At 69.6% G+C, this 51,305-nt stretch carries 71 protein-coding genes and 1 other RNA gene (2 of these 72 running past the window's edge); 8 read left to right on the top strand and 64 right to left on the bottom strand.

Going from position 1 to position 51,305, the window contains the following annotated elements; translation table 11 throughout:
• Window positions 1-699: the 3' portion of a serine/threonine-protein kinase gene (locus M4D53_RS05275; protein ID WP_259952453.1), read on the top strand. It extends 657 nt beyond the left edge of the window; the window shows 699 of its 1,356 coding nt (coding positions 658-1,356); its start codon lies beyond the left edge, outside the window; its stop codon occupies window positions 697-699.
• A gap of 103 nt (window positions 700-802) precedes the next feature.
• The gene (locus M4D53_RS05270) at window positions 803-1,951 is read left to right on the top strand and encodes an AI-2E family transporter (protein WP_259952452.1); all 1,149 of its coding nucleotides are present in this window, start codon (window positions 803-805) and stop codon (window positions 1,949-1,951) included.
• Here the strand turns inward: M4D53_RS05270 and M4D53_RS05265 are convergent, their stop codons facing one another.
• Genes M4D53_RS05265 through M4D53_RS05250 form a run of 4 tightly spaced genes read right to left on the bottom strand, consistent with a single transcriptional unit; the run spans window position 1,952 to window position 7,483 of the window.
• On the bottom strand, window positions 1,952-2,872 hold the full coding sequence (locus M4D53_RS05265; protein WP_187661590.1) for a diacylglycerol/lipid kinase family protein: 921 nt from the start codon (window positions 2,870-2,872) through the stop codon (window positions 1,952-1,954). It lies immediately after the preceding gene.
• A gap of 48 nt (window positions 2,873-2,920) precedes the next feature.
• Complete coding sequence (locus M4D53_RS05260; protein WP_259952451.1) at window positions 2,921-5,896, bottom strand: bifunctional [glutamine synthetase] adenylyltransferase/[glutamine synthetase]-adenylyl-L-tyrosine phosphorylase; 2,976 nt, start codon at window positions 5,894-5,896, stop codon at window positions 2,921-2,923.
• A gap of 7 nt (window positions 5,897-5,903) precedes the next feature.
• Window positions 5,904-7,241, bottom strand: coding sequence for a type I glutamate--ammonia ligase (glnA, locus tag M4D53_RS05255; protein ID WP_071329447.1), 1,338 nt, complete (start codon window positions 7,239-7,241; stop codon window positions 5,904-5,906).
• A 2-nt stretch (window positions 7,242-7,243) separates the two neighbouring features.
• Window positions 7,244-7,483 (bottom strand): SPOR domain-containing protein, encoded by a 240-nt coding sequence (locus M4D53_RS05250; RefSeq protein ID WP_187661592.1) that lies wholly within the window; start codon window positions 7,481-7,483, stop codon window positions 7,244-7,246.
• Between the two features lie 81 nt (window positions 7,484-7,564).
• Between M4D53_RS05250 and ppgK the strand changes: the two genes are divergently transcribed.
• Window positions 7,565-8,311 (top strand): polyphosphate--glucose phosphotransferase, encoded by a 747-nt coding sequence (ppgK, locus tag M4D53_RS05245; protein WP_025103605.1) that lies wholly within the window; start codon window positions 7,565-7,567, stop codon window positions 8,309-8,311.
• Window positions 8,312-8,386: 75 nt separating this feature from the next.
• Here the strand turns inward: ppgK and rnpB are convergent.
• The 4 genes from rnpB to M4D53_RS05225 form a co-directional block, all read right to left on the bottom strand.
• An RNA gene (gene rnpB / locus M4D53_RS05240) (RNase P RNA component class A) lies at window positions 8,387-8,743 on the bottom strand.
• Between the two features lie 24 nt (window positions 8,744-8,767).
• Window positions 8,768-10,468 carry a bifunctional 3'-5' exonuclease/DNA polymerase gene (locus M4D53_RS05235; protein WP_259952446.1) on the bottom strand — a complete coding sequence of 567 codons (1,701 nt, stop codon included), beginning with the start codon at window positions 10,466-10,468 and terminating at the stop codon, window positions 8,768-8,770.
• Between the two features lie 22 nt (window positions 10,469-10,490).
• Window positions 10,491-11,228: a zinc ribbon domain-containing protein gene (locus tag M4D53_RS05230; RefSeq protein WP_259952445.1), complete on the bottom strand. Its 738-nt coding sequence runs from the start codon at window positions 11,226-11,228 to the stop codon at window positions 10,491-10,493.
• Window positions 11,229-11,265: 37 nt separating this feature from the next.
• Window positions 11,266-11,649, bottom strand: a complete 384-nt coding sequence (locus tag M4D53_RS05225) for a YchJ family protein (protein ID WP_259952442.1) — start codon at window positions 11,647-11,649, stop codon at window positions 11,266-11,268.
• A gap of 99 nt (window positions 11,650-11,748) precedes the next feature.
• Here M4D53_RS05225 and M4D53_RS05220 point away from each other — a divergent pair, with 99 nt between their 5' ends.
• Window positions 11,749-12,588 carry an aldo/keto reductase gene (locus tag M4D53_RS05220; protein ID WP_259952432.1) on the top strand — a complete coding sequence of 280 codons (840 nt, stop codon included), beginning with the start codon at window positions 11,749-11,751 and terminating at the stop codon, window positions 12,586-12,588.
• 11 nt (window positions 12,589-12,599) lie between these two features.
• Here M4D53_RS05220 and M4D53_RS05215 read toward each other — a convergent pair whose 3' ends face one another.
• On the bottom strand, window positions 12,600-13,436 hold the full coding sequence (locus tag M4D53_RS05215; RefSeq protein WP_259952429.1) for a helix-turn-helix transcriptional regulator: 837 nt from the start codon (window positions 13,434-13,436) through the stop codon (window positions 12,600-12,602).
• Window positions 13,437-13,536: 100 nt separating this feature from the next.
• Here M4D53_RS05215 and M4D53_RS05210 point away from each other — a divergent pair, with 100 nt between their 5' ends.
• Window positions 13,537-14,301 (top strand): SDR family oxidoreductase, encoded by a 765-nt coding sequence (locus M4D53_RS05210; protein WP_259952428.1) that lies wholly within the window; start codon window positions 13,537-13,539, stop codon window positions 14,299-14,301.
• A 31-nt stretch (window positions 14,302-14,332) separates the two neighbouring features.
• On the opposite strand, the gene M4D53_RS05205 is transcribed toward M4D53_RS05210, so the two are convergent.
• Both M4D53_RS05205 and M4D53_RS05200 read right to left on the bottom strand, forming a co-directional pair.
• Window positions 14,333-15,286 carry an L-lactate dehydrogenase gene (locus tag M4D53_RS05205; protein WP_187661599.1) on the bottom strand — a complete coding sequence of 318 codons (954 nt, stop codon included), beginning with the start codon at window positions 15,284-15,286 and terminating at the stop codon, window positions 14,333-14,335.
• Between the two features lie 64 nt (window positions 15,287-15,350).
• The gene (locus tag M4D53_RS05200; protein WP_259952427.1) at window positions 15,351-16,238 is read right to left on the bottom strand and encodes a TIGR01777 family oxidoreductase; all 888 of its coding nucleotides are present in this window, start codon (window positions 16,236-16,238) and stop codon (window positions 15,351-15,353) included.
• Between the two features lie 289 nt (window positions 16,239-16,527).
• Between M4D53_RS05200 and M4D53_RS05195 the strand changes: the two genes are divergently transcribed.
• From M4D53_RS05195 to M4D53_RS05185, 3 genes are all read left to right on the top strand, one after another.
• Window positions 16,528-17,403, top strand: coding sequence for a tyrosine-type recombinase/integrase (locus tag M4D53_RS05195; protein ID WP_259952426.1), 876 nt, complete (start codon window positions 16,528-16,530; stop codon window positions 17,401-17,403).
• Window positions 17,404-17,408: 5 nt separating this feature from the next.
• Window positions 17,409-17,540, top strand: a complete 132-nt coding sequence (locus tag M4D53_RS05190; RefSeq protein WP_259952425.1) for a hypothetical protein — start codon at window positions 17,409-17,411, stop codon at window positions 17,538-17,540.
• A gap of 76 nt (window positions 17,541-17,616) precedes the next feature.
• Window positions 17,617-17,817, top strand: coding sequence for a hypothetical protein (locus tag M4D53_RS05185; RefSeq protein ID WP_259952424.1), 201 nt, complete (start codon window positions 17,617-17,619; stop codon window positions 17,815-17,817).
• A 264-nt stretch (window positions 17,818-18,081) separates the two neighbouring features.
• Here the strand turns inward: M4D53_RS05185 and M4D53_RS05180 are convergent, their stop codons facing one another.
• The 53 genes from M4D53_RS05180 to M4D53_RS04925 form a co-directional block, all read right to left on the bottom strand.
• Window positions 18,082-18,387, bottom strand: a complete 306-nt coding sequence (locus tag M4D53_RS05180) for a hypothetical protein (protein WP_259952423.1) — start codon at window positions 18,385-18,387, stop codon at window positions 18,082-18,084.
• On the bottom strand, window positions 18,384-19,505 hold the full coding sequence (locus tag M4D53_RS05175) for a hypothetical protein (RefSeq protein ID WP_259952422.1): 1,122 nt from the start codon (window positions 19,503-19,505) through the stop codon (window positions 18,384-18,386). Before M4D53_RS05175 ends, M4D53_RS05180 begins: the two co-directional genes overlap by 4 nt.
• Window positions 19,506-19,521: 16 nt before the next feature.
• Complete coding sequence (locus tag M4D53_RS05170; protein ID WP_259952420.1) at window positions 19,522-19,866, bottom strand: phage tail fiber protein; 345 nt, start codon at window positions 19,864-19,866, stop codon at window positions 19,522-19,524.
• Window position 19,867: 1 nt separating this feature from the next.
• Window positions 19,868-20,101, bottom strand: a complete 234-nt coding sequence (locus M4D53_RS05165) for a hypothetical protein (protein WP_259952418.1) — start codon at window positions 20,099-20,101, stop codon at window positions 19,868-19,870.
• Entirely contained in the window at window positions 20,098-20,466 is a 369-nt protein-coding gene (locus M4D53_RS05160) for a hypothetical protein (protein WP_259952415.1), read from the bottom strand. Before M4D53_RS05160 ends, M4D53_RS05165 begins: the two co-directional genes overlap by 4 nt.
• Window positions 20,467-20,480: 14 nt before the next feature.
• Window positions 20,481-20,966 carry a hypothetical protein gene (locus M4D53_RS05155; protein WP_259952413.1) on the bottom strand — a complete coding sequence of 162 codons (486 nt, stop codon included), beginning with the start codon at window positions 20,964-20,966 and terminating at the stop codon, window positions 20,481-20,483.
• Between the two features lie 5 nt (window positions 20,967-20,971).
• Window positions 20,972-21,667, bottom strand: coding sequence for a M23 family metallopeptidase (locus M4D53_RS05150; RefSeq protein WP_259952411.1), 696 nt, complete (start codon window positions 21,665-21,667; stop codon window positions 20,972-20,974).
• 14 nt (window positions 21,668-21,681) lie between these two features.
• Window positions 21,682-22,206, bottom strand: coding sequence for a hypothetical protein (locus M4D53_RS05145; protein WP_259952409.1), 525 nt, complete (start codon window positions 22,204-22,206; stop codon window positions 21,682-21,684).
• The gene (locus tag M4D53_RS05140; protein WP_259952407.1) at window positions 22,207-23,559 is read right to left on the bottom strand and encodes a PKD domain-containing protein; all 1,353 of its coding nucleotides are present in this window, start codon (window positions 23,557-23,559) and stop codon (window positions 22,207-22,209) included.
• 10 nt (window positions 23,560-23,569) lie between these two features.
• Complete coding sequence (locus tag M4D53_RS05135) at window positions 23,570-24,997, bottom strand: hypothetical protein (protein ID WP_259952405.1); 1,428 nt, start codon at window positions 24,995-24,997, stop codon at window positions 23,570-23,572.
• 3 nt (window positions 24,998-25,000) lie between these two features.
• Window positions 25,001-25,573 (bottom strand): hypothetical protein, encoded by a 573-nt coding sequence (locus M4D53_RS05130; protein ID WP_259952404.1) that lies wholly within the window; start codon window positions 25,571-25,573, stop codon window positions 25,001-25,003.
• Window positions 25,574-25,591: 18 nt separating this feature from the next.
• Window positions 25,592-26,500, bottom strand: coding sequence for a hypothetical protein (locus tag M4D53_RS05125; protein ID WP_259952402.1), 909 nt, complete (start codon window positions 26,498-26,500; stop codon window positions 25,592-25,594).
• 6 nt (window positions 26,501-26,506) lie between these two features.
• A complete protein-coding gene (locus tag M4D53_RS05120) occupies window positions 26,507-27,637 on the bottom strand; it encodes a Gp37-like protein (protein ID WP_259952401.1) in 1,131 nt (376 codons plus the stop codon).
• A gap of 17 nt (window positions 27,638-27,654) precedes the next feature.
• Window positions 27,655-28,566: a hypothetical protein gene (locus M4D53_RS05115; RefSeq protein WP_259952398.1), complete on the bottom strand. Its 912-nt coding sequence runs from the start codon at window positions 28,564-28,566 to the stop codon at window positions 27,655-27,657.
• A gap of 14 nt (window positions 28,567-28,580) precedes the next feature.
• Window positions 28,581-31,406 carry a phage tail tape measure protein gene (locus tag M4D53_RS05110; protein WP_259952396.1) on the bottom strand — a complete coding sequence of 942 codons (2,826 nt, stop codon included), beginning with the start codon at window positions 31,404-31,406 and terminating at the stop codon, window positions 28,581-28,583.
• Between the two features lie 6 nt (window positions 31,407-31,412).
• Window positions 31,413-31,751 carry a hypothetical protein gene (locus M4D53_RS05105; RefSeq protein ID WP_259952394.1) on the bottom strand — a complete coding sequence of 113 codons (339 nt, stop codon included), beginning with the start codon at window positions 31,749-31,751 and terminating at the stop codon, window positions 31,413-31,415.
• Window positions 31,748-32,167, bottom strand: a complete 420-nt coding sequence (locus tag M4D53_RS05100; RefSeq protein ID WP_259952384.1) for a DUF7426 family protein — start codon at window positions 32,165-32,167, stop codon at window positions 31,748-31,750. The genes M4D53_RS05105 and M4D53_RS05100 overlap by 4 nt, the downstream gene beginning before the upstream one ends.
• Window positions 32,168-32,170: 3 nt before the next feature.
• Complete coding sequence (locus M4D53_RS05095; protein ID WP_259952383.1) at window positions 32,171-32,944, bottom strand: phage tail tube protein; 774 nt, start codon at window positions 32,942-32,944, stop codon at window positions 32,171-32,173.
• Window positions 32,941-33,351 carry a minor capsid protein gene (locus M4D53_RS05090; RefSeq protein ID WP_259952381.1) on the bottom strand — a complete coding sequence of 137 codons (411 nt, stop codon included), beginning with the start codon at window positions 33,349-33,351 and terminating at the stop codon, window positions 32,941-32,943. The genes M4D53_RS05095 and M4D53_RS05090 overlap by 4 nt, the downstream gene beginning before the upstream one ends.
• A complete protein-coding gene (locus M4D53_RS05085) occupies window positions 33,348-33,665 on the bottom strand; it encodes a hypothetical protein (RefSeq protein WP_259952380.1) in 318 nt (105 codons plus the stop codon). The genes M4D53_RS05090 and M4D53_RS05085 overlap by 4 nt, the downstream gene beginning before the upstream one ends.
• An 11-nt stretch (window positions 33,666-33,676) precedes the next feature.
• Window positions 33,677-33,997, bottom strand: a complete 321-nt coding sequence (locus M4D53_RS05080; protein ID WP_259952379.1) for a hypothetical protein — start codon at window positions 33,995-33,997, stop codon at window positions 33,677-33,679.
• Window positions 33,994-34,371 carry a hypothetical protein gene (locus M4D53_RS05075; RefSeq protein WP_259952377.1) on the bottom strand — a complete coding sequence of 126 codons (378 nt, stop codon included), beginning with the start codon at window positions 34,369-34,371 and terminating at the stop codon, window positions 33,994-33,996. Before M4D53_RS05075 ends, M4D53_RS05080 begins: the two co-directional genes overlap by 4 nt.
• 20 nt (window positions 34,372-34,391) lie before the next feature.
• Window positions 34,392-34,628 carry a hypothetical protein gene (locus M4D53_RS05070; RefSeq protein ID WP_259952375.1) on the bottom strand — a complete coding sequence of 79 codons (237 nt, stop codon included), beginning with the start codon at window positions 34,626-34,628 and terminating at the stop codon, window positions 34,392-34,394.
• A complete protein-coding gene (locus M4D53_RS05065; protein ID WP_259952373.1) occupies window positions 34,628-35,554 on the bottom strand; it encodes a phage major capsid protein in 927 nt (308 codons plus the stop codon). Before M4D53_RS05065 ends, M4D53_RS05070 begins: the two co-directional genes overlap by 1 nt.
• Before the next feature lie 14 nt (window positions 35,555-35,568).
• A complete protein-coding gene (locus M4D53_RS05060) occupies window positions 35,569-35,928 on the bottom strand; it encodes a capsid cement protein (protein ID WP_060921021.1) in 360 nt (119 codons plus the stop codon).
• Between the two features lie 2 nt (window positions 35,929-35,930).
• Complete coding sequence (locus tag M4D53_RS05055; protein ID WP_259952370.1) at window positions 35,931-37,223, bottom strand: head maturation protease, ClpP-related; 1,293 nt, start codon at window positions 37,221-37,223, stop codon at window positions 35,931-35,933.
• Window positions 37,220-38,539, bottom strand: a complete 1,320-nt coding sequence (locus M4D53_RS05050; RefSeq protein ID WP_259952369.1) for a phage portal protein family protein — start codon at window positions 38,537-38,539, stop codon at window positions 37,220-37,222. Before M4D53_RS05050 ends, M4D53_RS05055 begins: the two co-directional genes overlap by 4 nt.
• 13 nt (window positions 38,540-38,552) lie before the next feature.
• Window positions 38,553-40,199, bottom strand: a complete 1,647-nt coding sequence (locus tag M4D53_RS05045; protein WP_259952367.1) for a terminase large subunit domain-containing protein — start codon at window positions 40,197-40,199, stop codon at window positions 38,553-38,555.
• Window positions 40,200-40,221: 22 nt separating this feature from the next.
• Window positions 40,222-40,503 carry a hypothetical protein gene (locus tag M4D53_RS05040; protein ID WP_259952365.1) on the bottom strand — a complete coding sequence of 94 codons (282 nt, stop codon included), beginning with the start codon at window positions 40,501-40,503 and terminating at the stop codon, window positions 40,222-40,224.
• A 291-nt stretch (window positions 40,504-40,794) separates the two neighbouring features.
• Complete coding sequence (locus M4D53_RS05035) at window positions 40,795-40,971, bottom strand: hypothetical protein (protein WP_259952364.1); 177 nt, start codon at window positions 40,969-40,971, stop codon at window positions 40,795-40,797.
• Window positions 40,968-41,105: a hypothetical protein gene (locus tag M4D53_RS05030; protein WP_259952363.1), complete on the bottom strand. Its 138-nt coding sequence runs from the start codon at window positions 41,103-41,105 to the stop codon at window positions 40,968-40,970. The genes M4D53_RS05035 and M4D53_RS05030 overlap by 4 nt, the downstream gene beginning before the upstream one ends.
• Window positions 41,102-41,266, bottom strand: coding sequence for a hypothetical protein (locus M4D53_RS05025; protein ID WP_259952362.1), 165 nt, complete (start codon window positions 41,264-41,266; stop codon window positions 41,102-41,104). The genes M4D53_RS05030 and M4D53_RS05025 overlap by 4 nt, the downstream gene beginning before the upstream one ends.
• Window positions 41,263-41,445: a hypothetical protein gene (locus M4D53_RS05020; RefSeq protein ID WP_259952361.1), complete on the bottom strand. Its 183-nt coding sequence runs from the start codon at window positions 41,443-41,445 to the stop codon at window positions 41,263-41,265. Before M4D53_RS05020 ends, M4D53_RS05025 begins: the two co-directional genes overlap by 4 nt.
• Window positions 41,424-41,600, bottom strand: coding sequence for a DUF7455 domain-containing protein (locus M4D53_RS17565; protein WP_522711894.1), 177 nt, complete (start codon window positions 41,598-41,600; stop codon window positions 41,424-41,426). Before M4D53_RS17565 ends, M4D53_RS05020 begins: the two co-directional genes overlap by 22 nt.
• 10 nt (window positions 41,601-41,610) lie before the next feature.
• Window positions 41,611-41,946, bottom strand: a complete 336-nt coding sequence (locus M4D53_RS05015; protein WP_259952360.1) for an HNH endonuclease — start codon at window positions 41,944-41,946, stop codon at window positions 41,611-41,613.
• Window positions 41,943-42,143, bottom strand: coding sequence for a hypothetical protein (locus M4D53_RS05010; protein WP_259952357.1), 201 nt, complete (start codon window positions 42,141-42,143; stop codon window positions 41,943-41,945). The genes M4D53_RS05015 and M4D53_RS05010 overlap by 4 nt, the downstream gene beginning before the upstream one ends.
• Window positions 42,140-42,505 (bottom strand): hypothetical protein, encoded by a 366-nt coding sequence (locus M4D53_RS05005; protein WP_259952356.1) that lies wholly within the window; start codon window positions 42,503-42,505, stop codon window positions 42,140-42,142. The genes M4D53_RS05010 and M4D53_RS05005 overlap by 4 nt, the downstream gene beginning before the upstream one ends.
• A gap of 301 nt (window positions 42,506-42,806) precedes the next feature.
• On the bottom strand, window positions 42,807-43,139 hold the full coding sequence (locus M4D53_RS05000; protein ID WP_259952355.1) for a hypothetical protein: 333 nt from the start codon (window positions 43,137-43,139) through the stop codon (window positions 42,807-42,809).
• A gap of 12 nt (window positions 43,140-43,151) precedes the next feature.
• Complete coding sequence (locus tag M4D53_RS04995) at window positions 43,152-43,385, bottom strand: hypothetical protein (protein ID WP_259952354.1); 234 nt, start codon at window positions 43,383-43,385, stop codon at window positions 43,152-43,154.
• Window positions 43,378-43,665, bottom strand: a complete 288-nt coding sequence (locus tag M4D53_RS04990) for a hypothetical protein (RefSeq protein ID WP_259952353.1) — start codon at window positions 43,663-43,665, stop codon at window positions 43,378-43,380. Before M4D53_RS04990 ends, M4D53_RS04995 begins: the two co-directional genes overlap by 8 nt.
• Window positions 43,662-44,366 (bottom strand): hypothetical protein, encoded by a 705-nt coding sequence (locus tag M4D53_RS04985; protein WP_259952352.1) that lies wholly within the window; start codon window positions 44,364-44,366, stop codon window positions 43,662-43,664. Before M4D53_RS04985 ends, M4D53_RS04990 begins: the two co-directional genes overlap by 4 nt.
• The gene (locus M4D53_RS04980; protein WP_259952351.1) at window positions 44,366-45,328 is read right to left on the bottom strand and encodes a helix-turn-helix domain-containing protein; all 963 of its coding nucleotides are present in this window, start codon (window positions 45,326-45,328) and stop codon (window positions 44,366-44,368) included. The genes M4D53_RS04985 and M4D53_RS04980 overlap by 1 nt, the downstream gene beginning before the upstream one ends.
• The gene (locus M4D53_RS04975; RefSeq protein ID WP_259952349.1) at window positions 45,325-46,683 is read right to left on the bottom strand and encodes a DNA cytosine methyltransferase; all 1,359 of its coding nucleotides are present in this window, start codon (window positions 46,681-46,683) and stop codon (window positions 45,325-45,327) included. The genes M4D53_RS04980 and M4D53_RS04975 overlap by 4 nt, the downstream gene beginning before the upstream one ends.
• Window positions 46,680-46,847, bottom strand: a complete 168-nt coding sequence (locus M4D53_RS04970; RefSeq protein WP_259952348.1) for a hypothetical protein — start codon at window positions 46,845-46,847, stop codon at window positions 46,680-46,682. Before M4D53_RS04970 ends, M4D53_RS04975 begins: the two co-directional genes overlap by 4 nt.
• The gene (locus M4D53_RS04965; protein WP_259952347.1) at window positions 46,844-47,395 is read right to left on the bottom strand and encodes an ASCH domain-containing protein; all 552 of its coding nucleotides are present in this window, start codon (window positions 47,393-47,395) and stop codon (window positions 46,844-46,846) included. Before M4D53_RS04965 ends, M4D53_RS04970 begins: the two co-directional genes overlap by 4 nt.
• Entirely contained in the window at window positions 47,392-48,204 is an 813-nt protein-coding gene (locus M4D53_RS04960; protein WP_259952346.1) for a hypothetical protein, read from the bottom strand. The genes M4D53_RS04965 and M4D53_RS04960 overlap by 4 nt, the downstream gene beginning before the upstream one ends.
• A complete protein-coding gene (locus tag M4D53_RS04955) occupies window positions 48,201-48,644 on the bottom strand; it encodes a hypothetical protein (protein ID WP_259952345.1) in 444 nt (147 codons plus the stop codon). Before M4D53_RS04955 ends, M4D53_RS04960 begins: the two co-directional genes overlap by 4 nt.
• Window positions 48,641-49,093, bottom strand: coding sequence for a hypothetical protein (locus tag M4D53_RS04950; protein WP_259952344.1), 453 nt, complete (start codon window positions 49,091-49,093; stop codon window positions 48,641-48,643). The genes M4D53_RS04955 and M4D53_RS04950 overlap by 4 nt, the downstream gene beginning before the upstream one ends.
• A complete protein-coding gene (locus M4D53_RS04945; RefSeq protein ID WP_259952342.1) occupies window positions 49,090-49,320 on the bottom strand; it encodes a hypothetical protein in 231 nt (76 codons plus the stop codon). Before M4D53_RS04945 ends, M4D53_RS04950 begins: the two co-directional genes overlap by 4 nt.
• Before the next feature lie 14 nt (window positions 49,321-49,334).
• Window positions 49,335-50,576 (bottom strand): AAA family ATPase, encoded by a 1,242-nt coding sequence (locus M4D53_RS04940; RefSeq protein ID WP_259952340.1) that lies wholly within the window; start codon window positions 50,574-50,576, stop codon window positions 49,335-49,337.
• Entirely contained in the window at window positions 50,573-50,779 is a 207-nt protein-coding gene (locus M4D53_RS04935) for a hypothetical protein (RefSeq protein ID WP_259952337.1), read from the bottom strand. The genes M4D53_RS04940 and M4D53_RS04935 overlap by 4 nt, the downstream gene beginning before the upstream one ends.
• Complete coding sequence (locus M4D53_RS04930) at window positions 50,776-50,997, bottom strand: hypothetical protein (RefSeq protein ID WP_259952334.1); 222 nt, start codon at window positions 50,995-50,997, stop codon at window positions 50,776-50,778. Before M4D53_RS04930 ends, M4D53_RS04935 begins: the two co-directional genes overlap by 4 nt.
• Window positions 50,994-51,305: the 3' portion of a hypothetical protein gene (locus tag M4D53_RS04925; protein ID WP_259952331.1), read on the bottom strand. Its footprint extends 9 nt past the window's final position; 312 of the gene's 321 nt are visible here — the last part of the coding sequence; its start codon lies off the right edge, out of view; it ends in the stop codon at window positions 50,994-50,996. The genes M4D53_RS04930 and M4D53_RS04925 overlap by 4 nt, the downstream gene beginning before the upstream one ends.

The raw sequence follows: 51,305 nt of genomic DNA, 5'->3' as shown, positions 1-51,305 counted from the left end.
GGCTTCGCTCCCACCCTCAGCGTCGAATCCGCCCTCGCCCGCCTCCACATCGCCCCCGAGATCCCCGCGGAGCTGGGGTCGGAGTGGGTCGGCCTGCTCACCGCGATGACGGCGATCGACCCCGAAGCGCGGCCGCACGCTCTGGAGGTCGAGGGCGAGCTGCGCCGGCTCGTCGATCTGCCTTCGACCGGAGAGGTCGCCACGGACGTCACCGTACCGCTTCCGGCGCCGACGGCAGGCGCCCTCCCCCGCACCCGCGCCGAGGCCCGCGCCCGTCGTCGCGTCGCGTCGGCGCGCCCCGCGGCGTCCCCGGCCCGGCGCATGCGCCGTCGTCGCGAGTCTCTCCTCATCGCCGCGGTGGTCGTGCTCGGCGCGGTGACCACCGCCTCCGCAGCACTGGTCGGGCACGGCGAGCAGGCCCTCGCCAGCTCGGGTGCCGTCTCCGACGGCGCGTCGAGGATCGTCGAGGACGTCGTGCCTATCGAACCGGCTCCCACCGACACCGCCCCCGACCTGGCGCCGGCAGAGACCGTCGCGGTGGAGCCGGTGGCCGCGACCCCCGTGGCACCGGCGTCATCGATCACCGAGTCGGCGCCGGATACGAGCCTGCCCGAGAACGCCGCACCTCAGGCGCAGGAGAACCGAGGCAAGAGCCCTGGCCGCGACGGCAACAACGGCAAGGGCAACAGCAGCCACTGACCCGACGCCCCCGACGCCCGCCGAGCCGGCGGGTGTCGCTGAGCAGCGCACGGGACCTGGTGGAGGAAGATCGAGTGTCGACTATCGACAGAGGGAGGGGACCATGCGTCGCAGGAAGTTGATCGCACCGCCGGATCCGGCACCGAGTGTGGCCGCGCAGCGACGGTCGCCGTCGAGCGTGGTCGCCGGCGCCAGGGCGAACCCGTTCATGTTCGGTCTCCTCGGCGCCCTCGGGGTGCTCGTCGCGCTCATGATCGGCGGCATCGTCGGCCAGCTCGCCACCGTGCTGGTCTACATCGGCGTCGCCCTGTTCCTCGCGCTCGGCCTCGATCCGATCGTGCGGTTCATCGAACGCAAGCTCCCGCGCCCGGCGGCGGTCGCCGTGGTCGTGATCGGCGTGCTCCTCGCCTTCGCCGGGATCATCCTCGCCATCGTCCCCACTCTCGTGGAGCAGATCGGGAACCTCATCAAAGACGGTCCGGAGATGATCAAGGAGTTCACGAAGAGCGCCTGGTTCCAGGACGTCAGCGGACAGTTCGGCAGCACGATCCAGGATGCGGTCGACGGCGTGCTCGGCTTCGCGCAGAACCCGGACAACTTCCTCGACATCGGTGGCGGCGTCTTCGCCGTCGGCGCAGGGATCGCCGGCGGCCTGACGGGCGTCACGATCGTGCTCATCCTCACCCTCTACTTCATGGCATCGCTGCGCAGCATGAAGCGGGTGGCCGCGCGGTTCGTCCCCGCCTACCAGCGCGACACCTTCAGCGAGCTCCTGGAGGACGTCTCCAGTGCTGTCGGGCGCTACGTCATCGGTCAGGCGAGCCTCGCGCTCACCAACGGCGTCCTGAGCCTCATCTTCCTCACCATCATCGGAGCGCCGGTGCCGGCGCTGCTCGCACTGATCGCGTTCATCGGCTCGATGATCCCGCTCGTCGGAACGCTCTCGGCATCGATCATCATCTCGCTCATCTGCCTGTTCGTCTCGCCGACGACCGCGCTGATCGCGATCATCTACTACCTGATCTACATGCAGATCGAGGCGTACGTGCTCTCCCCGCGGATCATGAACAAGGCCGTCGCCGTCCCCGGCGCACTGGTGGTCATCGCCGCGGTGGCCGGTGGAGCGCTCGGCGGAATCCTGGGCGCTCTCGTCGCCATCCCGGTGGCCGCGAGCATCATCATCATCGTGCAGAAGGTCGTCTTCCCCAATCAGGACAGGAAGAGAACGCCGCCGGCGGTGACCGTCGCCTGATCAGCGGACCAGGACGGCGCCCGGCTGCACCCGCACGGTGAACGCGTCGATCTCGCCGATCTCCTCGCCGTCGATCTCGAACATCTGCGGCGCGGAGAGCTGCACGCGGATCCGCTCCGCCGAGACGTGGGTGGTGGAGTCCGTGCTGACCGCCTGATCGACGTTCCCGATCATGCGACGGATGCCGTTGTCCCAGACGACCGAGCGGACGGTGTCGAGCCACTGCAGCGCGCCGTCGGAGCTGATGAGCAACATGTCGAGGAGCCCGTCGTCGAGGACGGCATCGGGCAGCAGACGGATGCCACCCTGGAGCATGCCGCAGTTGCCGACGAGCAGCGTGTGACCGCGCACCTCCTCCGGCTCGTGGTCGTCGAGCTGCAGCGTGATGTCCGTCATCTCGGTACCGGCCAGTGCGCGCCCCATCGCCTCGACGTAGGCGAGCCAGCCGGCGCGATCCTTGAGGTCGTCGTTGGTCTCCACGAGCATCTGCGCGTCGACCCCGAAGCCGACCATGACGGAGAAGGCATGCTCCTCGCCGTCGAACTCCACCCAGCCGAGGTCGATGCGGTGCGGCTCGGAATCGCGGATGTGCTCGAGCGCCGGTAGCACGCCCTCGAGCGGCACGCCGAGGTTGCGCGCGAGCAGATTGCCTGTGCCCTGCGGGACGATCCCGAGAGCGACATCGGTGCCGACCAGAGCCTCCGCGACCGCGCGGATCGTGCCGTCACCGCCGACCGCGATGACGAGGGCACAGCCCTCCTCCACCGCTTTCGCCGCGACGCCACGGCCGGGGTCATCCGGAGTCGTCTCGCCCCAGCGCACGTCGGCTTCCTCACCGAAGGCGATGGTGACGGCCTCGCCGAGGACATCCCGGTCGGACTTCGTCGGGTTCCAGATCACGCCGATGCGAGGAGAGGTCATACGCTCACTCTGAGCGACGGACGACGATCGTGCAACTCGACCGGCCGTCTAGCCGTAGAAGAGCTGCTCGAAGGTTCTCCGGGCACGCCGGGTGACGGCGAGATAGTCCTCTTCGAGCGGTGTCGCCGACCGGGGTGGATAGCCGAGCAGACGGGCCAGGGCATCCAGCTGACGGCGGTCAGCGGGCAGGACGTCGCTCGTCTGACCCGTGAGCAACGTGATGCCTGAACGGAGTCGGCTCGACAGCAGCCACGCCGCCCGGAGGCGCTCCGCGTCGTCCTCCTCGACGAGCCCGGCGCCGACCGCGGCGTCGAGTGCCTGCAGAGTCGACGTGGTGCGCAGGCCGGGGACATCGGTCGCGTGCTGCAGCTGGAGAAGCTGCACGAGCCACTCCACGTCGCTGAGAGTCCCCGGTCCGAGCTTGAGATGACGACGCGGGTCGGTCCCCTGCGGCAGCCGCTCCCCCTCGACCCTGGCCTTGATCCGCTTGATCTCCCGGAGCCCCTGGAGATCGACCGCCTCCGGGTACCGGATGCTGTCCGCGAGTTCCATGAACCGCCCGATGAGCTTCGCGCTGCCGGCGACACCGCGAGCCCGCAGCAGCGCCTGAGCCTCCCACGACAGCGACCAGCGACGGTAGTAGGCCGCGTAGGCGTCGATGGACCGCACGATCGGACCGTTGCGCCCCTCCGGCCGCAGACCCGCGTCCAGGTCGAGCGGGAGGCGATGGTCGGTCAGATGCTCGCGGAGCCCCGCCACGATTCTCGTCGCCAGCTTCTCCGCTCTGCCCGAGTCGACACCGTTCGCGTCGTACACGTACAGCACGTCCGCATCGGACCCGAAGCCGAGCTCCGCACCGCCGAACCGCCCCATGCCGATGACCGCGAAGTCGAGCGCCGCGTCCTCGGGCGGCACGACCTCGCGGAGGACGGCGCGGAGGCCGGCCTGGATCGTCGCATCCGTGATGTCGGTGAGCGCGGTGGCCACCTCCTCGATGGTGACGACATCGAGGACGGCCGCCATCGCGGTACGCAGGAGCTCGCGACGCCGCAGGGCCCGGACGGCCCGCAGCGCGTCGGCGACCGTCTCATGGCGCGTCTGGATCGCTCGGGCCTCGTCGTCGAGCGCCTGCGCGCTCCGCGGACGCAGTCGCTCGGCGCTGTCCAGCCACGCCACCGACTCCGGGATCCACTCCAGCAGCTCGCCGATGTACCGCGACGACGACAGCAGTCGGGTGAGACTCTCCGCCGCGCCGGAGGAGTCCCGCAGCATGCGCAGGAACCACGAGGTGTCCCCCAGCCGCTCGCTGATGCGGCGGAACGCGAGGAGGCCGTAGTCGGGGTCGCTGCCGTCCGCGAACCAGCGCACCATGACGGGCATGAGGTGCCGCTGGATCGTCGCCTTGCGGCTGAGTCCGCGTGTCAGCGCGCCGATGTGGCGCAGCGCTCCCGCCGGGTCGCGGAACCCGATCGCGGCGAGCCGGTCGTGAGCCTGCTCCGCGGAGAGGGTGCGCTCCTCCTCGGGCAGTCCGGCCACGGCGCTCAGCAGCGGCCGGTAGAAGAGGCGGGTGTGGATGTCGCGCACCTCGCGGCGGACGCTCTCCCACCGCGCCCAGACGCCCTCCCCCGTCTCCGCCAGCTTCGTGCTGCGCGCCAGGATGCGCAGTCCGGCTGGCGTCTTGGGCATGAGGTGGGTGCGGCTGAGGTCGCGCAACTGCAGACGGTGCTCCATGAGCCGCAGCACGCGGTAGTCGTCCGCGAAGGTGCCCGCATCAGCGCGACCGATGTAGCCGCCGGCGACCAGCGCGTCCAGGCTCTCGAGTGTGCCGCGGGTGCGGAGGGAGGCATCGGTGAGACCGTGCACGAGCTGCAGGAGCTGCACCGTGAACTCGATGTCGCGCAGCCCGCCCGCCCCGAGCTTGAGCTGATACGGGGCGTCCTCCGGGTCGATGTGCTCCATGACCCGCTCGCGCATCCGCTGGACGCTCTCGACGAACTCCTCCCTGGCGGCGCTCGACCACACGCGCGGCTGCACGGCATCGATGTAGGCGGCGCCCAGTGCAGGATCGCCGGCGAGGGGACGAGCCTTCAGCAGCGCCTGGAACTCCCAGCTCTTCGCCCATCGGTCGTAGTACGCGACGTGGGAGGCGAGGGAGCGCACGAGCGCTCCCTGCTTGCCCTCGGGGCGCAGTGCCGCGTCGACCTCCCAGAGTGGCGGTTCGACCTCGATGGCGCTGAGGAAGCGCATGGTGTCCCTGGCCAGACGCGTCGCGATGTCGATCGCCTGCGGCTCGGACAGCGTCTCCTCGTCGGACGTGCCCCCGACGAAGATGACATCGACATCGCTGACGTAGTTGAGCTCCCTGGCACCCGCCTTGCCCATGCCGATCACAGCCAGCTGTGTCGTGGCGACGGCATCGCGACCCGCCGACGGCGCCTGGCGCGTGCGGGCGATCGCGAGCGACGCCTCGAGGGCGGCGCCGGCGAGGTCCGCAAGGGAGGCGGCGACCTCGGCGACGACGTCTTCGGGTCGCGGGTGGCCGAGGTCGAACGCCGCGATCTCCGCGAGGTTCCGCCGATACGCGACGCGGAGGGCCACGATCGTCTCGTCCTCCGCGGATCCGGCGAATCCGTCCTCGGCCCCGACGGCGGCGAGCAGCCGATCGCGCCAGACGTCCGCGGCGGGCAGCGCGTCGACGGGCGCCGCAAGCACGTCGAGCTCCTCGGGATGGCGCAGGAAGAACTCGGCCAGCCCCACGGAGGCACCGAAGACGCGCCAGACACGTTGGCGCGTCTCCTCGTCGGTGACAAGGGCCCGCAGCGGGGACGGGTCGCGTCGTGCCACCCGCAACATCCCACGGACAGCCGCGTCGGGATCTGCAGCGACAGACGCCTCGAGCAGCATCGTCCGCGGTACGTCGAGCAGGCTCTCGAGCTCTGCCAGTGACGCCGCGGCCTCGCTCAGCTCGGCGAATCCGAGTCGAGCGAGGGCCGAAAGGGAGACGGAGGCGTCGGGGCGAGCCATGCCGTGCTCAGAGGAGCTCGAGGTTGTTCTTCAGCTCCAGCGGCGTGACCTGACCGCGATACGCCTCCCACTCCTTGCGCTTGTTGAGGAGCACGTAGTTGAAGACCTGTTCCCCGAGCGTCTCCGCGACCAGCTCGGAGGCCTCCATGTACTCCAGGGCGTGGTCGAGGCTGGCCGGAAGCGCCGAGTATCCCAGCGCCCGACGCTCGGCGTCGCTCAGCGCCCAGACATTGTCCTCCGCCTCCGGCGGAAGCTCGTAGCCCTCCTCGATGCCCTTGAGGCCGGCGGCGAGCATGAGCGCGTAAGCGAGGTAAGGATTCGCCGCGGAGTCGAGGGCGCGGTACTCGACGCGCGAGGACTGGCCCTTGTTGGGCTTGTACATCGGGACGCGGACGAGCGCGGAGCGGTTGTTGTGGCCCCAGGTGATGAAGCTCGGGGCCTCGTCGCCGCCCCAGAGCCGCTTGTAGGAGTTGACGAACTGGTTCGTCACCGCGGAGATCTCATTGGCGTGCTTGAGCAGACCCGCGATGAAGTGCCGACCGGTCTTGGAGAGCTGGTACTTCGCACCCTCCTCGTAGAAGGCGTTCTGGTCGCCCTCGAACAGCGACATATGCGTGTGCATGCCGCTGCCGGGCTGACCGCTGAGCGGCTTCGGCATGAACGTGGCGTACACGCCCTGCTCGATCGCGACCTCCTTGATGACCGTCCGGAAGGTCATCACGTTGTCCGCGGTGGTGAGGGCGTCGGCGTAGCGCAGGTCGATCTCGTTCTGGCCGGGGCCGCCTTCGTGGTGGCTGAACTCCACGGAGATGCCGAGGTCCTCCAGCATGCGGACGGAGCGCCGACGGAAGTCGTGCGCGGTGCCACCGGGGACGTTGTCGAAGTAGCCCGCGGAGTCGACGGGCACGGGCCCCTCGGGGCCGAAAGACGACGACTTGAGCAGGTAGAACTCGATCTCCGGGTGCGTGTAGAACGTGAAGCCCGCATCGGCGGCCTTCGCGAGCGTGCGCTTCAGCACGTGACGGGGGTCGGCCACCGCGGGCTGCCCGTCGGGCGTGGTGAGGTCGCAGAACATGCGGGCGGTCGGGTCGATCTCCCCCCGCCACGGCAGCGTCTGGAAGGTCGTCGGGTCGGGCTGGGCGAGCAGATCGGACTCGTAGGTGCGGGTCAGCCCCTCGATGGCGGAGCCGTCGAAACCGATGCCCTCGGCGAAGGCGCCCTCGACCTCGGCCGGCGCGATGGCGACGGACTTGAGCGTGCCGATCACGTCGGTGAACCACAGGCGCACGAACTTGACGCCGCGCTCCTCGATCGTCCGGAGGACGAAGTCCCTCTGCTTGTCCATGGCTACTCTGCGCCCTGGCCCTTCTCCGCACCGAAGCCGCTGGTGGGCTTCGCGTCCCAGCCCTGCTCCGCGGCCTCTTCCTCGGCCCAGGCGCGCGACCGCTCCTTGAGCACCTCGGGGGCGCGGTGCGCCTCGGCCTCCGTGTCGAACGGACCGATGCGGTCGATGGACGGCGAGAGCATGCCGAACTCGACCTCGCCCGTGGCGGAGTTGTACCAGTACTTGTGATCGCCGTCGGTCATGGCTGCTCCTTCTTCCCGCGAGCGGTTGGGGTGATGTCATCGATCCTACTGGCGTGCACCGTGGTCGCTAAGCTATCGGCCATGGCAAAAGCGATCGGCGTCGACATCGGCGGCACGGGCATCAAAGCGGGAATCGTCGACCTCGAACACGGCACCATGGCCTCGGATCGGGTGCGGGTACCCACTCCGGCCGGCGCGGCGCCGGAAGACGTCCTGGTCGCGGTCCAGACCGTCCTGAAGACGCTGGACGTGCACGAGTCGACCCTGCCGCTCGGCGTGGCGTTCCCCGCGATCGTCAAGCGCGGGAAGACGCTGTCCGCCGCCAACGTCTCGAAGGAGTGGATCGACTTCGATGCCGAGCGCTTCTTCCGCGACGGCCTCGGCCGGAACATCGTCTTCGTGAACGACGCCGACGCCGCCGGCGTCGCGGAGGCCCGCCACGGCGCGGCGCGCGACGTGCTCGGCTTCACGCTGCTGACCACGCTCGGCACCGGGATCGGCTCCGCGTTCCTGTACGACGGCGTCCTGCTGCCGAACACGGAGCTCGGACACCTGAACTTCCGCGAGTACGAGTCCGTCGAGACGTATGCGGCCACCTCGGCGCGCGAGCGCGAGGGGCTGAGCTGGGAGGAGTGGGCCGAGCGCCTGCAGGCGTTCTACTCCCACATCGAGTTCCTGTTCAGCCCCGACCTGTTCGTGGTCGGCGGCGGCGTGTCGAAGAACGCGGGCGACTTCCTGCCGCTGCTCGACCTGAAGACGCCGATCGTCCCCGCGATCCACCGCAACAACTCCGGCATCATCGGCGCGGCCTCGCTCGCCGGCGACTGACCCTTCGACGGGCTCAGGGACCCAACGAGAGAAGGCCCCGATGACGGGAGTCATCGGGGCCTTCTGCGTTCGGGGCGAATGGGCCGACCTGTACGCCGGGTTCTGTTCCGGGGTTCTTCGCCCCTTCGACGGCCATCTCTCTCGGCGACACGTTGCCGTGCCGCTCCAGCGGTCTACCCGAGGACTCGGCGAGCCGCGTCATCATCCTCTGTCTGACCTTGCTCCGGGCGAGGTTTACCTGGCGGGCCGTGTCACCACGGCCCCCGGTGGTCTCTTACACCACCCTTTCACCCTTACCCCTCGCGGGGCGGTCTGCTCTCTGTGGCACTATCTCGCGGATCACTCCGGGTGGGTGTTACCCACCGCCCTGCCCTGTGGAGCCCGGACGTTCCTCGGTGCGGTTGCCCGCCACGCGACCGTCCAGTCGACCCATTCGCCCGTCCAGTCTACGGGGCCTCACTTCTCCGCGGAATCCGCGATGCGCAGGTCGAGGGGCACGTCGATCGGGAAGGTGCCGAACAGGCGGGTCGTCGCAACGGCGGCGGCCTCGCGGACGGCGGCGGCGGCGGCCTCCGCGTACTCCTGCGGCGTGTGCAGGATCACCTCGTCGTGCAGGAAGAACGCCAGGTGCGGTTCCCGGGCGAACGGTCCTGACGCCTCCGCGGCGCCGAAGACCTCGGGGAGCTGCGCCAGGCGGTGGCGGATCTCCGCGAGCCAGATGAGCGACCACTCGGCCGCGGTGCCCTGGACGATGAAGTTCCGGGTGAAGCGCCCCCACTCCCGCGCGCGGCGGCGGGCGAGGGAGACCACGGCGGGGTCGGCATCGGCGCCGGTGGCGTCGGCCTGCAGCCGCATCCACTCCGTGGACGGACGCGGCGAGGAGCGACCGAGCCAGGTCGAGACGATGCCCCCGTCCTCCCCCACGCGCGCCGCGTCGTCGACGAGCGCCATCGCGCGCGGGTACACCTTCCGCAGCCGGGGAACGAGTCGCCCGCTGTCGCCGCTGGTGGCGCCGTACATCGCTCCCAGCACCGCGTACTTCGCCTCGTCGCGCGTCGCGACGGCACCGGACGCGACGACGCCGGCGTAAAGGTCGCCGCCACGCGCCGCGTCTGCCATCGCCTCATCGGACGCCATGGCCGCGAGCATCCGCGGCTCGAGCTGGGCGACGTCCGCGACGACGAGTGCCCAGCCCGGATCCGCGCGTACGGCGGGGCGGAGGTTGCGCGGCAGCTGCAGCGCACCGCCGCCGGCCGACGCCCACCGTCCGGTGACGACGCCCCCGGGGATGTACACCGGACGGAAGCGGCCGTCCTGGACCCATTCCGTCAACCAGGTCCAGCCGTTCGCGCTGAGCAGGCGAGACAGCTTCTTGTAGGCGAGGAGCGGTTCGATCACCGGGTGCTCGTGGGCGGACAGCTCCCACTTGCTCGTGGACTCCACCGACACGCCGACACGGTGCAGGGCCCGCAGCAGCTTCGGCTGACTGTCCAGGTGCAGCGTGGGGTCGTCGAGCAGGGCCCGCACCTCGTCGCCGCGTTCCACCATCCGTCGGGGCAGCCCGCCCGCTGCCGGACGCGCACCCAGCGTCTCGGTGAGGATCGCGTCATGCACCCCCGCGTCCCAGGGCAGCCCCGCGACGCGCATCTCCTCGGCGATCAGCCCGCCGGCCGACTCCGCAGCGCAGAGCAACGTCAGGCGGCCGTCCGTGGCCTCCGCCATCACGTTCCGCTGCGCGCGGTACTGCTCGAGCGCCGCCGTGATCGCGTCCTCGCCCGACTCCTCATCGAGGACGTCGAACAGGGAGGGGGTGGTGTCGACCGGGTCGCGACGCTCCCAGCCCGCGGCCGGGGGCAGCGGGGTGTTCACCATGGCGGTGTCGCGCAGGATCGCATGGCAGAGGACGAGGTCGTGGCTGCGCGTGATCCGGACCCCGGCGTTCAGCAGCAGCGCGTAGATCTCCGCCGCACTGCGGATGATCCATCGCGGCGTGTCGGCGGCTTCGACCTCAGCCACCCAGCCGGCGAGTTCGGACGCGGGGAGGAGGGTGCGCTGCTGCTCCTCGTCATGCTCGTCCAGCTCGATCGCGGCGTACTCCCCCGCACCGAGGCCGATCAGCGCGAGACGTCGCTCCGGGCCCGACGCCGGCACCGTCACGGGCGGTGCGCGCCGGATGCGCTCACGACGAGAGTCCCGACTCCTCAGTGCGCACGAGGATGCAGCCGCACTCGGGGCACGAGACCACCTCGTCCTCGGGCGCGCGACGGATGTCGTTGAGATCAGTGCCGGGGAGCATCATCCGGCACCCCTCGCACGTACCGCGGGTGAGGAGCGCGGCTCCGGCGCTGTTCACGGCGCGGCGATCGTACTCCGCGAGCAGGGGCGCGGGAACCGTGGCGGCGACGGCCTCCCGGTCGCGCGCGAGCTGGGCGCCGAGCTCGGTCGCCGCAGCGACGTCGGCCTTGCCCTGGGCGGTGAGAGCGCTGCCCTCCGCGGTCGTCGCGTCCAACAGGGCCTGCTGCGCGGCCACGGCGGCGTCGGCCTCCTCGACCCGGCCCATGATGTCGAGCTCGGCATCCTCGAGGTCGCTCAGGCGCTTGGCGAGGCTGGCGAGCTCGTGCTCCAGGGCCTGCGCCTCCTTCGGATTGGTGGCTGCCGCGAGGCGCTGGGCATCGCGGTCGCGGCGCTGCTCGGCGAGCGCGACATCGGACTCCAGCCGCGAAAGCTCGGTGCGGGCGTCATCCCTGGCACCGGTCAGAACCGTGAGCTCACGGAGCTGCTCCTGCCGGATGGCGACGAGTTCGGCGATCCGGCCCGCCTGGCTCGGCCGGGTGCGGGCTCGTTCCGCCTGCGCGATGCGCCGGTCGAGGTCCGCGATGTCGAGCAGGGTGCGCTGGTTCTCCGGGGTGGCGTTCACGCTCTCAAATCTAGTCGCTGCCGGGCCGAGCGCCGCATCACCGGATGTCGCCGTCCACGTAGAACCACGTCCGGTCCTCGCGGACGAAGCGGCTGCGCTCGTGCAGCGATCCGCGCGTGCCGCCCTGACGCCACAAGGCCTCGAACTCGACCACGCCCACGGTGTCGAAAGGGCCGCCCGCCACGCGATCCACGATCACCAGCCGCCGCCACTCCAGGTCGGTCTCGAAGCCGATCGTCTCCGGTCGCGTATCCGGGTGCCAGGTGCGAAGGAGGTATGAGGCGTCCTCCCGTACGAACGCCGTGTACCGCGAGCGCATCAACCGCTCGGCGGTCGGCGCAGGAGCCCCGTCGAGGAGCGGTCCGCAGCAGGCGGCGAAGATGTCCCCGGAGGCACAGGGGCAGCGGGCGGACTCCGTCATGTGAGCGCGACGATCAGGGTCATGCCTGCCAGCATCGCGCGGAGGGCCGCGACCCGCCAACTCGCTCTACGCTGGAGGCACGCCAACGGAGGAGCAAAGATGACCACTGTCCCCACCTTCCGCGCCCACAACGGCTTCACCCTGCCGGCTCTCGGCCTCGGGACGTACCGCCTGAACGGCGACGCCGGAGCGGATGCCGTCGCCCAGGCCCTCCGTGCCGGATACCGGCTCCTTGACTCGGCCTTCAACTACGAGAACGAGGGCTCTGTCGGGCGCGGCGTCGCATCCGCAGGCATCCCCCGCTCCGAGGTCATCGTGACGACGAAGCTCCCCGGACGGCACCACGCCCGCGCGACGGCGACAGCCAGCATCGAGGAGAGCCGCTCACGCCTCGGCCTCGATGCGACCGACCTGCACCTCATCCACTGGCCGAACCCGAGCCAGGACGAGTACGTCGAGGCATGGACGGCTCTCGTGGACGCTCAGGCGCGCGGCGTCGTCCGCCAGATCGGCGTCTCGAACTTCCTCCCTGAGCATCTCGAGCGCATCGAGCGGGAGACAGGGGTCCGACCGGTCGTGAATCAGATCGAGGTGCACCCGTACTTCCCGCAGGAGGAGCAGCTGGCGTATCACCGCGAACGCGGCATCCTCACCGAGGCCTGGAGCCCGCTCGGTCGAGCGCAGGCTCTCCTCGACGAGGACGTCGTCCGCGAGGTGGCCGCCGCTCACGACATCACCCCGGCGCAGGCCGTCCTCGCCTGGCACGTGGCCAGAGAGACCGTCGCGATCCCGAAGGCATCCTCCGCGGCGCATCAGGCCGCGAACCTCGCCGCGGCCGCCGTGGTGCTCGATGACGCGGAGGTCGCTGCGATCACGGCGCTCGGACGCGCAGACGGGCGCCTGTTCGACGGTGACCCCGCCGTGCACGAGGAATCCTAAGTCACGACCGCTCAGACGCTCTGCGTGCCGAGGACGCGCAGGAACTCCAGCTTTCCGGCGGCCTCGCTGCCCGGCTGCGCCGTCAGGACGATGAGCGCCTGTGACTCGTCCTCCGTGAACAGCGCCTGACAGTCCACCTCGATCTCCCCCAGCTCCGGGTGGACGATCACCTTGTGCTGCTCGAAGCGACGGGCGACCTCGTGGGCCGCCCAGAGCTGCACGAACTCGGGGCTGCGCTCCGACAGGTCGGCCACGATCTCCCCGGCCCGCGACCGCGCGCCCATCGTTCCGTACGCCGCGCGCAGCGCCGCCACCAGTGCCCGGGACTGCCGGGGGTGATCGATCTCCCGGTACCGGCGTCGCTCCTCGTCCGGTCGCGCGAACCAGCGATGGATGCCGCTCCGGTCGAGGCCGGTCAGGGCGCTCGCGTCACCGATCAACGCCCGCGAGGCGTCGTTCTGCACCAGCACCTCGTCGAGAGGCGAGACCACGAACGCCGGGGTGTCGTGCAGACGATCGAGCACGCGGAGGATGCCGGGTCGGACGTAATCGGTGACCACCGTCCGATCGGGTGCGCTGAGCCCGCTCAGTCGATACAGGTAGTCGCGCTCGTCGGATGACAGACGCAGGGCACGAGCGAGGGCGGCGAGGATCTGCGCGCTCGGCTGCGGGCCCCGACGCTGCTCGAGACGTGTGTAGTAGTCCGTCGACATGGTCGCCAGCTGCGCGACCTCCTCCCGCCGCAGTCCCGCCGTCCGCCGACGCGGCCCCTCAGGCAGCCCCACATCGGCGGGACGGAGCGCCTCCCGACGGCGCAGGAGGAAGTCGGCCAGGGCATCGCGATCCATCCGTGCAGTATCCCCCGGACACCGGACGGGATCCAGGGACCGCCGATCCCCCGATGAGCCGTCTCTGGAACGGCGCCGGTGCAGCGCCGAGGCTGAGGTCATGGACATCACCGGAAACACCATCTTCATCCCCGGCGCGACGAGCGGGATCGGTCTGGCGCTTGCACTCCGACTGCAGGAGCGCGGCAACACCGTGATCGTGGGAGGGCGACGAGAGGACCGGCTGGCCGCGATCGCCGCCGAGCATCCCGCACTCCGCACCGTCCGCATCGACACCACGGACCCGGGAAGCATCGACGAGGCCGCGGCCGCGGTCCTCGTCGCGCACCCGACGCTGAACGTGCTCATCACGATGGCGGGCATCATGCGCGCGGAGGACTGGACCACGCCGGCCGGCTTCCTGTCCACCGCCGAGGAGACCGTCACGACGAACATCCTCGGCCCGATCCGTCTCATCGCCGCCTTCATCGAGCACCTGCGAGCCCAGCCCGCGGCGACCATCATGACCGTCTCCTCCGGTCTCGCCTTCGCGCCCCTGAAGGTCACGCCCACGTACAACGCGAGCAAGGCGGCGATCCACATGCTCAGCGAGTCGCTCCGGCTCCAGCTCGCGGGGACGACCGTCGCGGTGCAGGAGCTCGAACCGCCGGCGGTGCGCACGGATCTCATGCCCGGGCACGCGGAGAACGATGCTGCTCTGCCCCTCGACGCGTTCATCGACGAGGTCATGTCCCTCATCGAGACCCAGCCCGACGCGACCGAGATCCAGGTCGAGCGGGTGAAGTTCCTCCGCTACGGCGAGGCTCGTGGCGACTACGACGAGGTCGTCGCGGTGCTCAACCGCACCGATCCGCACGGTCGGTGAACGCGGTGGATGGCCGGCCGCCCCACCGCCGTCACGCCTGCAGGGACGCGGCGACCGCGGTGAGCGCGTCGGCGGACTCCCGCAGCAGTCCGAGCTCCCGATCCGAGAACGCGGTCGTGCGGATCGGCACGGCGCCGGCGGCGCTGACGATCGACGGAACGGACAGGGCGACGCCGTCGATCCCGTGGAAGTCGTGGAGCACTGTGCTCACCGGCATCACCGCATGCTCGTCCCGGAGGATCGCCTCCACGATGCGCGCGCTGGAGAGTCCGATCGCATAGTTCGTGGCGCCCTTCCCCTGGATCACCTTGTAGGCGGCGTCGCGGACGTCGACGGCGATCTCGTCCAGCTCCTCCAGGGTGAAGCGCGGGTGGTCCGGGGTCTCCCAGTCGAGGATCGGGACCGTGCCGATCGTCGCCCGCGACCAGAGCGGGAACTCGGTGTCGCCGTGCTCTCCGATGATGTGGGCGTGCACGCTCGCCGTGGACACTCCCGCCCGCTCCCCCAGCTTCCAGCGCAGACGAGACGTGTCGAGCACGGTGCCCGACGCGAAGATGCGCTCCGGCGGCAGTCCGGTCTCCTGCTGCGCGATGACCGTGAGCACGTCGCACGGGTTCGTGACGATGACGTAGACGGCGTTCGGCGCGACGGCGAGCAGCTCCGGCATCATGCGCCGGATGATGCCGGCGTTCACCCCGGCGAGCTCGGTGCGCGTCTGTCCAGGGTTCTGTTTCGCTCCCGCGGTGATGACCACGACATGGGAACCTGCGGCCACGGAGATGTCGCTTCCGCCGATGATGTCGCTGCTGCCCGTGAACTGCGTGCCGTGCGCGAGGTCCAGCACCTCGGCCTCGACCTTCTCGGTCGCGATGTCGTACAGGGCGACGTGGCGTGCCGAGCCACGGATGAGCGCGGCGTAGGCGACGCTGGACCCCACGCTTCCCGCGCCGACGACGGTGAGCTTCGAGTTCTCGATGATCTCCATGCGCCCATCCTGACAGCGCGGGCGCTGTGACGGCAGGGGTCTCGCCGGGAGAATCGCAGCGTCATCACACCGCCGCGGCGACCGCCTCTGCTGCGGTCCGATGAGTGAACCGGAAGCCGGACTGCTCCAGCACTTCCGGCCGCACATCGGCGTCGGGGAGCAGCAACGACTCGGCGGCATCGCCGAGGGCGAGGCGCAACGCCCACCGGGGAGCGGGCAGCCAGAACGGCCGGTGCATCCGCTGCGCGAGCGCGCGGCCGATCTCATTGGCTGATGCCCTCGTGGGTCCGGCGAGATTGACGGGCCCCGCGAGCTTCTCATCGAGGACATGGCGGATGCCGCGCACCTCGTCCTCCAAGGAGATCCACGGCCAGATCTGCGTACCCGTCCCCAGAGGGCCGGCGACGCCGAGCTTCGTGAGCGTGATCATCGGACGGAGCACACCCCGGCGATGGATCACCGGTGCCGTCCGCAGCAGGGCGACCCGCGTGTGGTCCTCGGCGCGCCGCGCCGCGGTCTCCCACCGCACGGTGAGGTCGGCGAGGAAGGTGCTGCCGGGTCCGGAGTGCTCGGTGAGCACCTCGCCCGGCGCCGAGCCGTAGTAGCCCACGGCCGAGGCGGAGAGGAATGCCGGCGCGTCGGTGCGCAGGGCGCGCAGCGCGGTGGTGAGGGTGTTCGTCGCGTCGAGCCGCGATTCGACGAGTTGACGTCGATACCCGCGCGTCCACGGCAGGCGTCCGACGCTCGCACCGCCGAGGGCCACGACGGCCTCGGCGCCGGCGAGAACATCCGGGTCGAGGGCTGCGTCGCCCGGCGCCCACTCGACCTCGCCCTCCGCCTGCGGGGCCCGTCGCACCAAGGTGCTCACGTCGATCCCGTCGGCGCGGAGCGCGGCGGTGAGCGCGGATCCGATGAGGCCCGATGCCCCACTGATGACGATGCGTCGCTCCATTGCCGCTCCCCGCTGCAAACGATACGGGTGGGCCCTGCCGGGATCGAACCGACGACATCCACGGTGAAGTCGCGGAAGTTCGGGCCCCAGTTCGTGCCCACCGCTCAGATGCGACCCATCGTATCTCTCGCCGAGCGCCGGTCTCAGAAGTCCGCCTGAACGCGGACACGCGTACACCGGACCGTACCGAGGAAAGCGTGTGCCAAGGAAGGGTCTAGGCCACCTGCGACCCCCGTCGCTATGGTCAGGGCACCCGATACGACCCATCGCTTCCGGAGGGGGAAACGACATGGATTTTCAAGACTCCGACGCGCTCGAAATGTTCGTCGACTACCAGCGCGCGCAGAACCTCGCGGCCACCACCATCCGTAACCGGTGCAGCATCCTGCGCACGCTCGCCGCCAACACCGGACGGCTCGTCGACTGCGACGTGTTCTCGCTGCGCAGGTACGTCGGCCGGGAGGGTGTGGCCGCTGGTACTCGGCGGACCGAGCGGGGCGCGATCCTCGCGTTCTACACCTTCCTGCAGACCGAGGGCCTGCGGGACGACAACCCGGCGACGAAGCTCCCGGTGATCCGGGTGCCGAAGGGTGAGCCTCGCCCGTTCACCCGGGAGCAGGTCGACGCGATGCTCGAATCCGGGGCGTACCGGAAGACGCGGGCGATGATCCTGGTCGGGTACTACCAGGGGTTCCGGGTGTCGCAGATCGCGGCCGTGCATGGCGATGACATCGACGTGCTGACGAACACGATCCGCACCGTCGGGAAGGGCCGGAAGGAACGCCGCCTCCCCCTCCACCCCACGGTTCGCGAGCTGGCCTCGACGATGCCGGCGCATGACTGGTGGTTCCCGGCGCGGAAGAACCCGACGACCCACATTCGGGCGTCGTCGGTGACGGACCTCATCACGAAGGCGAAGGTCCGGGCCGGGATCACCGACCCGCGCCTCACCCCGCACTCTCTCCGCCACGGCTTCGGGACCGACCTCGTCGAGAACGGCGTCGACATCCGGGTCGTGCAGGAACTCATGATGCACGAGTCGCTGTCGACGACGCAGGTCTACACCGGCGTCAGCGAGCAACGGAAGCAGGCGTCGATCGTGACGCTTCGGCCCCGTCAGGTCCCGGCCCACTCGGGCCGCCGCCAGATCGAGGTCGCAGCATGACCCGCGTGAATCCCATCGCGCGCCCAGAGCAGGGTGCGGGGAACCCCACTCCCAACACCGACCCCGCACCCTGCGACCCCATGCCGGAGGACCTACCCGACCGGATCATCGAAGCGATCCGCGCCGAGGACACCTGACCCCCGTGAACGCACGAAATCCCCCTCGTCAGCCGAAGGGCTAACGAGGGGGATTTCGGATCGCTATGCTCAGCTCATGCGCAGATGGAACCTGTTCACGTTCTGGACCTATGTCGTGTTCGGCGGGCTCTCCGCCGTCACGGCACTCGCGGGTATCGCGCTGCTGTTCTTCGCCCCGCCGACGGGGGTGATCTGCCTGCTCATCGCCGCCGTGCTCGGCGTGATGTCGATCTCCGTGAAGCGGAGCTTCGACAGCATGACCAGCCAAGGCGACTGACACGACGAAACCCCCCATCCGCGCCCGAAGGCATGGATGGGGGGTTCGTGTATGTGCGGCCGGGTGGCCTACCGGAACAGGTTGCGGAGCCAGGCGCGGATGCGCTGCCACAGGGCCGGACGCTGCGGGTCGCCGCGTCGACTGTTCGTGCGGGTGAACGGCATGAGGGTTACCTCCTTCTGGGGGTCGGGATCCCCGGGGTGGGTGATGATGCCCAGGGGTGGATGATCGGCCCGGAGACGGGCGCACGGGACCGGGGAACGGCTACTCCGTCGGTGGGGGGATGATCGCCGGGACGACCCGAACCACGAACGTCCCCTCCGAGGGGGCCGTCCGCAGCTCATCGCCCTGCGTGATCTTCAGTTCGAGGTAGTGGTCGCCACGCGCCCACGTCCCGTCGAGGGTGAACTTGACCTGACCGCCCGCCGCGTCCGTCACCTCGACGTCGATGGTCTCGGCGAGAGCCGACCGGGTGAGGTGCTTCACCGCCAGGACGACCGACGCCGCCCCGAGGTTGTGGTTCACGGTCAGCGACACCGGCACCCGGTCGCCCTGCTTCACGGTAATCATCGGGCCTCCAACGTCAGGACCTCCACGGATCCGTCGAGCGTGTACTGATCCACGCCGCCGGCGAGCGTGAGTACGTCCGGGAACGGCGGGCCCTTCACGACGGCCGCACCGACGACCGTCACGGCCCCGACCGCATCGACCGCCACAACCAGCGCCACGGACGCCACGGCCCCGACCGTCACCGCACCCGGTGCAGCGACCGCCACACCGACCACGGCCACCGCCGCGCCGACGACCGCCACGACACCATCCGCAGCGCGCGACACCGCGACCGCCACGGCCGCGGCACCGGACACGCTCACAGCCCCGTCAGCGGCCCGAGAAACGGTCACCGCAGCCGAAGCCGCGCCCGTCACCGAAACGCCGCCAGACGCCACCACAGCGACAGCCAGGGCACGCGTAGCCGACCCGACCACCGACACGGAACCGTCACCAGCCCGCGACACCACGTTCAGGCCCCGCAGGACGACGCCCGTCGCCGCCTGCGCAGCCGCGCTAGACCACGTCAGACTCTTCGACCCGGAGGACGTCGAAGCCAACACCTCCGAACCGACCCAAACGGTCGTGCGGATGGAGCCCGTGCCCGCGGACGACGGGACCAGAGCGATCGCCGTCCCGGGGGTCGCCGTCGGCTCCGTCGCGTTCGGCGACACGATCTCCGTCGCCCAGGCGTACAGGAACAGCGCGGGATCAGCCGACGCCACGGCGAACGGGTTCAGGACGATCGTCGGGGAGCCCGAGGCGTTCCACCCGGTCGACTGCCCGAGGACTGGGTCTGTGAGATCCACGCCCCGAACGATGAACATCGCACCGACCCGCCGTGCATCCGCGACGCTTTTCGTGAACGTGTACGACGCCGGCTCGGATGCCGCGCTCGTCACAGGGTGCGTGAAAATGCCGGTGACCCGGCCGGCGGCATCGTTCGGGATGAACGTGTACCCGCGCCGCGTCCACCCGCTCAGCGTGAAGTCCGTCGGGGAAGTCGACCCGGGGGTGCGCAGGACGGCGACCAGCATGTCTCCGTCCTGCACACCACCCGGGCGATCGAGGACGACCGTCGCGCCGGACGTCGCAGACGCGAACGTCGTCGCCGTGCCGACCACTTCAGGCGCGACCATGACCTACCCCCTCCGGTTACGAGGCCGTGAACGTCGGGGTCGCGGTGACCGTCGTCTGACCGGGCAGCGCGCCCGTGGACGACGCCAACGGGAACCCCGCGACGAACACACCGCCCGACGTCCACACGCCCCAGTGCGTGTACGTCCCGGCCTGCACGTCGAACGACACAGGCGACCCGGCGACGACCCCATCCGACGCGCCACCGCTCCACGTCGTCTGCTTCCGCGCGTACGCCGGCGACCCGCCGGTCGCCTCGCTCGCGCCAGTCGTGCCCGGGTCCGCGGTGTGCAGGCTGATCCGATCACCGAGCCCGGTGACCGCGAGGGCCGCAGCTTCCTTCGCCACGTTCGAGAGCGCCATGTCAGCGCCCCGTGTTCGCGAGCGCCAGGCCGCCGACCGGGATCGCGAGGTACGCGATGACGGCCTGCGCGCCGATGACCTGCTCGGGGATCGGGGTCTGGATGCCGAGGAAGTAGGCGGCGATCCCACCGACGACGACGGCCGCCACGGCATACGCGCCGTAGATCACCTTCCGGGCGGTGGGGTTCTCGACGACGTTCCCGAGGTTCGGAGTCGAAGGGGTGGGGGTGCTCATGATGTGCCTCCTTGGGGCGACGGAATGATGAGCCTCGGACCGGGGTCGGCGCCGAGGTCGATGATGATGAGACGCAGGCGGCTTGCTTCCTCCTGCCACTGCCGGCGGACGTCCGCCTCGTAGTCGGCGCGAGCGGCTGCACGGTTCGCGCGCTCGTCGGCGGCGCGCTCCCCCGCCTCAGCCTCGGCCTGCATCTTCAGCGCATGGTCACGCTGCGCGATGATGTCCGAACGGCGCTTGTCCTCCTTGCCGGAGACGCCCTGACGAGCGAGGGTCACGACGCCGACGACCTCCCGGATCGCCACGCCGATGCCACCGCCACCGACGACAGCGACGACCAGCGCAACCCAGTTGAAATCCTCCATGCGCTGACCCCCGTCTACCTGTGTCGTCGGACGACGTCAGCAGTCCGCCGACGGAGCGCCGCGGCGACACGAGTGCGGAAGTCAGTCCCGGGCTCCGTCGCGAATATCTGCAGCTCGGCGTACCGGCGGACCATGACGAGCATCGCGACGGTGACCAGCGACACGGCGACGGCGGAAGTGATCGACGACAACGCGAACCGGCCGAGCACAAGGAAGTAGATCGCGATGCCGGAGAACGCGAGTACCGTCGCGGGCACCTCGACCATCCACCACCGAGTCAGCCGCCCCCAGAACCCGGCGGACCCGCCGAGCAGGAGCAGGAACGCCCACAGGGGGATCACCCACTCCCACCCGGCGAGCTCATCGACGACCGAGTTCGGCGTGCCGACGAGGGCATAGACGCCCCCGACGAACACGGCGAAGTAGGTGATGAGGTCGATGACGCGGATGATCGCCTCGTACCGATGTCGGATCTTCGGCGGGATCGGCAGGCGCTCCATCACGGTTACTTCCCGCCGGCCTTCTTGAAGTCGGCTTCTTTCGCGATGATGAACACCGCGGCGCCCTTCTTCTCCGCGGCACGGAAGGCCGTGTTCTCCTCACGCGTGATCGGCCGGATCACCTTCTGCGTGCGGAGGTCGTACAGGTAAAACGTGCCGGACTTGTTGGCCTCGTTGATGAGGATCGTGGGGAACATAGCGTCCTCCTCCTTCTTGATCGGCTTCGGTCCCGCGGGTGCGGGCTTCGCGACGTAGCGCATGAAATCGACGGACCACGGGCGGCCGTCGGGCTTGTACCCGAATCGGGTGAGGTGCGACGGCCACAGGGTGACGTGGACGTGCGCGGCCGGCATGGTGCGCAGCTTCGACCAGTCCTCATAGCCGTAGCCGGAGGCGCCGGAATAGCCGATGAGCTCGCCGGCCTTGACCCGACCGCCGATGCGCATCACCCGCGAGAGGTGCAGCGCCCGGAAGCGGAGCCCGTTGTCGAAGTCGATACCCACCCACCGGCCGGTCGCGGGGCCGATCGACGAGCCGTAGCCGTAGACGACGCCGGCGGCGGGCGCGTAGACGGGCGTGCCGATCGGGACGAACATGTCCGTCCCCGGCTCGCTCGACCGCGGCGACCGCCGCGTGTGCGAATCCCACGACGCCGTATAGGCCGGGTTCACCGGCATCCGCAGAGTCGGTGCTCCACCCATGATCTGACCGCCTTTCAGAGCGTGATCTTCGCGCCCCGCCACACGGGGTCTTCGTTCGTGCGCATCCACACGATCTGCGGGAGCACGTTCACCGTGAACGTGCGCTCGACGGACGTCGTGCCGCCGACCGTGGCGCGGACGCCGATGACGACCGTCGCGCCGGCCAGCGCCGACGGGGCCGTGAACGACCGGGACGCGCCCGTGCCGGAGAACGACACCGCCGGGCCCGACACCTGCCGCCAGGTGTACGAGTCGGCCGCGAAGCCGGACGACAGCACCGCGGTCAGCGACACCGTCGACATGGGCTCGACCGTCCGGTCCGCGATCGGGAGCACCACCACCGAGGCAGTGCCCGACATCGCGGCCCGGAACACCCGGCCGACGCGCGACGCAGGCGCCGTGCCCACCGCCGCCACCCGGAACACCCGCCCCTTCGGCGCTGACGCCGGGGCCGTGCCGACCATCCCCGCCCGATACGCCCGCCCGACAGGCGGAGTCGCAGGCGTGTTCAGGCCGGCACGGTAAGCACGGCCGCCCATCTAGGAAGTCACCCCCAGCTCAAGGCTGAGGTTCGACCAGTCCGTGATCGACGAGATCGTGCCCGCGCTGAGCGTGAACTCGTAGGCCGTCGGCGTCGTGGTGACACCCGCCTGAGTCCACGACTGCCGCAGCGTCGTCCCCTCGTAGAGCCGGATCTGCCACGTCCCCGTCCCGGAGTCCATGCCCAACGTGACCTGCACCTTGCCGGTCGCGCGGGACGTCGACGGTGCCAGGCGGACGCGGATGCTCTGCTCCGCGCCCGACACCGCGTCGGACTCGAGGTAGGTCGTGTTCAGCTCGTCGGCCAGCGCGGCGCCGTCACTCGACGCCCCGGTCCGGGTCCACGCGCCGACCTTCGCCGTCGCAGGCAGCGGGAGCGGGCGGGCATCCACGGCACCCGAAGCGGGCACCCGGACCTCGACCGTGTCCGTGCTCGACGCACCGAGGTTGTCCGTCGCGGTGAGCTGCAGCGTGTAGAGCTGCGGAGCCGCGCCCGCCACGAACGACGGCGTCAGCGTGTTCGCACCCGTGAGGGTCGGCGTGCCCGTAGACGCCGCCGAGACGAACGACCAGACCGTCGACGCGACCGACCCACCCGGGTCCGTCGCCGTGCCCGTGAGGAGCACCGTCGCACCGCCCGCGACCGTCTGGTCGCCACCAGCCGACACGACCGGAGGCTCATTGCCGATGCTCGTCGGGAACGACGCATAGTCCGCGCCGGTGTGCAGCAGCACGTCGTCCATGAAGACGCCCGCCGCGTTCGACCCGGCCGCACCCTTACCGAACCGGGTGCGGGTGATCGCCACGGAACCGCCGCCGAGGTTAATCCCCTCAAGCCAGCCGGAATCCGCGAGCGGTGTGGTCGAGTCGCCGGCGAAGATCGCCGCCCGCACCCGTCCGCCGGTAGCGGTCGTGCCCTGCTCGGCGAGCAGCTCGAACCGGATCCACTGCCCGGTCGGCATCGTCGCGGCCGGCGCCCACGCGTTCGACCCGCCGCCGCCCGAGGCGTACAGACGGATCACGTTGCTCGCCGCCACGCGGAGGATGAGCACGCTGTTTCCGGCCGCGTCATACAGGCCGCCGAGCTGGAACTCGCCGCCGCTGTTCGCACTCGTGAAGTAGAAATACCCCTTGAGTCCGAACAGTGTCTCCGCCGTGTGCGACACACCACCGTAGGTAGCGATCGCCGGGTCGGTGAACTCGCACGACAGCGAGCCCGAGTGCGCCCGCGCGTTGGAGTACCGCGCGCCGGCGCCGAACACCCCGAACGCGATGTCCGACCCACCGCCGCTGTTCGCCGCGGTGATCGCCACACCATTGGCGCCCGCCTCGAATCCGTTCCTGAACTGCATGGTCTGTCTCCTAGTTCGTTCTGACGAGGAAGTGAGTAGCCGGGGTGACCCCGGCAGCGGACAGTGCCGATGCGGTCGGCGGCCACGACGTCGTCACGACGTACGGCGTGAGCTTCCCGCCCTTCGCGTCGCGGACGTCGATCGTGTTGGCGACCCCGTCGATCCACCAGTACGTCGCCGACGAGATCCGGAACGTGAGGAACCCGTCGATCTGCGGGTGCTGCGAATGGCGGTAGACGCCACCGTTCACCCGGAGTCGGCCGCCCTGCGGATTCCGGCTCCCGACCGACGTGAACTGCAGGTGCATCGGCGACTGCGAGTTCGAGTTCGGGTTGTCCTGGATGAGCATGCAGTCGTTCAGGGTGATCGTCGCGTTGCTCGACTCCCACCCACAGAGCGACGCATTCTCGTACCCGCCGAGCGACGCGCCCCCGTTGATCGCGGGGTCACGGTTCTGCGTGTTCGTGATCTGCTCGACCTTGGTCCGGGTGAGGGTGTAGGACCCCGTCGCCCCGGTGTTCTCGTCGTTCGCCGCATAGCGGGACACGTTCGAGTGGTGCAGCCAACAGTCCTCGAGCGTCGACGACACCTCGTTGTTGAGCATGATCGGCGCGCACCGACGCGGGCGCGCCGGGTCGAGTGCGGGCGACCGGCGGCCGTCGAACTCGCACCGGACCCACTGCACGTTCCCGCGCTGCGAGTTCGCGCACGCGTGCTCGAACGGCGGCTGGGAGTTGAGCGCACGCCCCGCTCCCTGGAACCGGACATGCGAGACGATCCCGTACGCGCCGTTGTAGAGCACGAGGCCCTGATGCGGTGCGGGCTGCGGACGGTACAGGTCGGACAGGTCCGACGCGAGAGCCGTGATGAGCTGCTGATCCGCGGCCCGGAACGTCAGCCCCGAGATCAGGACCGGCGAGGACGCCGTGCCGTCGAGGCGGCAAAAGCCCATCTGGTTCGGGGAGAACGACGCCTTCGTCTTCGTCGCGAGCTCGTTGAGCTGCGCCTGCGACATGCTGTTCGCGTCCATCTGCACGAACGTCTTGTCCGCGCCCTGACCGATGAGGCCCTGTAGGTTCGGGAAGAAGAACCCGAACGCGTACGTCGCGAGCCCCGAGGTCCCGGCGAGCCGGAACTGGTTCAGCCGGTAGACGCCGGCGCCGAGGCGGACGACGACGCGCCCGCCGGCCGCGTTCACCGTGCTCATCAGGTTCGTGTAGAAGTCCGACGATCCGGTCTGGATGTCGACGACCTTCACCCCGGCAGGCCACCGGGCGGTCAGCTCGGCCGGGTTCGTGAACGCCCACGGCGGGGCGTCCTCGGTCCAGTCCGCCCCGGCCGCAGGTGCCGGCGCGTTCAGCGTCGGACGGCCCGGTGCATACCACGCCGGGTCAGGGTGCGTGCGCTGGTAGAGCACGCCCGGAATCGGGTTCGGCATCGGTCACACCCCCGGGGCGACGTAGATGTCGCGGACACCCGCCCACGTCACGCCGGTATAGGCCGACGGGCCGCCGATGAACCACCGCGACTTGACCCCGGGAGGGGCCGTAGCGGGCAGCGTCGGCCAGCCCTGACCCTCCACCCAGTAGACCTCGAGCATCGACGATGTCCCGCCGCCCGTGCCTCCCGAGGCCATCGGGCCGGCGGTCCACTCGCCCGACGCGACGATCGGGACGTACCCGTCCGGCAGGGTGCCCGCCGGCGGCAGGCCGATGCCGTCGTCGCCGGCAGGACCGGGCAGGCCCCGCGACCCCTCAGCCGACGTGACCGGGGTGACCATCGAGCCCGACACGATGTTGACCTTCGTGTCGCCCGTGGTCACCTTGAAAGGCGGGTAGATCCCCGTCGGCGACGCGATGAGCATCGCGATCGGAATGTCCGACAGGTCCGTGATCGGCAGCGGCGTCGAGAACGTGACGTCCTCGATCGCGTAGACCAGTGCCTGCGCGCTCGGCACGACGTTGCCCGTCTCCGGGTTAAGCGCGAGCTTCGCGTCGAAGTAATCCTCAGCCATGACTCATCCCTCGCTCTCTCAGCCCACAGGCCAGGTGCCGTGAACCATCACCACGTTGTTGACCGGGTTCGACCCGGAGCGGTACTCGTCCGATATGTAGATGAGGCCCGTTGTCGTCACGAACATCTCGCCGTATGCCTTCGACTGCGTGACCGTCGCGCCGAGCGGGGCCGTCGCCGTTGGGCGGAACAGCGTCGGGACGGTCCCGAGGCTCTCGTAACCCGCGCCACTCCCTGCCTTCACCGCCCCGCGGAGATAGGCAACCGGCCCGATGCGTCGGACACGGAGCGGGTAACCGCTGACGGCGACCCACTTCGGTCCGAGGGGGACGTTCACCCACCCGGTGTCGGTCAGGTCCGTCGACACCCACAGCGGCGAACCTGTCGCGTTCACCGTCCGCGTCCAGAGCGTGTCACCGATCCGCACCTGCGTCCCGACCCGATCGAGGTAGGACAGGGTGAGCGGGTCGAACGCGACGACGCCGGCATCCGCCGGGATGCAGCGAAGGTCCACGATCTCCTGCGCCGTCGACTGCCCGGCGGCGAACCGGACCAGCGCGAGCGGCTGATCGTTCATCGTGCCCCACCCGGTGTAACGGTCCGGGAGTGCCTTCGTCGGCGAGCCCGCGATGATGAGCGGCGTCGTCTCCTTGGCGTTCCAGTCGCGGCGCAGGACGACGAGATCCCACCGGGAGCCCGACGCGACCGGGTCGCCGTTCAGGACGATCGGCGTATCCGACTCGTCGCGGACGCCGAGGCCGAACGCGCCGCCGTCGGCAATGGCCAGGGCCCGATCACCGGGGCCGGCGGTCACCCGGAAAGACGTGAAGTCGTCGACGCCGTAGAGCGACCCGACCGCCGCCGTCGCCATCCGGCGCCAGTTCGAGTCGGTGATCGTCCCCGCGTATCCGACGCTGGTGATGGTCATCGTGAGTTACCTCCGCTCGAGGCCGCGCACCTGCGAGGCCAACTGCCGGACTAGGTTGAGAAGCTGCTGCTGCGGGTCGGCCGACGCGAGCCCGATGGTCGGCGTCACCCGGAAGCCCTTGTCGTCGTGGACGATCTCGATCTGAGTGATGACGTCGTCGACCTCGAACGCCCCGGCCTTCACCGGGACACGCGTGCCGATGCGGTACGCATCCGGGAACCGGAACCACCCGGCCTCCTGGATCTGCGGCGTGAAGCCCGCCGACGGACGGCGCGACTTCACCTCCTCGACGATCTCCGGCGTGAAGTCCACGCCCTCCTCCGTCTGACGTGCGTCGATGAACACCTCGAGCGGTAGCCCGACCGCGGCCTCCGCCGCCGTGTCGATGTACTGCTTGAACTGCCGGGCGGTCCCGTCACCTCGGCCCCCGCCGACAGCGCGCGTAGCGGTGCGGTACTGGATCGTCCACTCCCACTCGGCGAGCACCCCCGACTCCGGGGTGAGCGCGCCCGTGTAGGTGTCGCCGGCGACGACGTCGACCATCCACCGTCCGTTGTCCTGCCGCTCGACCGTGAGGATCAGGCGCGCCGACTCGAGGAGCGGCATGACCATGCGGGTCAAGTCGTGCATCCGCAGCTCGAGCCGCGTCGCCGCGCCGACGCCGCGAGTGGGCACGATGTCCCACGGCAGGCCGAGGCGGGTCGCGTTCGCCGCGATCGCCGCCTTCACCACCGTCTCCGTCGGCCCGGTATACACCGCGTATTCGACGTTCTGCCCGGTCAGTCCCGCCGTCGGCTTCGGCCAGCCGAGCACCGTGTCGAGCAGCGACTTGTCGTCGGCGATGTTCACCGTCGCCGGACCGAACGGACCCGACCCCTGCGCCGAGATAACCCTGCCGCTGGTCACACGCTCCCGCGTGAGCGTCCCAGCGTCCACGTCCTCGGTAATCATCCACACCTCGCCGCGCGGCTCCGCAGTAGCGAGCAGCGCCGCGACTGCCGGGTGCTTCCCGGGGATCTCCATCGCCGCCGTGTGTGTCTGATACGCCCGCTGGACGACCGTGCCCTTCCCGCGGAAGTCGGTGAGGTACTCGCCCGCGGCGTCGGTGATGACCGTCCGGAGGTAGGAGCGTCGCATCGCGGCCCCCTTCCGGGTCAGAACGCCCGCCAGTAGAGCGGGGTGATCTCGACGGTCACGGCTCCCCCGCCGTCGGCGATGAGCGTGAGCGGAGTCGTGCCCTTCGCGGGCACGGGGGCGAACATCTGGAAGCCGAGCTCGCGGGTCACGTCGACTCCGTCGAGCGTCGCGAGTCGCGAGCTCGGGTCGGTGTCGATCACGAGCACGGACCCGGACGGGACCGGGAAGGGAACGTCGATCAGCGCGTCACCGAAACCGATGACGACCTGATCGAGCGGGCCCTCCATCGTGTGCACCATGTACGCCGGCTCGTCGCCGGGGTTGTTCACCTCGGCCTCAGCGAACGACGCGCCCCGCGAGATGTGCAGCGGAGGCGACCCCGCCGGGTCGATGAACGGCACGCCCTCCGAGTTCTCGAAGCGCTGCTTGATCGCACGCCCCCGCCACAGGGGCCGGGGCGCTTCGAGCTCGAGGCCGACCATCGTCCACAGCGAGAGCGCCGGGTCGCGCTCGAAAACGTGGTTGCCGGTGAAGTCCCCTCGCAGGGGAAGCGTGCGCGCGTCGACGCCGGACCCGACCGTCCACGTCCCCGTCTTCACGGGGTGGAACGAATCGAAGAACGCACCGTGCTCCGCCAGCCACTCGCGCTGCGTTTCCGCCCGGAACAGGACCGGCCAGTACACCTCGCGCTCGTTGATCGAGTAGCCCTCGACCTCGGCGCCCGGGATGAGCAGCGACGACGACTTCTGCACCGTGAACCTCGGCATGTGCAGGCCCTTCACGCCGCGGCCGAGACGAGGGTTCCTCGCCTCGGCCCCGACGAGAGGCCACACCGACCCGTCCCATCCGGTCCACGACATCGGCAGCGGCGACCAGTCAGGGGCCGGCACATGCTCCGGCGCGACCGGAACGGACAGGATGATCGGCATGTCGTACTACCTCCTTACGAGAGCGGCATCGCGGCGAGGAGCTGCGCGAGCTTGTCGCGGGCTTCCCTGCCGACCGCCGTCGGGTCGTACGCATAGAAGTCGCCGGTGAACGTCGCCTGCACAGACCGCATCCCAGCGCCCACCTGCGGACCGGCCACCGGGGACACGTCCCCCGCCGCCATGCCGTAGAAGTTCGGCATCCGCCGGATCGTCTCCACCAGGAGCGCGAGCGACCGAGGCGAACCGTCGAGCGGGATGTACGCCTCCGGCACGTCGGCACGATCACCGACGATCCGCCAGGTGTTCGCCGGGACCATCTGCGCGAGCGGCTGCATCGGCGTCAGCCCGGTACCCCGCAGTCCGCCGGCCGCCATCATCTCGACGATGGCGCCGTCGTGCTGCGCGGACGCGGTGATCGACCCCATGCGGATCGACGTGCCGTCGGCCGCGACCTTCACCCGGATGACCCGATTGCTCGCGTCGCGGATGAAGTAGTTCAGGGCGTCGTACGCCGGCTTGGTGTTCGCGTAGATCACCGAGCTCCCGTCGGGAAGGGTGATGATCTTCCCGCCGAGACGCTCGACCTTCCCGCGCTCCGAGTCCGCGTTCGAGCTGAACTTCGTCGACGCTTCCTCCGGCGTCTGCAACACCGTGTCGATGAGTGCCTGAGCCTGCTCCTGCGTGAGCCCCATCGTCGTGAGCTGGTTCAACAGCGCGTCGCGCGTCGAGTTGTACCGGCCGCGGAGGTTGTCCTGCGACTCCCCCGCCGCGATCGCCGCGTCGTACTCCGCGAGCAGGGCCTCCGCCGATGCGTCGAGCTGAGCCTTCAGCTCGCCCGTCGCGCGGACGGACCCATCGGTTGCGACCTCGAAGCCGCTGAGCAGGGCCGCCCCGCTCTCCGCGGAGAACCCGACCTGTGCGACGGCGTCCGCCGTGCGCAAGGCCGCGTCGTTGACGAAGCCGAGCGCGATGAGCGGATCCGTCCAGTCGGTCAGCTCGGACTTCATGCCCTCGAGGTTCGTGCTCACGTCGTCCGTGACTCCATCGAAGTCACGCAGATCGGAAACGAGGTTGTCGAGTTCCGAGAAGTCCTTGAACGGATCGAAGTTCGTCAGCTTCAGGAACGACACGAACCCGTCGACCATGTCCGCCAGCGGACCCGACACGAAGTCGCCGGTCGCATCCGACGCGGTGATCGCGAAGTCGAGCGCGCCGACCGCCATGTCCCGGAAGAACTGCAGCACAGGGCCGCGGTTCTGAGACACCCAGTCGGCGAAGTCGCCGAGCGGCTCCGCGAACGCCTGAGCGAGCGCGCCCTTGATGCCGTCAGCCGCGACCTCGATGTTCCGCTGCGCCTGCTCGATCTTCGATGCGTCGTTCCCCGCGAGGGTGTCGAACATCTCCTGAGCGGCACCCGTGACGGTGCCGAGCTGCTCGACCGCGGACGAGAGGTCCATCGCGAACAGCGCGGCCCCGAGGTCCTCCGCCTTCGTGCCGAACAGGGCGACCGCGGCAGCGTTCCGCGCCACCGGGTCCTCGGTCTCGCGGAGCTTGGTCAGGACCTCGTCGAGGCCCTCACGAGCATCCGCTCCACCGCGAGCGATCTTCGCCGTCATCGCCTCGGCGTCGAGGCCAAGGATCCGGAACCCCTCCGCCGAGGCGACCGACGCATCGGTCGCCCGGATCTGGAACTCCTTCAGCGCGTCGGCCGCGACGTCCGTGTTCCGGGCGCCCGCCTGCATGCTCTGGTTGATGAGACCGAGCATCTCCTCGCCGGTGAGCCCGAGCCGCGTCAGCACGACCGGATACTCCGTGAGCGTGTCGAGGAGATCCTCGTTCCGGTTCAGGCCGTTCCGGGCGCCTGCGGCGATGACGTCGAACGCCTGCTGCGCCGACTTCACCATGCCCGACCCGAGGAGCGTCGTGACCGCCGTTGCCGTCGGGCCGACCTCCTCGCTCAGCACATCGGCGATTCCCGAGAGTCCCTGGACGACGAGCTGCGCATCACGCGTCGTGCTGTTCGCGTCGATGAGCCGGAACTGCAGAGCGAGCCGAGTCGTGTCCATGTTGGCCTCGACCGAGTCGCCGAAGTTGCTTGCGTACGCCTCGCCGGCGGCGCGGCCCAGGCGGAGCGCGGTCGCCTCGTCGACGCCCGTGAGAGCCTGCAGACGGTCGTACCCGACCTCGATCTGCAGGCCATCATTCAGGCCACTGATGAGAGCCTTGCCGATGGCGACACCAGCGAGGACGATACCGCCCGCGACCGGGATCGCAGACAGTGCCTTGATGAGCGTCTCCTCGACGCCATCGCCGACAGCCTGCCCGACCTTCTCACCGGCACCCCGGGTCGCGGAGTCGAGAGATCCGACGAATCCCTTGCCCGCGTCGTCGCCGGCCGACTGCGCCTTGGCGGGGAGCTTCTTGAGCTCCGCCTCCGCCTCGGACGTGTCGGCGTCCACCTCCATCGTCGCGCGTGCAGCCTTGAGGCCGTCGAGGTTCCGCTGCACCTTGGACAGCGACGCCTCGGCGCGGGCGATGTCGGCCTTCACGTCCATCGTCGTCTCGACGGACCGGAGGTAGTCGAGCCGCTTCTGGACCCGGTCGAGGGACTTCTCGCCGCGCTCGATGTTCGCATCGACAGTCAGCAGTGTGTCCTTCGAGACGAGCTTCTTCGCCGCCGTCTCGACCCGGTCCATGCTCTCGAGCGCGGGCTTCGCGTTCGCGTCGAGCTTGATCGGGTTCTTCTCGACACGCTGCCCGGTGTCCTTGATGAGCTTGTCGGCCTTGACGATCTGGTCCACGTTGGCCGTGAACAGTGCCTCGATCTCGGCTGCGCGCATCGCGGGTCACCTCCGGGTGAGCGCCCTCCGAATCCGGGAACCCGGAGTGTCGATGAGCGCGAAGATCGCCGTGCGCACGCCCGGCCATGGGCGCGCCCTGACGGCGGGGTCGTACAGGTCGAGGTGGAAGTGCTCGAGCAGGTCGGCGATGACGAATCGCCAGTTGGTGACGATCGCGAGCAGCGAGTCGTCGAGCTCGGGCTCGGTGCCATTGACGGTCGAGGATGTCGGCGCCTTCGGCGGGGCGGGCCGGAGGTGCGCGGGTGGTGTCCGGTAGTCCGGATACACGCCCGTCACCGGGTCCGGCGTGCCGACCCCGTACGGCGCCCAGTCCTCTACCGTCACGAGGCTTTTGGGGCCGCCTCGTCCTCCTTGTCGGGGAACAGGTTGTCGTCGGTGACGCGCGGCATGAACAGCAGCCGCGCGAGCGCGTCGGCGTACTCCTCGCCGCGCGCCCAGTAGAACACCGCGTAGTAGGTGAAGCGGTCGATCGTCGTCGGCGACAGCTTGTCGTCGAGCATCTCCTGGTGCACGTCGCCGAGCGCAGGGTGCTCATCAGGTCCGATGGTGTCGAGCACCGCCTGGACCTCGTCCGGGATCGGACCCTTCGTGATGCCAAGGTTCACCTCGCCACGGATTGCGCAGGCGAGCAGCTTCCCCGCCCGATCCACGTCCGGGGGCGCGACGCGGTACGTCTTGCCCCCGAACGGGATCACGAGGTCCTGCTGCGCCCACGCCGCGAAGTCGGACGCGGACGCCATGCGTCACGCCCCTCGCGTGAACGTGTGCGGCGCCGAAGCGCCCGCCGCGTTCGTGACGATCACGGGCACGTTGCCCGCGTCACCGGCCGGCAGAGCAGCGATGATCGTCGCACCCGAGACCACGGTGTAGTCCGTCGCGGCGAGCGACGCACCGGCGATCGACACGCCGGTCGTGCCGAGGAACCCGGTGCCGGTGATCGTGACGAGGTCGCCGTCGCCAGCGCCCTCGGGACCCACGGTGCCGATGACCGCGACCGTGCTGTCCCATCCGTCGAACGGGTTCGCGATCTCGGTGTACGGGCCCTTGCCCGACAGGGTGACCGAGAGGACCTCGATCTCACCGTTCGGGCCGGTGTTCTGCCGAGTGATGGCGACGGTCGCGCGCCCCTGGCCGGCGTCGGCCGGGTTCGGCGTGCCGATCTCCGGCTTGTGGTACCAGCGGACCTCGACGACCGCGGCCTCGCCCTTCGCCGACGGGCGGGTGCGGGCGAGCAGCGCCTCGATCTCCGGCAGGTACAGGCCGGTCGCGGTGTTGCGGTTCACCTGGACGTTGAACGCGATCGCGAACGACCAGCCGGTCACGTCCGAGTTGTCGGCGCCGAGGTCGTCGTACGTCTGCGCGTCCTGCGTGGTCGGCGTGAACGTCGGCTGGAAGCCGCTGATCCGGCGGAACGGCTGCCACTCAGGGACCGCCGACGTGCCGAGGTTGATGTCGATGCCGTACTCGAAGGACTTCCCGAGCGTGGTGCCGGCGGGAAGGGGAACTGCTTCACTCATGATGAGGACTCCTGATTGTCGAGGGTGATGATGTAGTTGTCGGTGCGCTCCTCGCGCCCGTTCGTGTCGGCCCCGTTCGGGGACATGGATTCGCGGCGGATGCCGCTGATACCTCCCTCGCGGGAGAGTCCGTGGAGAGCAGCGAAGACGATGCCGGCGATCTTGTCGGCGTCCGTCTTGCTTCCCTTCGCGCCCCGGATGCGCACCTGAGCGCGCCGCCAGTGGAGATGTCGCTCGTCCGTGGTGCTGTAGACGCGCACGCCCACAGCCCGGTCCGGCTCGGCCTTCAGCGCCCCGTACTGGACGGCCACGCCGGACGACGGCGGGGTCACGTCGTACTCGAACGTCGGGACGCGGGCGAGGAGGCGGCAGAGGAGGCGGGTGAGGGTCGCGTCGTCCATCGTCATCCGAACGCCTCCCGGACCTTCTGCGCCGCGATCTGCTCGATGTCGACCTCGTCGAACGCCTTCTCGAGGAACTTCGCCTCGCCACCCTGCGGGTGCTGGTTGTCGAGATCCTCGTGCTGCAGCCGGGACACGAGCGACGTGAACCCGACCTGCACGGTCATGTCGTCGACCTGCATGAACCCGGACCGGTCGGACTCGCCAGTGAGCGTCGGACTCTTGTCTCGGGCGCGGCGCAGGACCTCCCGGCCGCCCTCCCGGATCGCGTCCTGCGCGGCCTTCTCGACCGTGCTGAGGATGGGCTTGAACATCTTCACGATGCACCTCCCTAGGTGAGCCAGAGGATCAGGTGAGACGGCAGCGGCGGGGCGTTCTCGTCCCGGCCGACGCGGATCACCTCGGCCTCCCGCGCCGCCGGCGTGCCCGGCCACACGGTGACCAGCGCACCCGGTGCGACGTTCGCGTCGAGGGGGACGGTGACGCGGGAGTTCGACACAACCTCGAGGTTGTCCCGGTTCTTCACCAGCGTCCGCTCGTCGATGGTCTCCGCGATCGACGAGCGTGCAGGGCCGGGGCTCGACCCCTCCCCGCCGCGGTCGATCATGTCGCGGATCAGAACGTTGTGGGGGAAGAAGAACGCCTCGATCACGAGTAGCCCCCCTCCGGCCACACGCGCTCGAATGCGCGCTCCGTGGGGAACGACCCCGCCGGGAGTGACCCCGGCGACACCGAGGCCGCCTGAGCGTCGCACAGCGCCCGCAGGCTTGCCCGGGCGTCCGAGTCGAACGCGGATTCGATGTCCGCGAACGTGATCGACGTGCCGTTCCGGCTGAGGGACTTCGTCCGACGATCCCCCGGCGCAGGCAGCTCGGCGACGACGGCGCTGAGCACCGCGATCGCGTCGAGCTTCTGCTCCGAGCCGTCAGGGAACGCGTCGATGCAGGGGGCGATGGACCGTGCCAGCACGAGAACCCGTCGAGCCGTGTTCTCGTCGCCGCCGAGGTCGGCGTGTGTGATGGTCATGTCCATCGCCCCCTGTCTCGCTAGTTGGAACCGCCGGCGTTGCCGCCCGCGTTCTCCTGGTTGTCGTCCTCGCTCGCGTCGAGCTCGAACTTCTCGATCAGACCGAGCCCCGTGAGGCGCTTGATCTCGGAGGCCTCCACGGCGGACGGGAGGATGCGCCCCTTGCGGAGGTACACCTCACCGCCCTGGGCGCCGGGGACCTTGGCGACGATCATCGTCGCGGCGACGCGGTGCGCCGTCTTCTTCGCGGCGGCCATCAGACGAGGCCCGTGTTCGTGATGGTCACACCAGCGGTGACGTCGGTGACGATCGGGACGGTGACGCGGCGCGAGCGCAGCAGGTACTCGTCCGTCTTCTCCTCGCGGATCGACTTCGTCTCGACGCCCGGGAGCGCCTTCGAGTAGCCGGGGCCGCCGAGGTCCTCGTCCGCCATGCCGCCGAGCTCGTCGCTGTTCACGAGCAGCGGCGCCGCGGTGGGCACGTTCGGCGAGCGGAGCCACACCAGGTCGAGGACCTCGGGCCAGGTGCCCGTGATGAGCGGGTTCGCGGCCTCGCGCGGGAGCAGGCCCGCCTTGAGGAACGCGGCCATCACGCGGGCGTAGGCGGTCGGCTTCAGGACGATGGTGTCGAGCACGTGGCCCTCACCAGACTCTTCGGCCTTCGCCTTCGCGAGCTCGACGGACAGGACGATGTTCTCGACGTCGGTCCAGGCGCCGGGCGACGCGACCGTGGCGGTGATCTTCGACGCGATGACGCCGAGCGCCGCCGAGTCGACGAACTTGACCATGCGGTTCACCAGCTGCAGCAGCGAGCGGTTCACGACGTCGATGCCGCGGCGCTTGATCGACTCGTCGGTGACCGGCACGTCGCGGCCCCACTTGTCGACCTTCGCGGCTGCGAGGTCGCCTGCGGTGACCTGCGAGCGCGGGTACTCGCCGCCGGGCTGGATCGCCTCGGGGTCGTCCGGCGCGAACAGCGGATCACCGTTCTCGTACAGGACGGAGCCACCGACCGAGCGGAACCGACCCTTGAGCAGCGCATCAGAGATGAAGCGCTGTGCCGCAAGGGTGCGGATCCGGCGACCAATGGCCGTCTGCGAGCGGAGCAGCTGGTGGATCTGCTCGGTGGTGAGGTCCTCGGTGTTCGAGATCGCCGGGACCGGGTAGGTCAGGGAGTTTCCCATGTCTGTTCTTCCTCTCAGTCCAGTGCGACCTGGAGCAGGGCGTCGGCCGCACCGGCCGCCGTGAGTGCGAGGCCGATGCCCCGCTCGCCAGCGCCGACCGTGACGACCTTCCCGGCCGCCGCGGGCTTCACGCGGGCTCCGGCGACGATCGCCGCGGACGCGACGAGGTTCTGGACCCCGCCACGCAGCACGAGCACGTCCTCGCCGGACTTCGTGTCCTGAGCCGCCGCGCCGACGGTCTTGACGCTGTCGGCCGCGGCGTTCGCGACCGTGCGGGCGCCGGTGACCTCGACGAGGCGACCGCCGATGACGTCCGCCGATGCCGTGAAGGTCACCGATGCGCCCGGCTTGAACAGGTGGATGTGGTCAGCCATGGTCAGGCCTCCTCGTCGTCGTCGCCCCAGCCCGCACGGGCCATGAGCGCGTCCTCCGCCGACACCTCGCCGGCGGCGTGTCCGATCTCCGCGACCGGAACGCTGTTCTTCGCCATCGAGGCGAGCACCTTCGCGGTGCCGTCCTCGTCGGAGTCGAGCATGGTGCGGAAGTGCTCCGCCGAGGCCGCCGTGATGCGGCCCTCCTGCAGGGCGTTCGCGATGATCCCGTCGCGGCGGTCCTTGATCTGCTGCTCGCGGGCCTCGCGGCCAGCGGCGGCGTCGGCGCGGAGCGAGTCGAGAATCGAGTTCTCGATGAGCTGCGTGCCGGCGGGGATCGTCGGGGCGACCGTGGCCGCCGAGGTGGGCGTGGTGTTGTCGGCCGACTCGTTGAGCGCCTCGGAGAGAGCGGACAGGACCGTCTCCTCCGACGCGTTGGCATCGGTCACGCCGAGCCGATCACGAACCGCAGCCAGGAAAGCGTCGCTCATGTTGAGCGCCTCCTTCTGTTCCTTGGGATTCCCCGGCTCGGACGAGCTCGGGAGCTTGTGGGGCGCCGAAGCGCCGATGGGGTGCAGGCCCAGATGGGCGCGCGCGGACTGGTACATGTCCTCGACGTCGTCGCCCTCGAGCGGGTCGGTGCCGTCGTCATCCGTGCCGGCAGTCGCCGTCTCTCCGGCGTCCTTCACGACGGCGACGCGATCGGCCAGGCCCGCCTCGACGGCGCCCTCGGCGGTGTACCAGGTCTCGTTCGCGAGAAGCTCGCCCCACGCGGACTCGCCCGCCTTGTCTCGGTAGATCGAGACGATCGACTCCTCGATGGTGTCGAGCACCTCGGCGACCTTCCGCATGTCGGCGGCGTTGCCCCAGACGATCGTCGACGGCGAGTGGATCATCATCTGCGAAGCAGGCGACATGACCGTCTCGTCGCACCCCGCCGCGATCACCGATGCAGCCGACGCCGCGAGGCCGTCGACGACCGCGGTGACCTTCGCATCGTGAGCGCGGAGCATGTTCAGGATCGAGACGCCCTCGAACACCTCACCGCCGGGCGAGTTGATCCGGAGGATGATCTGCGTGACCGAGTCGGGGAGCCCGTCGAGCACCTCGGCGACGTCCTTCGTCGAGATGCCCCAGTACCCGCCCCAGGAGTCGATCGGGCCGTACATGCGGATCGTCGCGACGGTGCCCTCGCCTCCCGCGGACGGCATCGTGATCGCGTCGAAGAACTCGGTCTTCGACTTCGGCGGGGTGAGCTTTCCCCAGAACCGGTTTCGCGCGCTGCGCTGCTCGGTCATGCTGCCTCCTCTGTCGGCGCAGGCTCGCCCGCGGCGCTCTGCGTTGTGGTGGTGCGCTCTCGCGCGGTGTCGGGGTCGTGCGCCGGGAGCCCGTAGCGCGCCCGGAGGTACTTCTCGAGCTCGGCGTCGGCCGTGAACGCCCCGCAGTCGATGAGCGCTCGGATCGCTTCCGCGGTCAGCGGCGCGTCCTTGCCCAGCGGAACGGGAACGATCCGCGGCGCGGGCTCCTCCGGACCCCAGTTCTGGTCGACGAGGTCCTCGACGACGTGCTGATTCGTCACGTCGGCGAGGTGCTTCATCACCGCGTTCAGCGAGCCGGTCAGCACGTCTGCGAAGGTGTCGCCGAGCGCGTAGGACCCGGTCGACTTGTCGCCGCCCAGCGTGAGCAGGTGAGCGAGCACGGCGTGCGCGATCTGCTCGTCGTGGTACCGGATGGGACCGTCGATGTCGGGGAGTTTGCCCGTGACACCCTTCAGCTCGACAGTGCCGCCGTGCGGGACGTACGCGCCCGCCGCCTCGCCAGCACGGAAGTCCTTCGCGAGCTTGAGCCCCTCGTCCTTCTGCGCCTTCAGCCACTCCTCGGCCTTCGCGGTGTCCTTCGAGATGCTCTCTGGGAGCTCCGCGCCGGTGACCACCGGCACACCGAGCCCGTTGCGCTCGCCGACGAGCGCCTGGATGCGCAGCAGGCGATCCTTGAGGAGCCAGTTCTTGTATGCCTGCCGGAGGAGCGACTGGCCGATCCAGTTCGCGCCCTCGCGCTCGTTCACGAACACCACGAGCCGGTCGACCGGGATCTTCACCGTCGTCGAGCCGAACACGCCGTGCTGGTGGACGGCGATGAGCCCGCCGTCCTTCGCTACCTCGAACTTGCTGATCGTCCGCGGGGGCCGCCAGGCGAGCTTCCCGAGACGCGCGCGCCCATCCTCGATCCGGTACACCTGCTCGAACACCGAGTGGCCGAACACGAGCTCGAGGAGCGCCAGGCGGAGGAACTCGTCCCACGAGAACCGACCACGCTCCCGCTTCGGGCGCTCCGGCTCCTCCTGCCCCTTCACGGGAAGGCCGAGATCCTGTGCGATGAGCTTCACGACCTCGTCACGGGCGCCCGACGGGTCGATCTCCCACCGCGTCGAGCGGATGGGCAGCGTGACTGCGCGGACCACGGAGCCGACCTGAGCGTCCTCGCGGCGCATCTGGTCGTATACCTCGAGCGAGTGCGGCCACTGCAGGTCGATGTTCTTCTCGTGCGCCTCGTCGGCGAGAGACGACCATCCGCGCAGCGCTCCGTCCTTGACGTAGCCGATCTCGTCTGCCACCGGGGGCCTCCTCTCAGAATGCGACCGTCGCGAGGTTCATCTCGTCGGGCGCGATGTCAGCGCGACTCACCGATTCGGCGGCCGGCGGCTTGGGCGGGTCGGGGACGATCTCGGGCTCGAGGTTCACGAGCCCGTAGAGCGCCTCGGACATCGCGATCAGGCCCGAGATGTCGACCGGCAGGGACTTCGAACGCGACCAGGCGTCGTTCTCGGCGTATTCCTTCGTCACGCCGCCCTCGACGGCGAGCGTGATGTCCGGCTGCTCGACGAGCATGATGTCCTTGTCGCGGACCGCGTCGCTCATCTGTCCTGTCGCGGCGGCGAACTGGCCGCCGTCGATGACGTGCACGGTGAGGTTTCGCTCGGGCTTCTGCAGCTCCTCCACGAGCTCCGCGGCCGGCGCGCCCCGTCCGACGACCACGACTTCCCGGAAGCCGGACTCGTCGGCGAGCTTCGTGATGTAGTCCGGCGCCCAGACGATGCCGGTTCGACGGTGTCGCACTGTGGCGAACGGCTTCCCGGACTTCGTGCGCGTCGCCGCGCCGATCCAGGTCGTCACACCCGAGTCGTTCGACCGCTTCGAGGTGTCGATCGCCCACACGGTCCGCTCGCCCTTCGTGATCTTCACGTCGGCGGGCGGGACGTAGAGCGCCTGGAAGTCCTTTACGTTGATGAACGAATCGACGCGCACCGTGACCCACTGGCACAGCACCTCAGTGCGGTAGCCGGCGTCGGTCATCGACCGGATGTCGGAAAGAGCGTCCTGCACCGTCATCGCGCCGTAGCCGATCGACGGGTTCGCCTGCAGGATGCCGTCGATGTCGTCCTTCGCGCACCCGTCCGGCGCGGACCACTCGAAGATCCCGAGCGACGTGTCGTGGGTGTTCGCGTACTCCTCGGCCGAGGTGAGCCCGGCACCGACGTACGCATCCCAGTCCGCGATATCCGCGAGGCCCGCGTCGCGCTGGGTGCGGAGCACGACCGCGTCGGACGCGCCTGCGTTCGAGATGCCCCAGAGCTGCCCGGACCAGAACGACTTGAGTGTCTGCGAGACGGCATTCCACGCGACCCAGTCGCGCTGCTCACGCATCTCATCCATCAGGACGCGCGCGGCGGGCTTGCCTCGGGCGTTCTTCGCCGCCCGGATCTCGTAGTGCGCCCGGGAGCGCGCCGTGATCGCGATAGACCCGTTCGCGTCGCGAACCTTCGCCGTGGCGGCCTGCAGCGCGTCGATCGCGAGCTCGGCCTCCTCCTCCGTCTCCGGATCCGGATCACACCACGACTTGACCGCCGCCCACGGCTCCTTCGCGATGTCGAGGTTCTGCGCGACACCCACGACCTTGAACTTCAGCGGCGGGACCTGCTCCTTGTTCCGGCCCGAGTCGACGAACAGCCACCACGCGGCGAGCACCGACGCGAGCATCGTCTTCCCCTGCTGCCGGGCGACGAGCACGATGACCCGCTTGAAGCGGTATGTGCCGTCGGGGCGCAGTTCGAGAGCGTGGATCAGGAGCCACTTCTGCCACGGATAGAGCGTCACGCCGAGAATCGTCAGCGCGAACTCGATCACCTCGAACCCGCGCGACGTCTCCGGGGTCAGTTCCCGCAGCGGCTTCGTCCACAGACGCGGCTCAGTCCGCCCGAACAGCTTCGCGGCCACCGCTCACCCCCACCTCGAGCGGTCAGCCGATGCCCCGCTCCGCCTTGAACTTCGCCAGCGACGTCGGCTCGTCGATCTCCTCGTCCTCGAGGGCCTCCGACTCGCCCTCACCGGGCTTCGCCGCCTTCATCGGCTCGGGCACGTCAGGCGAGCCCTTCGGCTTCCCGCGCGCCGTCGTGTTCAGCACCATCCGGGCGTCCTTCAGCGCCGCCCGGTACTCGATCCGCGGCCGAGAGCCGCCCCCGCGGTCCAATTCGTCGGCCAGCGTGCGCAGCAGCTCAACGAGGGGGGCTTCCTCGGGCACATTCGCGAGCCCCGTGACCCTCAACATCCGCGTCAGCGCGGTCCTGTGAGGACGGTCAGCCTTCTTCGGCATCCGGGTCACCCCCTGGTAGAAATCGGGCACTTCGGGTCGGGGAGAGAGGACGGCTCCCCCGGGCTGTCGTCCGCCCCCGGGGCTGTTGCTGGATTTTTCGGGGGGTGGGGGTCTGTGGCTCGCGTGAGCGTCTGGGAACGTCTGGGGGTGCCCGGGCTACGCCCTCCCCGTGGTCTGTCCGTATCCGGGCGTGTGTGACCGGGGGTGGGTGGGTGGGGGTTACCGTCTCCCTCTGAGGGTCCAGAGGTCGAGGAGTGTGTCCCATAGGCGGAGGCGGCGGCGTGCGCGGGTGGTCTCCGTGGAGGTGGCCGGGTGGGTGCGGTCGTGTGCGGCGCTCCTGCCCCACTCGCTGAGTGCTGCCTCGCGGCGGGCGACGAGGCGGGCAGTGATGCTCATGCCGTGTCCTCCGGGCGTGGTTCGGTGGGCGGCAGGAGGCCGAGGCGTTCGCCGGCGGCCTGCCAGATGGCGCGGACGCGTGCAACATGGTCGGGGTCGTGCGTCGGGATGTAGCACTCGCGGGTGTTGGTCACGTCGTCTCCCCCGGGTCGAGGTGGCACCACGGGATGAGTTCGCGTGGCATGTCCTCACCGAAGATCACGACGCCGGTGTCGGGGTGGATCCATGTGTCGGTGAGGAAGTCGTGGACGAAGTCGGGTGCGGTGCCGATGCCGCGGAGCGCGAGGGTGGTCACGCCGGCCATGATGCGCCCGGCTGTTCGACGTGGTCGTGCCACACCCTCACGCGGTCGACGTGGTCGGGCGGATCGCCCGGGAGGATGCGGGTGAAGAGCCAGCGGGTCGGGCCTTGCCAGATAGCGAGCGCCGACCAGCCGATGACGATCCCGACGGTCACACCGATGGCGGTACGCATGCCGGCTCGATCGGATTGAGGGTCGCGTTCGCGCGGATCAGGCCGACCATGTTCGCTGACGCGCAGTGCGTGCAGTAGGTCAGGGTCCGACCGGACGGGAGCGTCGCGCGTTCCTTCGCCTGGACGGCGGGCCCGCACTGGTCACATGTCTCCATGATGTGCTCCTCACCACCAGGCGGCGACTTGCTCGCCGAGTCCCTGCGTGTTGGCTGCACGCTTGCCTCGGCTGCTGTTGCAGGACGAGTGCGAGTGGCGGAAGTTGTCGACGTCTTCCTCGAGGTCGGGCCGGTCGTCGACGGGGTGGTAGTGGTCGAGCTCGTGGGAGTCGGGGGTGGTGCCCTGCCCGGCGTCGTAGTCGATCGCGTCGCGGCAGATCCAGCACTTCGACTTCTCGACCTCGTCGGGGTTGGTGCTGCGCGACTGCCGCTTCCCCTCCTCGAAGAACTCGAGGCGGAGCTTGTGCATCCGACGGGATTCCTTGTGGGTGCGCTTGCCGGTCATGCTCCGGCCTCCCGTCCGAGGCGACGCTTCTCGGCGTTGCACCTGCCGCAGAACGTCTGGTCGAAGACCATGTGGACGCCGGCGGTACCGAGGAAGTAGCCGCGGAGCCGGATCATCGCGTTGTACCCGCAGGTCGGGCACTCGACGTCGTCGAGGTGTTCGCTGATCGTGTCGAGGTGGACGACGACGGCCATCATGCGGCCTTGCGTTTCGGGCGGCGCGTGCGCGGCGACTGCAGGCCGAGGCGGCGGCGACGCATCGACGTGTTCGCTTGCGACATGCCGATCTGCTCTGCGATCTCGGTGTCGTTGAGCCCTGCCCCGTTCAGGTGGCGGATGCGGGCGTCGATGTCGTCCTCGGGCCGCTCGGGGGTGGGTGTGGGAGCCGGGAGCGGTGCGGTGCCGACGGCGCGGTCGGCGAGGCGGGACAGCAGGTCACCGACCTCAAGGTGCAGCTCCTTCGCGTGCCGGGCGAACGCCTTGTAGGTCGAGGGGCGCAGCGTGGCGCGCACGACGATGCATGCGCCATCGTCGGCGGGGCTGATGGGTTCGCCTCGCATGATGTCCCCCGTCCGTCGGGTGGTGAGTGGTACGCGGGCGGGCAGGGAATGCCGCTGCCCGCCCGCGTCGTCGGACCGTGTTCGGGCGCAGGGTTCCCGTGCCGGCCGAGGGGATGGGTTCGGCCGGGTCGCGTGCACTGCGCCCGAGATCACGAAAGCCCCGGCGTCTGGGGAACGGCGGGGCTTCGTTATTGGTTGTCTTCGGTTGTGTGGGGCTGTATCAGCCCCTCCGACGACTTTCCGATCATGAATGTAGGGTATGCAACCGCCGTCGGTGATAGCGGCTGCGCATGGCCTAGTCCTACTCGACCTGCTGCGCGACGAATCGAATGCCGTGACGGCCACACGACGGACGGACCGCGAAGGGCAGTGAGCGCTCTGATGCGATTCCCCGGGCGGGTGCACTGCACCATTCGCATCTCGGTGCGGCGTTCAGGTCTTCCTCGGTGCGCGGGTCGCCGTCGATCGTTCCCCAATAGGTCTTCGCGTTGTCGTCCCAGTGCTGGGTGCGGTGACCTTCGAGCAGATGGCAGATCAGAGCGCGGCCGTCGCGTGATGACCGCCCGCACACGTCGTTGGGCATCGTCTCGTGCGGGAACTCCCAGGACTTCGGTGCCTGCTGTGACTCGGTCATGGTTCTGTCCTATCAGTCGTGCTCGTGTTCGGCGAGCCGCTTGCGGAGGTTGATCTGGTAGACGGGGTCGTTCTTCATCCGTTCCCGCCACCAGGCGAGGAGCACGGACTTCTCGACGACGCGGACCTTCTGACCCTCGCGGATCTCCCACGACATCGGCATGCCGCGTGCCCGCCAGTAGCGGACGGCTCGCATTGAACGTCCGACGCGGCGTGCGGCCTGCCGGTACGTCAGCATCTCACCCATCTCGACCCCTCCTCCGCCACGATCCAGAGAGGATCGACCGTTCGATGTGTGCACGTTCCTCGTCGGTGAGGGGCTGCGTCGTCTCGATGTCGATGCCGCAGTCGAGTTCGGTGAGGCCGATGCGTTCCCGTCGGGCCGTGGTGCAGTCGTCGCACCCGCATCGTCGGAGCGAGGTCTCGAACACCTCGAGCACGCGTGCGATGTCGTCGCGGCTCGGGGCGGTGATGTCGCGGTCGGCGAATGCCGTGACCACGTCGTCGATGAGCTTCTGGTCGGTCATGATGCTGTCCCTTCGTCGTGCCTGTACGTCTGGCCGCAGTTGCGGCACTTCCCGCCCCGGACGGGCTTCGGAGATCCGTTCGCGCCCTCGAGCCAATCGACGACGACGGCCCGCTCCCCGCACACCTCGCACAGCGACGGGCGGGCACGCCGCGGGTGGTTGAACACCCCATACCGGCCCCGCAGCCGGCGGATCAGGGTGAACATCTCCTCCCGGTGCGTTTCGAGTTCGGTGATCGGTGCGATCCGGTCGGCTCGGTCGATCAGCCACCCGACGGTCACGAGTGCGAGGCCGTGTGCTGTGAGGTGGTCCGCGTTCGGGCGGCGGACGTTCAGGGGCGGGATGTCGCCGGTGGGGATCGCGTACGGGACGGGCACGTCGTGGTTGAGCCAGACGGCGACGGCGGCCGTGTACCCGGTGAGCCATTCCCACAGGGCGATCGCGTCGGCCGCGGCGCCGGTCGGTTCGAGGCGGCCCTCCTGCCCGATGAGGAACTGGTCGAGGATGGTCATGTTGTCGCGGTACCCGCCGCCGGTGATCTGGTCTTTGTCGAATCGGGAGCCGCCGCCGACGGGCACTGTGGGGAGGGTCGCGTCGATGAGGACGTTCATCAGCACGGGGACGAGGTCGAGGTGCCAGGTGAACGTCTCCACCCACTGCCGGTGCAGCTTCTCGGTGTCGATGATCGTGATCGGGTCCATCACTGTCCCCCTGCCTCGCGCCGTGCGGCCCGGTGAGCGGCGAGCATCGCGTCGGTGCACGTCGGGGACGTCGGGCATCCGCGACCGCGGCATCCGGCCGTGTAGCCGTCAGGGGTGCCGTGCGTGACGTCGGCGGCCGGGGCGAGTTCAACACGCTCCACCCTCGGGGTCGTGCGGGGCTTGGACGGGCCGCGGGTGCGTGACCTGTTCAGGGGAAGGTCGAGCCGCCCCCGTGCCTGGTACACCGCCGACCGGGTGATGCCGAGCTCGTCCGCGATCTGCTGGTCCGTCATGCCCTGCCCGTGCAGCTCGACGATGCGACGCTGCCGGGCCGCGCGGGGCGACTCCTCGTGCGCTCGGGCGACCTTCGGTGACAGGCGCGGGAGCTTCAGCTTCGTCCGGCGGATCGTGCTGTTCGCGACACCCATCCGGCGAGCGATCACCGTGTCCGAGTAGCCCTCGGCGTGGAGGCGGGCAACCTCGGCGACGTCGACGATGATCCGGGGCGGCGGGCCCTTGATGCCGAGCGCTTCCCGAGTGCGGGTGACCGACGCGATCGCGACCTTCAGCTCGGCCGCGATCTCCCTGACCGTCTTCCCCTCGCTGATGAGCCGGCGGACGTCGTCGCCGATCCGCTCCGTGAGGTTCGGGGCCGCGGCGCGCGCCTTCTTCTCGTCGCGTTCCTTCTCGGCACGGGCGGCGGCGGCCTTCGCCTTCCGGTTCGCGGCCTTGTCGCGCTCCCGGACCGCGTCGAGCTCGGCGGCCTCCTCGGCGAAGATGTCGACGGGGTTCTCGCCGGCGTCGACGCGCTTCCGGAATCCCCAGTCGCCCTGATACCGGATGTAGACGTCGGCGCAGGACACGGTCGCGCCGCAGGACACCGCGGACCCGTGGCATCCGGCACGGTACCCGTCGACGGTGCCGTGCTCGGCGGTGGATAGGACTTCGAGTGTGTGGCTCATGCTGCCACCGCCTCTCGGATCGAAGGGACGCCCGGGCGGGCGAGGAGGATGCGGAGTGCGAGGGCGGCCTGCTGCGGGACGACGCCATTGCCGCACGCCTTGAGCTGCTCGGCGCGGGTGAGGCCGATGACGGAAGCGGTGACCCACCCGGCGGGCCAGCCCATCATCCACTCGGTGAGTTCGGGGTTCAGGCGGGCCTTCCCGCCCTTCCCGTCGTATCGGACGGGTACGGGGGCGGCGCGACCTGTAGTGGTCGCCCATCGTGCGATTGCCGCGGCGTACGGCCCCCAGTCGGTCACGTCAGCCACGACTTGCCCCTGCGGGCGTTCGTCGTCAACCCGCTCGGCTCCGAGGGCGTACATCGTTTCCGTTGCTGATCCCCCGCGGGATGCCCGAGGTGTCGGCATCAGTGTGAGGTGTTCTGCGACGTCTTGGATGGTCACCGAGTGGTTCCCCGCACGTCGCTTGTCCGGGTGCTGCGACCCGCCACGTTCACCGTCATACGCGCCCGGTGTGGGGAGCAGTCGCCCACCTGATCCGATGAGGCCGTTCTCTGCGATGATCGCGAGATCCGTCACCGTCTCCCGCCCCGGCTTCTTCCGCAGGTGATCCTCGGGGCTGTTACCCGACGGCTGAGCGACCGGCGTGGGAAGAAGGTTCAGGCCGTGATGCGCCCGTCCTCCATCTCCTCGCGGATCTGATCCGACAGTCGCATCGTCGCGCCCGGCCTGTTCCGATCCCGAGGCCCGCCCGCTGCTTCGGCGGCGGCCGGCGTCCGGAGTAGTGCGCTCTCGGGGCCAGGCGAGGATGAAGATGCGGAAGCGCCCGTGAGGTGCTCCGACGTCAGACGCTCGAAGACCGACCCACTCCGCATCGAACCCGAGGTCGGCCAGGTCTCCGAGAACAGCTCCGAGTGCCCGCAGAGCATGTTCACTCGGCTCGTCTCCCACACACCACGGGCAGGGTTCCAGGTTGCCTCCGCTTGCGTCTGCACTGAGCAGTCCTCTCACGTTCTCGATCACGACCCAGTCGGGTCGGTCTTCTTCGATGGATCGGGCGAACTCCGACCAGAGGCCGGAGCGTGTGCCGTTGCTCATGCCGCGGCGTCGGCCGGCGAGGCTGACGTCCTGGCAGGGGAACCCGCCCGCGCGGATCTGAGTGTGCGGGACGGTGCGGAAGTCGACGGCGCGCACGTCGCCGTAGTTGGGTACGTCCGGGTAGTGGTGTGCGAGCACCTTCGACGGAGCCACATCGAACTCGGCGAACCACGCGGGCTCCGAACCGAACACCTCGTCGACGGCCATGCCGAGTCCGCCGACCCCGGCGAACAGCTCGCCCGACTTCAGAGCGGTCATCGTGTGGTCTCCTTGTCGGCTCGGATCGCGGCTGCGCAGTTCGGGCAGGTCACGGTGCGGAGGTCGTGGGCGAACTTCGGGGCGTCGGTGGTGCCGCAGTACGCGCGCCGGGGGTTGTCGGTGCGGGCGTGGAGGCGGTCGGCGACGGGGATCGGGGTGGTCATGATGTCGCCACCAGACGGCCGACCGGCGCCGAGTAGCACGACGGCGGGCACCCGTACGGGGTGCACATGCCATGCTTGGGGTCAGGTTCGACGTACTCCCCCAGCCAGTCGCCCGAGATGAAGAACTCCGTCTTGCGGAGGCCGAGCGCCCCGCGGTACGGGATCGGCTCGACGAGCGCCCTCGGGTTCTCGAACACGAGGTGATACGGCCAGCCGTCAACCTCACCCCACGGGGAGCAGACTGCGTCGCCGTCGCAGGTGTTGTCCCAGAGCGGGCGATGTACGTCGACGAGGTCGGCGACGCCGATGATCGCCCCCACGTCATCGCGCCACGGCTGAGGCTCATCGTGCACGCCGGGGTGACGGTTCATCAGGTCGGCGAGCACTTCCGACTGCCAGTCGTCGGCGTACGCCTTCGCGACGTGGATGAGGACGGGGCCGCGGTAGCCGCCCGCGATGTTCCGCACCCGGTTCTCGACGCCCTTCCCGCCGTGGATGATCGCCCACGCCCACGGCTGCCGGACGGTGAGGATCCGCGCGGCGCTCATGCTGCACCTCGCACTGTCTCGAGCGCGGTGACCGCATCGGCGATCGTTCGTTGCGCGTGGCTCAGGTCGAAGAACCGGCGGCCGAGTGCGCGCTGCACGTCCTTGTCGGCGGCGAGCCATGTCGCGAACGAGGTGCGGATCTCGGCGACGGTGACGTGGTGGTCCTTCCACGCGTGGTCGACGACCTTCAGGCCGAGGATGTCGCGGAGCTCGTCGATCGTCTTCCGCAGGTGTTCGACCTCGGACTGCAGTTGGTGGTCGCCGGTAGCGAGGGCGACTCGCCGCTCGACCTTCTCCTCGATGTCGGCGCACAGCTTCGTGTGCGTGGCCTCGCGGTCCTTCTCGATGGCCCGGATCCGCAGGCTGTCCATCTTCTGCACGAGCGCGTGCGTCGCCTCCCAGGACGGGTTGCGGTCCGGGTGGACGGTCGCCTTCACGACGACCGTCATCCGGGTCCGTGAACGGCCTGGGATCATCAGCCCCCACCCGTGAGGGAGTTCCTCGGGGCGGACGATGTCGGTGCTCGGGGCGACGACATACCAGGAGTGGCAGTTCGGCTCCCATGCCTCGGCCTTCGCCGGCTGGTCGAGCTCGTGGAGCCAGTCAGCGCGGGACACCTTCAGCTCGTGGCCGACGAGCATCTTCCCGCGGGACTGGAAGAACCCGACGTAGAGGGCGTCGGCGCGACGGGAGCCGAGGACGACTTCGGGGAGGAACGCGCCGCCGGGCATCAGCTCGCCGGGCTTGATGTAGTGGCGCTGCAGGCGCTCGAGCAGCTCGGACGCCTTCATGGGGGCCGCGGTGCTCATGCTGCGCTCTCCTCGGTGGTGTCGTGGCACGAGCAGGTGCACGGCACCTCGACGTCGGCGTCGTCGTCCCACGCCGTGTCCCGCCACCCCGCCGGGTGCTTCCCGGCAGCGCAGTCCGGCGACACCGGCGCGGAGTGGGAGACGGTCGCGCCGAGTTCGACCGCGATCGTCTCGACCTGCGCGTGCGCACGGTCCTTCGCCCGGTTGATCGATACGTCGAGCGCGCCGAGGAGATCGAACGCAGGTGCCATGACTGGTCGCACGGCCTCGTCTGCGGCCCTCTCAGCGTGTCCGGCGGCCTCCACCAGTTCGGCGGCGAATGCGCGCGCCTGAGCGGGCGTGAGGTGCATCTTCCGCTTCCGCATCCGGGCGAGGACCTCGCACTCGTCCGTCCAGTCGGCGTCCGCGACGAGCCGGACGTACTCCTCCTCGATCGTCATCGCTGCTCACCACCGAACGAGCAGTCGAACCACGGCTCCTGGAAATACTCGAACCGCTTCTCGCAGACGAGGTTCACGTCGTCGCCGGCGTCCAGCGATCGGAACCGCTGATCGCCGGACCGGATGAACAGGTCGACGCCGTCGACGCGGGCGATGAAGACCTGACTCATCGTCCCCTCGTCGCCGCTGAACGCGGACTCCACCTGCGTCAGTTCGCCCGTGATGCGGTACGTCTGGTAGTAGGAAGCGTCGTACGGCGGGAGCATCGCCCCGAAGTAGATGCCGCCGAGGATGAGGAGCGCGATCGGCGACATGATCGTCGGGAGCATCCACAGCGACAGGTCGTCTCGCCAGAGCGCGAAACCCCCGACGACGGTCAGCGCCACCAGGATGACCATGAGGATCGGGATGATCCAGATCCACGGGTTGAAGAAGATCGACTCGATCATGATGCGTTGTCCTCCGTGTCGGTTGCGAGGGCGGCGCGGATGGTCGCCCGAAGCTGGTTCTGCCGCGCGAGGCGAGCCTTCGCGGTGTCGGTCGTGGCCCGTGCGCCCTTGTCGTGGTCGAGGAACGAAGCGCCCGCACGGAGCACCTCGATCTGGTTCGAGAGCCGCAGCTCTGCACGCGGATCGTCGAGCGCGTCGACGATCCGCCGTCCCTTGTTGGTAGCCATCCCCATGTCCTTTCTCAGTACGACTTCTCCCAGGGCCAGCTCTGACCCCAGACGAGCTTTCGAGGGAAGTCCCGGCGGTCACGGTCCCCGCGCCACCGGACGAGGCTGAACGTCGGCGTCCGCCCCTCGATCTGCTTGTCCCGGCGGATGCCGAGACCGAACTCCGGCCAGCCGAGGAGCGTCGACGAGCCACGCGGACGCAGCCCCCGCTCCCCCGTGCCGTCCTTGTCGAGACCCGCGTGGACCTCGATGAGCATCGCGACGTCGCGTTCACGGATGGAGTCGAGCGCGTTCAGCACGGGCTTGGCCTCCTCCTCCTTGTTCAGCGACCCGCCCGTCATCCGGTACAGCGGCCCCATCAGCACGAGGTCCGGCTTCGACTCGTCGATCCAGCGGTGCACCTTGCCGAGATCGTTCGCGTTCGTGATGTCCATCGGCGGGACACAGTGCAACGCGAGGTGATTCCGCGGATCGCGCTGCCCGAGCTGCGCCGCCCGATCCGCGAGCCCGCGCACCGCCCGCCGCCACTGCCGCTCGCTGTTCTCGACGTCGATGACGAGGGCGTTCAGCGGCGGGATATCGCTGCCCTCGAACGGGTGCAGGCCCGCGGCCGTCATCGTCGCCATCTGCCGGAGGAACGTCGACTTGCCGACGCCCTCACCCGCCGAGAGCATGAGCCGGTCCTGCCGCTCGAGAAGCCCCGGGATCGCCCAGTCGTACGCGTCGTCCTCCTCGGGGACGTCGAGGACCTCCCGGAGCCACCGGACCGACATGCCACCGACGGCCATGTCCCGCAGCGTGCGGAGGTCCTGCGCCGCCCGAGCCATCGCGACACCGGGCTCGACGCCGCCCTCCATGAGCCGGGCACCGATCATCCGGAGCTCGCGCTCCACGGATGCCTCGCGGACCTTCGTCGCGTAGAACCGTGCCGCCTCGCCGGTGACGTTGCCCCACTCGCTGAGTTCAGGCAGTGAGATCCCGTGCACGTCCCAGTTCGTGAGCTGGTCCCACACGGACAGGTAGTCGATGTGCGCACCGGCGAGGTGCCACTCGACGACCCGGGTGAAGATCACGCCGAGGCGGCCGTCGTGGAAGTCGCCGGCCGACACCTCACGCTCGAGGGCGGGGATGATGCGGGGGTGCGCGAGCATCCCACCGATCACGCCCTGCTCGAACAGTGCCAGGCCGTCGACGGCGGGGGCCGTGTCGGGAGCGTAAGGGTCCTCCGGCGGGACCTCGTCGACGAAGTCGCTCATCGCCGCCGCCTCCCTGCGTAGTAGGCCGTGACGACGGACGCCACGAAGACGTCCAGGAAGAACAGGCCGGCCGCCGACCACCAGAGCGACGGGTGCGGCTCAGTGCCGATGGATCCGATGCCACCGCCGACGATGTAGACGAAGATGACGATGAGGCCGAGCCCGAAGACATTGCTGCCGTGGTAGTTCTGCTGCTCGCTCATGCGCCCACCGCCCCGCACATGCAGGCGCCGTTGCGGGCGACCTCGGTGAAGCACGTCGGGCACACGGTCGGCGCGGCCGGGCAGGTGACGTGCTCCCACCCTCCGCCGTAGCCGCCCTCGTCGGGGTTGCGGGGACGGATCTGCTGACCCGCCCGGATGCCGTGGTCACACGACGCGCACTGGCCGGGACGCTGGGCCTCGATGGAGTAGAGGCTCATGAGTTGATCGCTTTCTGCTCAGGGTGCAGCCGCTCGTACGCGGCGACCGCGGGATAGTCGGGCTCGATGTCGTTGCCGTACTCGTCCTGCTGCGGACCGAGGCCCGCGAGACGGATCCGCTCGACGGCGACGCGGACATGCGCCGGCGTGAGGTAGGCGGTCGACTCCCGGAAGTGAAGCCGCACCGCCTCGAGCGCCGTCGCGAGGTCGAGATCGTCGACGAGCTCGAACCACGCGAGCACCGTCGCCTCCTCCACACGCCGGTTGTCGATGACCTGGATCCGCGTGAGCAGCTCCGTCGTCTCCTG

Source organism: Microbacterium meiriae (genome assembly GCF_025143875.1).
GTDB classification, from domain to species: domain Bacteria; phylum Actinomycetota; class Actinomycetes; order Actinomycetales; family Microbacteriaceae; genus Microbacterium; species Microbacterium meiriae.
Note: the sequence above shows the minus strand (reverse complement) of the source record. Positions and strands in the feature narration are given on the sequence as shown.

What these genes read in the sequence shown, in the direction of transcription:
- M4D53_RS05270 (WP_259952452.1), top strand. Translation starts at nt 803, where the DNA reads ATGCGTCGCAGGAAGTTGATCGCACCGCCGGATCCGGCACCGAGTGTG.
- M4D53_RS05265 (WP_187661590.1), bottom strand. Translation starts at nt 2,872, where the DNA reads ATGACCTCTCCTCGCATCGGCGTGATCTGGAACCCGACGAAGTCCGAC.
- M4D53_RS05260 (WP_259952451.1), bottom strand. Translation starts at nt 5,896, where the DNA reads ATGGCTCGCCCCGACGCCTCCGTCTCCCTTTCGGCCCTCGCTCGACTC.
- glnA (WP_071329447.1), bottom strand. Translation starts at nt 7,241, where the DNA reads ATGGACAAGCAGAGGGACTTCGTCCTCCGGACGATCGAGGAGCGCGGC.
- M4D53_RS05250 (WP_187661592.1), bottom strand. Translation starts at nt 7,483, where the DNA reads ATGACCGACGGCGATCACAAGTACTGGTACAACTCCGCCACGGGCGAG.
- ppgK (WP_025103605.1), top strand. Translation starts at nt 7,565, where the DNA reads ATGGCAAAAGCGATCGGCGTCGACATCGGCGGCACGGGCATCAAAGCG.
- M4D53_RS05225 (WP_259952442.1), bottom strand. Translation starts at nt 11,649, where the DNA reads ATGACGGAGTCCGCCCGCTGCCCCTGTGCCTCCGGGGACATCTTCGCC.
- M4D53_RS05220 (WP_259952432.1), top strand. Translation starts at nt 11,749, where the DNA reads ATGACCACTGTCCCCACCTTCCGCGCCCACAACGGCTTCACCCTGCCG.
- M4D53_RS05215 (WP_259952429.1), bottom strand. Translation starts at nt 13,436, where the DNA reads ATGGATCGCGATGCCCTGGCCGACTTCCTCCTGCGCCGTCGGGAGGCG.
- M4D53_RS05210 (WP_259952428.1), top strand. Translation starts at nt 13,537, where the DNA reads ATGGACATCACCGGAAACACCATCTTCATCCCCGGCGCGACGAGCGGG.
- M4D53_RS05205 (WP_187661599.1), bottom strand. Translation starts at nt 15,286, where the DNA reads ATGGAGATCATCGAGAACTCGAAGCTCACCGTCGTCGGCGCGGGAAGC.
- M4D53_RS05200 (WP_259952427.1), bottom strand. Translation starts at nt 16,238, where the DNA reads ATGGAGCGACGCATCGTCATCAGTGGGGCATCGGGCCTCATCGGATCC.
- M4D53_RS05195 (WP_259952426.1), top strand. Translation starts at nt 16,528, where the DNA reads ATGGATTTTCAAGACTCCGACGCGCTCGAAATGTTCGTCGACTACCAG.
- M4D53_RS05185 (WP_259952424.1), top strand. Translation starts at nt 17,617, where the DNA reads ATGCGCAGATGGAACCTGTTCACGTTCTGGACCTATGTCGTGTTCGGC.
- M4D53_RS05180 (WP_259952423.1), bottom strand. Translation starts at nt 18,387, where the DNA reads ATGATTACCGTGAAGCAGGGCGACCGGGTGCCGGTGTCGCTGACCGTG.
- M4D53_RS05175 (WP_259952422.1), bottom strand. Translation starts at nt 19,505, where the DNA reads ATGGTCGCGCCTGAAGTGGTCGGCACGGCGACGACGTTCGCGTCTGCG.
- M4D53_RS05170 (WP_259952420.1), bottom strand. Translation starts at nt 19,866, where the DNA reads ATGGCGCTCTCGAACGTGGCGAAGGAAGCTGCGGCCCTCGCGGTCACC.
- M4D53_RS05165 (WP_259952418.1), bottom strand. Translation starts at nt 20,101, where the DNA reads ATGAGCACCCCCACCCCTTCGACTCCGAACCTCGGGAACGTCGTCGAG.
- M4D53_RS05160 (WP_259952415.1), bottom strand. Translation starts at nt 20,466, where the DNA reads ATGGAGGATTTCAACTGGGTTGCGCTGGTCGTCGCTGTCGTCGGTGGC.
- M4D53_RS05155 (WP_259952413.1), bottom strand. Translation starts at nt 20,966, where the DNA reads ATGGAGCGCCTGCCGATCCCGCCGAAGATCCGACATCGGTACGAGGCG.
- M4D53_RS05150 (WP_259952411.1), bottom strand. Translation starts at nt 21,667, where the DNA reads ATGGGTGGAGCACCGACTCTGCGGATGCCGGTGAACCCGGCCTATACG.
- M4D53_RS05145 (WP_259952409.1), bottom strand. Translation starts at nt 22,206, where the DNA reads ATGGGCGGCCGTGCTTACCGTGCCGGCCTGAACACGCCTGCGACTCCG.
- M4D53_RS05140 (WP_259952407.1), bottom strand. Translation starts at nt 23,559, where the DNA reads ATGCAGTTCAGGAACGGATTCGAGGCGGGCGCCAATGGTGTGGCGATC.
- M4D53_RS05135 (WP_259952405.1), bottom strand. Translation starts at nt 24,997, where the DNA reads ATGCCGAACCCGATTCCGGGCGTGCTCTACCAGCGCACGCACCCTGAC.
- M4D53_RS05130 (WP_259952404.1), bottom strand. Translation starts at nt 25,573, where the DNA reads ATGGCTGAGGATTACTTCGACGCGAAGCTCGCGCTTAACCCGGAGACG.
- M4D53_RS05125 (WP_259952402.1), bottom strand. Translation starts at nt 26,500, where the DNA reads ATGACCATCACCAGCGTCGGATACGCGGGGACGATCACCGACTCGAAC.
- M4D53_RS05120 (WP_259952401.1), bottom strand. Translation starts at nt 27,637, where the DNA reads ATGCGACGCTCCTACCTCCGGACGGTCATCACCGACGCCGCGGGCGAG.
- M4D53_RS05115 (WP_259952398.1), bottom strand. Translation starts at nt 28,566, where the DNA reads ATGCCGATCATCCTGTCCGTTCCGGTCGCGCCGGAGCATGTGCCGGCC.
- M4D53_RS05110 (WP_259952396.1), bottom strand. Translation starts at nt 31,406, where the DNA reads ATGCGCGCAGCCGAGATCGAGGCACTGTTCACGGCCAACGTGGACCAG.
- M4D53_RS05100 (WP_259952384.1), bottom strand. Translation starts at nt 32,167, where the DNA reads ATGGCGTCCGCGTCCGACTTCGCGGCGTGGGCGCAGCAGGACCTCGTG.
- M4D53_RS05095 (WP_259952383.1), bottom strand. Translation starts at nt 32,944, where the DNA reads ATGAGTGAAGCAGTTCCCCTTCCCGCCGGCACCACGCTCGGGAAGTCC.
- M4D53_RS05090 (WP_259952381.1), bottom strand. Translation starts at nt 33,351, where the DNA reads ATGACGATGGACGACGCGACCCTCACCCGCCTCCTCTGCCGCCTCCTC.
- M4D53_RS05075 (WP_259952377.1), bottom strand. Translation starts at nt 34,371, where the DNA reads ATGACCATCACACACGCCGACCTCGGCGGCGACGAGAACACGGCTCGA.
- M4D53_RS05070 (WP_259952375.1), bottom strand. Translation starts at nt 34,628, where the DNA reads ATGGCCGCCGCGAAGAAGACGGCGCACCGCGTCGCCGCGACGATGATC.
- M4D53_RS05065 (WP_259952373.1), bottom strand. Translation starts at nt 35,554, where the DNA reads ATGGGAAACTCCCTGACCTACCCGGTCCCGGCGATCTCGAACACCGAG.
- M4D53_RS05060 (WP_060921021.1), bottom strand. Translation starts at nt 35,928, where the DNA reads ATGGCTGACCACATCCACCTGTTCAAGCCGGGCGCATCGGTGACCTTC.
- M4D53_RS05055 (WP_259952370.1), bottom strand. Translation starts at nt 37,223, where the DNA reads ATGACCGAGCAGCGCAGCGCGCGAAACCGGTTCTGGGGAAAGCTCACC.
- M4D53_RS05035 (WP_259952364.1), bottom strand. Translation starts at nt 40,971, where the DNA reads ATGAGCATCACTGCCCGCCTCGTCGCCCGCCGCGAGGCAGCACTCAGC.
- M4D53_RS05020 (WP_259952361.1), bottom strand. Translation starts at nt 41,445, where the DNA reads ATGCGTACCGCCATCGGTGTGACCGTCGGGATCGTCATCGGCTGGTCG.
- M4D53_RS17565 (WP_522711894.1), bottom strand. Translation starts at nt 41,600, where the DNA reads ATGGAGACATGTGACCAGTGCGGGCCCGCCGTCCAGGCGAAGGAACGC.
- M4D53_RS05015 (WP_259952360.1), bottom strand. Translation starts at nt 41,946, where the DNA reads ATGACCGGCAAGCGCACCCACAAGGAATCCCGTCGGATGCACAAGCTC.
- M4D53_RS05010 (WP_259952357.1), bottom strand. Translation starts at nt 42,143, where the DNA reads ATGATGGCCGTCGTCGTCCACCTCGACACGATCAGCGAACACCTCGAC.
- M4D53_RS05005 (WP_259952356.1), bottom strand. Translation starts at nt 42,505, where the DNA reads ATGCGAGGCGAACCCATCAGCCCCGCCGACGATGGCGCATGCATCGTC.
- M4D53_RS05000 (WP_259952355.1), bottom strand. Translation starts at nt 43,139, where the DNA reads ATGACCGAGTCACAGCAGGCACCGAAGTCCTGGGAGTTCCCGCACGAG.
- M4D53_RS04995 (WP_259952354.1), bottom strand. Translation starts at nt 43,385, where the DNA reads ATGGGTGAGATGCTGACGTACCGGCAGGCCGCACGCCGCGTCGGACGT.
- M4D53_RS04990 (WP_259952353.1), bottom strand. Translation starts at nt 43,665, where the DNA reads ATGACCGACCAGAAGCTCATCGACGACGTGGTCACGGCATTCGCCGAC.
- M4D53_RS04985 (WP_259952352.1), bottom strand. Translation starts at nt 44,366, where the DNA reads ATGGACCCGATCACGATCATCGACACCGAGAAGCTGCACCGGCAGTGG.
- M4D53_RS04980 (WP_259952351.1), bottom strand. Translation starts at nt 45,328, where the DNA reads ATGAGCCACACACTCGAAGTCCTATCCACCGCCGAGCACGGCACCGTC.
- M4D53_RS04975 (WP_259952349.1), bottom strand. Translation starts at nt 46,683, where the DNA reads ATGACCGCTCTGAAGTCGGGCGAGCTGTTCGCCGGGGTCGGCGGACTC.
- M4D53_RS04970 (WP_259952348.1), bottom strand. Translation starts at nt 46,847, where the DNA reads ATGACCACCCCGATCCCCGTCGCCGACCGCCTCCACGCCCGCACCGAC.
- M4D53_RS04965 (WP_259952347.1), bottom strand. Translation starts at nt 47,395, where the DNA reads ATGAGCGCCGCGCGGATCCTCACCGTCCGGCAGCCGTGGGCGTGGGCG.
- M4D53_RS04960 (WP_259952346.1), bottom strand. Translation starts at nt 48,204, where the DNA reads ATGAGCACCGCGGCCCCCATGAAGGCGTCCGAGCTGCTCGAGCGCCTG.
- M4D53_RS04955 (WP_259952345.1), bottom strand. Translation starts at nt 48,644, where the DNA reads ATGACGATCGAGGAGGAGTACGTCCGGCTCGTCGCGGACGCCGACTGG.
- M4D53_RS04950 (WP_259952344.1), bottom strand. Translation starts at nt 49,093, where the DNA reads ATGATCGAGTCGATCTTCTTCAACCCGTGGATCTGGATCATCCCGATC.
- M4D53_RS04945 (WP_259952342.1), bottom strand. Translation starts at nt 49,320, where the DNA reads ATGGCTACCAACAAGGGACGGCGGATCGTCGACGCGCTCGACGATCCG.
- M4D53_RS04940 (WP_259952340.1), bottom strand. Translation starts at nt 50,576, where the DNA reads ATGAGCGACTTCGTCGACGAGGTCCCGCCGGAGGACCCTTACGCTCCC.
- M4D53_RS04935 (WP_259952337.1), bottom strand. Translation starts at nt 50,779, where the DNA reads ATGAGCGAGCAGCAGAACTACCACGGCAGCAATGTCTTCGGGCTCGGC.
- M4D53_RS04930 (WP_259952334.1), bottom strand. Translation starts at nt 50,997, where the DNA reads ATGAGCCTCTACTCCATCGAGGCCCAGCGTCCCGGCCAGTGCGCGTCG.